This is a genomic window from Paraburkholderia sp. (assembly GCF_049581445.1).
Classification (GTDB): Bacteria; Pseudomonadota; Gammaproteobacteria; order Burkholderiales; family Burkholderiaceae; genus Paraburkholderia.
On record NZ_JBAURZ010000031.1, the window covers coordinates 1 to 43,937 of the forward strand.

The following is a 43,937-nucleotide window of genomic DNA, read 5'->3' on the forward strand; positions in this document are numbered from 1 at the left end:
GGCCCGGATGCCTGCGCACTTCGCGCCCCCTATCAATTGGCCCGTTTGCTCACCACCACAATGCCCCGGGAAAGCCCACTGACGTTATCAACGGCTTGCGAGCCCGCATACAACTGCGCAAGCGGCACCCACACAGCAGGATACTTGTAGCGTGCTACATCAAGCACGAGCGCGCTGTCGCTCGCGGCATCAAAAGCGGCAACCGGCGACCAGTGTCCGCCGCCCTCTTCGCCAATCTCCACGCGGTGAAAGTTCACCAGCGCGAAACGGTCACTCTGCGCGGTAGTCCTGCGAATCAGGTCGCGAAACTGCCCGAGCGTGAGATCGCCAGCATGATACTTCTGGACGTCGACGGGAAATCCGCTCAGCACCGCACTAAGTTGATCGAGTGTCATGCCTTCGCGTGATACTTGCGCAGCAGTAGCCACTTGCGGATCGACACTGCGAAAGAAGTCTTGCTGCGAGAAATACGGAAAATCGGGGTATTGCGTCGACTCAGGGCGCCGGATGCCCAACGCATTGAGCGCCATGACCGAACTGGCCACCGAACAGTACGCCTCGTTCTTCTGGGTTTCGAAGTACTGCGCGAGCGGCCAGTACGATTGCTTGTCGGCGGCGGACATCAGCCGCGTTTGACCTTCGGGTTGCGTCAGCGCGACCAGGTTCGGTGGGACCGGCAGGGGTCCGTCGGCGGAACGGATCGCTGTGGGCGCATCGGCATGGCTCGCGCTGGGCTGCAGCGGCGCGCACGCCGCGAGTGCAGCAACGAGGCCAGCGGCCAGCCAGGTGCGCCAACCGGTGCGCGGCATCGTGGAAAGCAGTGAACAATTGGACATCGAACCCTTCTCAAGCGAATGATTTACCGGCCATTACTGCTTCGCCCTCTATCGACGCCACGGACGAACCCCGATTTTTTAACACGAAAGTAATCGCTTCGTGAAATCCGCCGCCAAGGCGGGATTTCGTCGCGAGGAAAAGCTGTCTACTCTACGATAGAAACCAGAACGCGACGCCACGCATGATCCCCCCAACAACGGAGCTTCCATTCATGACGGAGATTGACGAGGCACAGTTTCCTCGACAGCTAGACGAAGTTCGCGCGATCTTCCGCGAGTACGCAGCGAGCCTCGAGATCGACTTGAGCTTTCAGGATTTCGAAGCAGAGTTGGCAGCGCTGCCCGGAAAATATGCGGCTCCGCGAGGCCGCGTTCTGCTCGCCCTAAACGATGGTGCGATCATTGGCTGCGTCGCGCTGCGTCCGTTGGATGATGACGGTGTGTGCGAAATGAAGCGTCTTTACGTGCGACCCGCGGGACGCGGTCAACAGCTTGGCCGACGCCTCGCCACCCAGGTCGTTCAAATTGCCAATGCAGCCGGCTACACCAAAATTCGGCTCGATACGCTTCCAAGCATGCGCGCGGCCCAGGATCTATACGTCTCGCTCGGCTTCAGGCCCATCCCTGCCTATGTGTTCAATCCGGTACAGGGCACCCAATTTCTCGAGTTGGACCTGAGCGCATTCGGACATCCTCGCCCCTAGCCGCACGATTGTTGGGATAAAGCGGCAATTGTATTCGCCGCAGACGCAATTATTTCGCGCCGCTCATTCAGTACATTGCTTCCAGTCACACCGGATATACAGACGCGGGAACCGTCCCGCGTCGGCTCCGATACCTGAACCCGGGAAGGAAGCAATCATGAGCAAGCTCACTGGCAAAGTCGCTGTCGTTACAGGTGCATCGAAAGGGATTGGCGCTGCTATCGCCAAGGCGCTCGCCGCTGAAGGCGCGGCCGTCGTCGTCAATTACGCATCTAGCCGCTCAGGCGCCGATGCGGTCGTGGCGGCGATCACCGCGGCAGGCGGCAAGGCAAGCGCAGGCATCAGGCAACCGGAAGGCGCGCGGTGAACTGGGTGCCTTTTTCTTGCGACGAAATAACTTCAAGCGTGCCGCCGTGGGCATTCACGATCTGCTTGCAGATGTAGAGACCCAACCCCAGGCCGCCGCCCGGTGCACTGGTCGGCGGACGCCAATACGGCTCGAAAATACGCACGAGGTAATCGGCGGCGAGCGGATCACCGCCGTTCGTCACCGCAAGCACAAGGTGTTCTTGCTCGATTTTCGCCTCGACGCTAACCGCCTTGTCCGCCGAGCCATGTGTCAGTGCGTTGCCAAGCAGATTGGATAGCAGTTGCTGCAGGCGGCTTGGATCGCAGTTGACGGGTGAGTCAATCGCCAGATCGCAGGTAAGCGTGCGCGCCGGGTTGGCGTCGCGCAGTTCGTCGACCACTGCACGCAGTTGCGGCATCAGATTGTCGACGGGTTGCCGCGTCACCGAGAGGCCCGAGCCCAGGCGTCCACGTGCGAAATCCATTACGTCATCAATAAGCCGGGCCATTCGCGCGACGGTCGTTTTCAGACGCTTGCCCATGGTCAGCAGATCGGGATCGGCCGTCTTGCGGCTTAAAATCTCAGCGGTTGCACTGACTGCGGCGAGCGGATTGCGCAAGTCATGGCCCAGGACGGCGATGAACTGCTCGCGCAGATTGGCGGTTTCGCGCTCGTTCATCAACTGGGCCTCGGTCGTCCACTGACGCTTTTCGCTGTCCAGCTGGATGGCGATCAGCTGCGCGAACACTTCGAACATTCGCACCACCCGCTGGTCGGAAACCTTGGCGGGGCGCGCGTCGATCGCGCACAGGTTGCCGAAATACTCGCCGTTGGGCAAAACGATCGGCACTGATATATAGCTTTCCAGCCCGTAGATGGCGGGCGTGTGATGGCCACGGTACTTTGCGTCCAGGCTGAACTGATCGATCACGATCGCCGCACGTGCCGCGCGCGATTCGAAGCACAGCGTAGTGGTCAGTTCCAGTTGACCACCCGGCTTCAGGCCGAAGTTAACGTCGTCCTGTACCGCGCAAGCGGTCCATGTGGCGTCCGTCACGCGGGCGACGGCGGCGAAACCCATTCCGGTCTCGTCGCATATCATGCGGAGAATCGCCGGTACGGCACCAATGCGGGAAACCGCGCCGATATCGCGCGCCAGCGCTTCCTGAGAATCGATCGAAATAGGTAAGTTGTGCACGTGGTTTCACCGGGTCATTGACCACATTCTGCCGCATACGTGCACGTTGTAACATAATCGTCGGGAAATTCCGGTCGCGTGCGTGCGTTCGCTCTCTATTTGAAGGGGCAACTATGGCACCCGACTTAAGCTCCAATCGCCGCGCGCTACGTGGCGAGATTGCGCGCCGCCGCTACACATCCTGCGTCCACGAGTGTCTCTACGAAAGCGTGCTCAGAATCGGGCAGGAAGTCGGAGATCCACACGAAGCGGCACTGGCCATCCGCAAGCGGCACGATTTGCATGGACGCATGATGATGGGCGAAGCGCTTCCCGCATACGGTGTAGGCGACGCGCATTCTGGCGTCGTCGATGACGACGATGCGCTCCTGCGCGACGTGACCGCCGGCGAAGGTCACCGTGCGCACGTCCCCGTCAACGGTGACGCCGGTTAGTACGCCCGCGAACACGCGAGCCACGTTGTTTGAATCGCGCAACGCCAGCCACGCGTTTGAAGCGTCGGTTTGAAGTATGACTTCACGGTAGATGGAGGTCATCGGGCACTCCCGTTTGCAGTGACGGAAGTGCCACGATAAGACCACCGGGCGCACATGTCCCGGGGAAAATTGAGCAAGGTCGTGCGAAAGCCCGGGTTTGTCGCCGTCGGCAGCGCTCAGCTTTCCTCAGTGCGATACAGCTTGATCACCGCCGAGAAGTCCAGCCGGCCTGCTCCCTTCGTGCTCATGGTCTGATACAACTGCTGCGCGAGCGCCCCCAGGTAGACCGGCTGACGGGCCAGTCTGGCGGCGTCGGTGGCAAGACCCAGGTCCTTGAGCATCAGATCCGTGCCGAAGCCGCCCGTGTAGCCACGCGAGGACGGCGCCGTTCCGATCACACCCGGGAACGGATTGTAGGTGTCCGAACTCCAGCAACGGCCCGTCGATGTATTGATGATGCCGCCCAGCACATTCGGATCAATCCCCAGCGCCTCGCCAAGCGACATCGCTTCCGCGACCCCCGCCATGGTGATGCCGAGCACCAGGTTGTTGCAGATCTTCGCCACCTGCCCCGTCCCGGTGTCGCCGCAATGGACGATGTTCTTGCCCATCCCGGAGAGCACCGGTTTGACCTGCTCGTAGACCGCCGCACTGCCACCCACCATGAACGTCAACGTCCCGGCTGCCGCGCCGCCCGTGCCGCCAGAAACCGGCGCATCGACGAAAGCATTGCCGTGTTGCGCGGCCAGCTCCGCGAATGCCTTGACGCTAGCCGGGTCGATGGTGCTCGAATCGATGATCGTCACGCCTTTGGGGATCCCGGCGAGCACACCGTCATCCGCTGTCAGCACGCTGCGCACGTGGGCCGCTGCTGGCAGCATCGTGACGACGCATTCAACGTCCGTCACCGCCGCTTTTGGCGAGCCCGGCGCCTTCGCTCCTGCATCAACCAGCGCCTGTACTGCCTGGGCGTTCAGATCGAACACGTTCACTGTATGGCCGGCCTTGAGCAGGTTGAGCGCCATGGGCGCCCCCATGTTGCCGAGCCCGATAAATCCGATCTTCATGATTGCGTCTCCGCTTCGTACCTGTAGGTTGCGGGCTTAGCGCAGGCTGATGGTGGTGTTGACGCCATCGTTGACCGTGGCGTCGTCGAACCAGCGCGCCGTCACCGTCTTGGTCTGCGTGTAGAACTGCACCACCTGCTTGCCGTACGGGCCGAGGTCGCCCAGCTTGGAACCGCGCGAGCCAGTAAAGCTGAAGTACGGCACCGGCACCGGAATCGGAATGTTGATGCCCACCTGGCCCACGTCGATCTCGCTCTGGAATTTGCGCGCTGCAGCGCCGCTTTGGGTAAAGAGGCCCACGCCGTTACCATACGGATTGCGGTTGACCAGAGCAATCGCCTCATCCAGCGTTGGCACGCTTAGCACCAGCAGCACCGGCCCGAAGATCTCCGTGCGGTAGATTTCCATCTCGGTCTTTACGTCGGCAAAGATGGTCGGGCCAATAAAGTTGCCCTCTTCGTAGCCGCGCACCGTGATGTCGCGTCCGTCGAGCGCGAGCGTCGCGCCTTCCTTCACGCCTGCCTCGATCAGTCCGAGGATACGCTGTTTCGCCACGCGCGAAACCACCGGGCCGATGTCGGTGCCGGCTTCATTACCCGCGTTGACCTTCAGTGTCTTCGCCTTCTCCACCAGATCGGACAGCCATTGCTGCGATGCACCGACCAGCACCACCACTGAGGTCGCCATACAGCGTTGGCCCGCCGCGCCGAAGCCAGCGCCGACGAGCGCATTGAGCGCCTGCTCGCGGTTGGCATCGGGCAGCACGACGGCGTGATTCTTTGCGCCCATCATCGATTGCACACGCTTGCCGTGTTCGCTGCCCAGGCGGTAGACGTGCGTGCCCACCGCCGTCGAACCTACGAAAGAAATGGCCTTCACCAGTTCATGCGTGCACAGCGCGTCCACCACATCCTTGCCGCCATGCACAACGTTCAGCACCCCCTTCGGCACGCCCGCTTCAACCGCGAGTTCGACCAGCTGCATCGTCGACAACGGATCCTGCTCGGACGGCTTCAGCACAAAAGTATTACCGCAGACGATGGCCATGGGGAACATCCACAGCGGAATCATCGCCGGGAAGTTGAACGGCGTGATGCCTACGCATACACCAATCGGCTGCCGCAAGGTGTACGTATCGACACTACCCGCCACGTTCTCCGCGAATTCGCCCTGCTGCAGCGTCCCGATCGAGCATGCATGCTCCACCACTTCAAGACCACGGAAGATATCGCCCTCTGCATCCGGCAGCGTTTTGCCCTGCTCAGCGGACAGCGTCTTTGCAATGCGCGGCATGTGCTCGCGAATCAGCGCCTGGAACTTCAGCATGATGCGCATGCGTGCGCCGATCGGCGTGGTCTTCCAGGTGGCGAACGCGGCGTGAGCGGCGCGAATCGCGGCATCGACCTCTTCTGCGGTCGCGAATGGCACACGGGCCAGCACTTCCTGCGTCGCCGGATTGACAATATCGCGCCATTCACGGGTGTTCGATTCGACGTACTCGCCGTCGATCAGCAGCTTGACCGTGCTGACGCTCGAATTGGAGGCCTGGGTAACAGCATTCATGATTGACTCTCTGGTTTGGATCAAGGATAAATTCAAGCTTAGGTCGCAGATTGAGTTTGCGATTTGCTATTGCGCGCTTTTTTGCATCAACAGCGTGCACAGCAACGCAACGATGCCCAACGCCACCATATAAGCGACCACGTAGTGCGGATTGCCACCACCCATCGCCAGCAGCGCCGTGGCAATCATGGGGGCGACGCCACCGCCGAGCACGCCCGCAATCTGCACGGACAACGAAATGCCGCTGTAACGAATCTCGGCCGGAAACTGTGAAGCGAACAACTGCGATTCCGGCGCATAGAGGATCGGAAACACGACACCCACGCCCAGCACCATCGCCCACCACACGGTGACGGGATGACGCGTGCCGAGCATCGCGAAGAACGGCGCAGCAAACAGGCACATGATCACGAGGCCGATCAGAAACAGTCGCCGCTGGCCAATGCGATCGCTCAGATAACCGCAAAACGGCATCGTGAAGAGCGAGAGCACAGCGCCGGCGGTAATCGCATGCAGAATGTCGGCCTTGGGAATCTTCAACTGATTGGCCGCATAGGCCAGCGCGAATGCAACGACCAGATAGAACCAGGTGTTCTCCGCTGTCCGTGCGCCGATGATGATCAACAGCTCACGCGGATGGCGACGCATCGCTTCGAGGATCGGCGCCTTCACGGGCGGACCCTGCGCCTTGATGCGTTCGAAGTCCGGCGATTCAGGCACCCGTACCCGGATCACCCAGCCGATCACGACCAGCGCAATGCTGGCGATGAACGGAATGCGCCAGCCCCATGCAAGCAGATCCGCTTCCGGCAACGCGGTGACAGCGGCCATCGCAAGCGATGACAGAATCAGACCGAAGCCCACTCCGGTTTGAGGCAGACTGCCAAAAAAGCCTTTTCGCCCAGGCGGCGCATGTTCTACCGCCATCAGCACCGCCCCACCCCATTCGCCACCAACCGCCATGCCCTGCAGAAAACGCATGGCGACCAGCAAGCCGGCCGCCCAGAAACCGATGCTTTGATACGACGGAATCAGGCCAATCACCATGCTTGGGATACCCATCAGCAGCAACGTGACAAGCAGCATGGACTTGCGGCCGATGCGGTCGCCGAAGTGGCCGAACACGATGCCGCCCATGGGGCGCCCGATAAAGCCCACGCCGTAAGTGGCAAACGCGGCGAGCGTACCGAGGATGGGATCAAGCGTAGGGAAGAATATCTTGTTGAAGACCAGCGCCGCGGCCGTGCCGTACAGGAAGAAGTCATACCATTCGATCGTCGTGCCGGCCATGCTGGCCCAGCCTGCGATCAGGTAGTCCCTGGCGCGCTTTGGAATCGGCGCGGCAACAGCCGCCCTGTCGGGGGTCGATTGCATTTGCATCCTGTTGTCTCCGGTATTTTTTAGGCGGCCAGTCAAACGGGTCACGCGGACGGCCAAAGCAGTGGTTGTTCCAGCAGCTTGCAAACGAGTATAGTTATTCGAATATCCACGGTATAGAGATGAAAAAGCCCATCTGATATGCAAAAAAACACAAGCCGCAATAGCTTGCATGGACCGGAGACTGGATGCCAAGCGTGAACTGGGACGATCTGCGCTACTTCCTTGAAGTGGCTCGCACTCAGCGCGCGAGCGGCGCAGCCAGGCGGCTGGGTGTCGATCACACGACGGTCGCGCGGCGGGTGAGAGAACTCGAGACGGCCCTCGGCACGGTGCTGTTCGACAAGTCGCGTGCCGACGGCTTTGTGCTGACGGCTGACGGGCAACGCCTGCTGGCCTATGCCGACGCGGTGGAGACCACGGTGCAGTCCGCCGCAGAGCAGTTCACTGGCGGCGCGCATTCGCTATCAGGTCATGTGCGCGTAGGGTCCACTGAGGGGTTTGGCTGTTTCTTTCTGTCGCCGCAGTTGGCGCGCTTCGCGGGACAGCACCCGGATATCTCCATCGATCTGCTGCCGGTTCCGCACTTTGTAAGCCTCTCCAAGCGGGAAGCGGATCTCGCCATCATGCTCGAGCGCCCTGAACGCGGGCAGTATGTGTATACCAGGCTGTGCGATTACCGGCTCAAGCTTTACGGAACGCAGGACTATCTGGAGCGACATGGGCCGGTGAACACGGTGGCGGATCTGCGGGATCACTCGTTCATCAGTTACGTAGCGGATCTGGCGTTTAGCCGCGAGTTGCTTTATCTGGACCGGACGATTCCTGGCGCGACGGCCAATCTTTGCAGCACGAGCGTGATTGCGCAGTATCACGCGGCGCTGCAAGGGCAAGCGCTAGCCATCCTTCCCTGCTTCATGGCCGAGACGAATCCGTTGTTGATGCCAGTCTTGCCGGATGAGGTGATGGTGACGCGGAATTTCTGGTTGTGCTGCCGCGAAGACCTGCGCAAATTACGCAGGATTACTTCGTTGTGGGATTATTTGCGCGCTGCAGCGGATTTGAACCGGGGGCTGCTGATGGGGGAAGAGAAGGAACTGAGGTTTCTGGAGCCGTTCGCTTTGGGCAGTGCTTGAGCCGTCACGCATCACGCTGGCGATACATCCCCTACCCACTCGTCCACTCGACGAGCTTGGCAATGGTATTCATATTGCGTGCGGTCCCCGTACTCGCGAGCGGAATCTTCAGTTTCGACTGTCCGATCCCGTTTGCGTAGTGCACGTATAGCTCGCGCGTTCCAAGGCCGATTTCTTCCGACTGCTGACCGCTGACACTGGCCAGCACATTTGCAGGCGGAGCTTTGTCGATAAAGATGACCACCGTCCGGTTGGGCGGCGCTGATGTAAAGGGATTGCTGGCGAGCACGGCAGCCAGTTCGGCGCCGGTGCGGACCAGCACACCTACAGGCTTGCCCGCGTAAGTCTCAAGAGCACGCTCAAGCTTCGCCTTCACCGAAGCTTCTGCGAGCTTGCTTTCGAACACGACATTACCGCTCGCGATATATGTTCGAACCTTGGCAAAGCCCACCGCCTCGCACATTGCACGAAGCTCCGGCATAGGCAACTTGCCCGTGCCGCCGACGTTCACGGCCCGCAAGAGAGCGACGTAAGCGGTCATTTACGCAAGCCCATTTCCCGGCTCATCAACCATCCACTTTCGACATCACTGCCGTCGAGGGGTCGTAGCGATAGCCCTTCATGGCAAGTTGCTGCGTCATGGTCGAACTGATCAGTTTTTGCTGCACCTCACGCGATACCAGTTCGTGATCCGGCTTCAGCCGTTCGAGTTCAGACGAGAGCCGCCGAACCAATGCGACTTCCCCGGTGCTGCGTGCGTCGATGAACAAGACCCTTTCGCTTGCGTGGCCAAGTCGCTGTTTAAGCTCCTTCGCATGCGCCACCCATTGTTCCGCGCTTGCGCGAAGCTCGTTAAAAGCCTTCTGGTGCACTTTGGCCTGCACCGATATCTGACGATGCAATGCGGCGACTTCTTCTGACTGATCGGACTCAACCGCGCGAACATCGGGTTGATGATCGCCAGCCCCTTCGGCCGCACGAGCCTGGTTAAGCTTAGCGATGCGTTGCGCCAACTCCGCTGCGCGTTCTTCCGCAGCTTCAGCGCGCTCGCGAGCGGCCGCCGCATCCTGGGCAATCCGGGCGAGTTCGGCATCCGCAGTCGTTTTCGCCTGGTTCAACGCGCTGAGCCGCTCACGCGCCCCGTCGAGTTCCTGTGTAATGCGCTGAACCTCGTCGCGCTGAGCCGAGGCTTCATCCAGCCCGGCAGCGAACGTCTTCCGCTCCGCCGCGAGCGACTTGTGGGCCTCTTCCAGTTCGGCCTCCAACGCCGCGACGCGAGCGAGGCTTGCCTTCGTCTGCGTCATGGCGGTTTCTGCCTGCGACGCAGCGGCGCTCGCCTCCTCCGACAATCGGCTCATTTCCTCCGACTGTGCCTGATGCGTTTCCGACAAGGCGCCAAGCTCCCGACGCACCTCGTCGCGCTCTTGCGTGATCCGGCTAATTGCTTCGCTCTTATCCGCTACGGCAGCATCCAACGCTTCACGCGCCTTGCGTTCCTCGTCCAGGGAAGCGGTCGTTTGCTCCAGTCGCGCGCCTTCTTCCGACATACGCTGCGTGAGTTCCGCTACCCGCGTCTCAGCAGCGTCGGCGCGCGTAGCCGCTGTGACGAGTTCGGCCGCGAGCCGTGTACCGGTTTCTTCTGAAGCACTCAGCGCGGTCAGCTTTTCCTTGAATGCGTCGCGCAGATTTGTGGCTTCTCGCCGTACCTCATCACGTTCCTGACCGATCCGCGCAATCTCATCGCTCTGACTCGCGACCACCGTGGCCAACTCTTCGCGCGTTTTGCGTTCCTCGTCAAGCGAGGTCTTCGCAAGCTCCAGCCTTGCATCGTCCTCCGATGCACGCATCTCGAGTTCCGCTACCTGTGTTTCGGCAGTTTCCGCGCGGTCGGTGGCTGTGCTGAGTTCCGCCCGAAGCTCGAACGCGCTGGCCTCCAATGCCGTCAGCGCAACCGTCTTTTCCTCCAGTGTGCTGTTCAATGCTGTGACTTCCTGACGAGCCGCGTCCCGCTCGTGCGCGGTTCGTTTGATTTCGCCGCTCTTCTTTGCGACATCGGTATGCAGCGCGTCACGCTCCTGCGTGATCCGTGTGATTTCCTCGCCTCTCGTGGCAGCCAGGTCGATCATTTCGTCGCGGTCCCGAGCGATCCGTGCGATTTCATCGGTCTTGTTTGCGACCATGGCGCTCAACTCTTCGTGCGCCTTGCGTTCCTCGTCAAGCGTCGCTTTAGTGGCATCCAGTGTGGCCTCTGACGCCGACGCACGCTGCGCGAGTTCCTCGACACGGCTCTCGGCCGTTTCGGCGCGGCCCGTTACCGTTGACAGATCCACGGCGAGACGCGCGGCCTCGATTTCAGCGGCGCTCAGCGCGGTCGTCTTTTGCTGGTAAGCGTCGCTTAGCGAAGCGACCTCTTGTCGTGCGTCGTCACGCTCCTGTGCAATCTTCGCAATTTCATCGCCCTTACTTGCGACAGCGGCGTTCAGCGCATCGCGCTCCTGCTCAATCTTCGTGATTTCATCGTTTTTGCTCGCGACAACCGCAACCTGCGCCTCATGCTCCTTCGTGAGGCGCGCGATTTCGTCGTTCCTGGTTGCGGCAAGGTCAATCAGTTCGTCACGGTCACGCGCCATCCGCGCGATTTCATCGTTCTTGTTCGCGACCACGGCGCCCAATTCTTCGTGCACCATGCGCTCGTCGTCGAGCGCTGTCTGCGCAAAGTTGAGATTGGCTTCAGCGTCCAATGCACGCTGCACGAGTCCCTCAGCACGAGATTCAGCGGTCTCGGCGCGACCTGTGACCGTGTGGAGTTCCGCCGCGAGACGCGCAACCTCGTGTTCCGACGCACTCAGCGCACTGCTCTTTTGCTGAATCGATTCACCCAGGCTGGCGACTTCCTGCCGCGCCGCGTCGCGCTCCAGATTGGCCTGCTCGATCTCCTCGTTTTTGACCATGACGATGGTCGCCAACTCGTCGCGCGCGTTTCGCTCCTCTGCAAGCGCCGCTTTCGTCTGCTCCAGCTTCCCATCCACTTCCGAAGCGTGTTGCGCGAGTTCGTCGACGCGCCGCTCCGCAGTTTCGGCACGGCCGGTCGTACGGGCGAGTTCGTCTGTGAGACGCGCCGCCGCATTTTCCGCGGCACTCAGCGCATTCGTCAGCGCAATGATGCGCTCGCGCCCCGCGCCGGCTTCTTCCGCTGACCTTTGATATTCGACCAGTGCCTCGTCGCGTTCCGCGAAGGCCGCGTCGAGTTGGTGATTGATCAGACCCAGGCGCTGACCAAACACCCTTTGAGCTTCGTCGTGCGCGGCGGCCCACAGCCGCCCTGCGGCACTCATCATCGCTTCGGTCGCATTCTCGGGCAGTCCAGGCGGCTGGATCTGAACGGGAAGCGTGTCGGGCTGGCGCGCCTCGCGCCAGCGCTGCAGGGCTGCAGCAATGGCCACAATTGAACCGCCCTGAACCTCTGACCAGACAGATACCGGCGAGACTTTCCGCCCCTCTTCGGTCATTCGGTCTGCGATTCCTGCAATCTGGTCATCTGTGATCGTGTCTACGTCCATCGACATAAGCGCCCCAAAAATCAATCTTCCCCGGCAGAAAGTAGAGTCTGCAGTACGTTGCGCCGTCCGGCAACCTTTCCGATGAAAGGCAAATGAAACCATTCCTCGTATGGATACATGTTACCAACCCCTTTTCCCGCAGTGTTTGCCCATGTCTACGGGTATCCGCTGACACGCTTCTGGCGGTCACTGTATAGGAATGAGGCTCACCGCTTTACGTGCCGGGCAACCGTTGCTGTATTGCGCCCGATGATTTTTATTTTATTGCGGGAGTGCGGGTACCAGTCCGTACGCTGACATGACAGCAAAGAGCCTGACGCGATCAGGCGGTCCACCCGCATGCAGCACGGCACCGACGTCGCGAAAATACTGCGCCCCGATGTCGGGCGCAAGCGTGATCAGCGCGCGAGCCGGCACGTCATGCGGATTACTAAACTGATGCACGGCCCCCTGCGGCGTATGCATGCAATCGCCGGGCCCGAGATCGCGGACGGTCCCGTCGACCGTGTATCGAAGCTTGCCCTCCAGCACGTAGACGCATTCTTCATTGCGCGTATGACTATGCGGCGGCGGCACGCGGGAGCCTGGCGGCACGGTCAACTCGAACATCCCCATGGCGCCAGTCGCGGTTCCGTCGAGCAGGTACCGGATGGTTAACTCGCCGACCTGAATCGGCTCGTTTTGCCCTGCCGTATCGATTGCCGCCATTTTCTGTCTCCTGCGGGTTGAAGATTCCTGAGCGTCAAAACAGCACGAGTGTAGTGCCAACAGCGCTTTAGGGGGCAGAAGTTCGCGGAAGTTCGGAGGACAAATGAAACTGGTGTGGGGTTATTCGAATCCATGCACGCGAGCCACGGGCAATATACTTATGCGGTGCTTCTTGCGACCATCGTTACACTGCCAGGCCGAAGGCTGGATGTGGGACATACACTGAACGGAGCAGCCAATGAACACCGCTGATGATTTGTCTGGACGTTCTACGGATACCCCTATTTCCGTGCGCGAAATCGGCAGTTTTCATGTCGGGGGCGAGATGGTTTCGTTGACGGGTATGCCGCCACGCGTTCGCATCAGCACCAACAACGGCGCAGCGCATCCGATCGATCCCAATGGAGAAGTTATCGTCGGTCAGATGTACGTGCAATACGTGAAGCTCGCGGCGCCGCGCAGTTCTTCTCCAATGCTGCTTTGGCACGGCGGCGGGATGAGCGGTGTCAATTGGGAAACCACACCCGATGGCCGCCCTGGCTGGCAGATGTACTTCCTGCGTGCAGGATTCGATGTGTATGTGTCCGACGCCGTCGAGCGTGGCCGCGCGTCCTGGGCACCGTACCCGGAGGTCTACGAGGAGGCGCCCTATTTCCGTACTGCGAAGGAGGCGTGGGAAGAGACGTTCCGCTTCGGTGCTGCAGGCACGTGGCATACCGATCCGGCGCTACGCAGGCCACATGCTGGCGTGCGCTTTCCCGTCGCCCGGATGGAAGCGTTCATGAATCAGTTCGTGCCTCGCTGGGCGATCAACAACGCGCGCACCCAACTTGCGTATGACGCGCTGCTCGCCCGCCTCGGCTCGTCGATCGTGCTCACGCATAGCCAGGGTGGCAACTTCGGACTGACGGCGGCATTGCACGCGCCTGAGCGTGCAAGGGCTGTCGTTTCGCTGGAGCCTTCCGGCGCGCCGGACCCGGAGAAAAGCGACCCGGCGCTGCTGCGCGATGTCCCCCGTCTGTTCGTCTGGGGCGACTATCTGGACGCCCATCCGTTCTGGGTTCGCTCGTTGCCTGCGGTGCGACGGTGGGCCGATGCGTTGAGCGCGGCAGGGGCGGATGTTGAATGGATCGACCTGCCGGCGCGCGGCATCACGGGGAATACGCATGCATTGATGGCGGATGACAACAGCGATGTGGTCGCGGGGATAGTGCTGGAGTGGTTGCAGCGCAGGGGCTTGTGATCAGCCCGTTGAAACCTTGAGCGCGCGCCTTTCCTGCACCGCAAGCCGGATTGAGCAACCGGAAAGCCACGAATCTGGCTGCCGTTCACAATAGCGGAGATCCAACACAGCCAACCTTTAACGCCAAACCTCGGAACGCCCATGCCGAACTCTCCCGCCCCCATGAAGGTGGTCTTTCTCGACCGTGCCACGATTTCCCCGCAAACCGTGCTCAAGGCCCTTTCCTTCCCGCATACCTTTGAAGTGTTCGAGAGGACACCCGCCGAATCCGTAGCGGCACGCATTGCAGATGCGGACATCGTCATTGCCAACAAGGTCCGCCTGACTCGCCCGGATATCGAAAGCGCGAAGCGCCTGAAGATGATCGCAATCGCAGCCACAGGTACTGACAATGTCGATCTGCAAAGCTGTGCCGAACGGGGCGTCGTGGTGAGCAACATTCGGAACTACGCCACGCATACGGTTCCGGAGCACACATTCGCGCTGATCTTCGCATTACGGCGCAGCCTCGTCGCTTATCGCGACGCAGTGCGCGACGGCCGCTGGCTGCAAGCGAACCAGTTCTGCTTCTTTGATTTTCCAATCAGGGACTTGAGTGGCTCCACGCTAGGCATCATTGGTGATGGCGCGTTGGGACGCGCGGTGGCCGATATCGGCCGCGCCCTCGGACTTCGTGTGCTCTTCTCCGCCTATAAAGGCCGCGACGACATGGGACCGCTTTATACCCCGTTCCAGGAAGTCCTCCAGGCTAGCGACATCATCACGTTGCATTGTCCGCTCACACCTGCCACGCGGGACCTGATCGGCGAAACAGAATTTCTTCAGATGGAACGCAAACCGCTACTCATCAATACGGCGCGTGGCGGCCTAGTCAACGAACATGCTCTCGTCGACGCGTTGAAATCCGGAATGATCTCTGGCGCAGGCTTCGATGTCGTCACCCAGGAGCCCATGCCGTCAGATCACCCGTTTCAGGCCATCCTGTCCCACCCTGGCTTTATTCTCACGCCGCATGTGGCCTGGGCGAGCGACGAAGCGATCCAGGGGTTAGCCGACCAGCTCATCGACAACATCGCGGCGTTTTGCAACGGCACGCCCGCAAACGTCGTCTCCACGAAATAGTCACCGCGCGTCGCAAGAGCCTTTCCTCCACGGAAAGCATGCTTGAGAATCCATCGATTATCAGGCTCCGGAAAATGCCTCAGCATAAAAGCCATACAGTCATTTTCCGGAGACACCGTGAAGACAAGTCCTTTGGAAGGCGTGCGCGTGCTCGAAATGGGGCAACTCATCGCCGGTCCGTTCGCGGCCAAGATGCTGGCGGAGTTCGGCGCGCATGTGGTCAAGATCGAGCCGCCGGGTTCCGGCGACCCACTGCGCAAATGGCGCCTGATTCATCAGGACACCTCCGTCTGGTGGGCCGCGCAATCGCGCAACAAAGAATCCCTCACGCTCAATCTACGCTCCACTGAAGGCCAGGACGTTGCCCGCCGCCTGATCAAGGAGAGCGACGTCCTGATCGAAAACTTCCGTCCAGGCACGCTCGAAGGATGGGGACTGGGTTGGGACGAACTGCGCGAGATCAACCCCGGTCTCGTCATGCTGCGTGTTTCCGGATATGGTCAAACGGGCCCGTATCGCGATCGGCCGGGTTTCGGTGTGGTCGGCGAGGCGATGGGCGGCTTGCGACATCTCAGCGGCGAAACCGGCCGCACGCCGGTACGCGTCGGGATTTCAATCGGCGACTCGCTCTCGGCCTTGCATGGCGTTATTGGTGTCCTGCTCGCGCTGCGTCACCGGGATCAAAACGGCGGCCAAGGCCAGGTGGTTGACGTCGCGCTCTACGAATCCGTCTTCAACATGATGGAGAGCCTGCTGCCCGAATACTCCGTGTTCGGCGCGGTGCGCCAGCCATCGGGCAGCAGCCTGCCGGGCATCGCCCCTAGTAACGCTTATCCGTGCCGCGACGGCAAATACGCGTTGATCGCCGGGAACGGTGACAGCATCTTTCGTCGGCTGATGGAGTTGATTGGCCGCTCCGATCTGGGTGACGACGCTGCCCTGGCAAGCAATGATGGCCGTGTCAAACAGGTCGAGCGTATCGACGTCGCGATTGGCCAATGGACGGCGCAGCGCAACCTCGACGACGTGCTCGCGGCGCTCAACGAGGCGCGCATCCCCGCCGGAAAGATCTACGACGTTGCAGACATCGCTGCGGATCCGCACTACAAGGCACGCGACATGATTGTCGATGCACAACTGCCCGACGGCACACCTGTCCAGGTCCCGGGCATCGTGCCGAAGCTCAGCGAAACACCGGGGACCATCCATCACGCCGCCCCAACGCTCGGCCAGCACACCGACGCCATCCTCGAAACTCTCGGCGTTGACCAGCACACGCGCGACGACTGGCGCTCACGCAACATCATCTAGCAAGGAGCAATCGATATGTCGCATGCCAACAAGCGGCTTTACATTCAGGAAGTCGCCACACGAGACGGGTTTCAGAACGAGGCCCGGTTTGTCGATACCGACGCCAAGATTGCCCTGGTGAACAAGCTCAACGACTGCGGGTTTGCCAAGATAGAGGTGACGTCGTTCACGTCGCCGAAAGCCATCCCCGCTTTGCGCGATGCCGAAGCCGTCATGCATCGAATCACGCGCAAGCCCGGCGTCGTTTATACGGTGCTTGTCCCCAACGTACGCGGCGCGGAACGCGCATTGTCCTGTGACGTGGACGAGGTCAACCTCGTAATGTCGGTTAGTGAAAGTCACAACCGCACCAATCTTCGCATGACGCGTGAGCAATCGTTCGCACAACTGCGCGACGTCATTAAAGTGGTCGAGGAAACATCCGTTGCTATCAACGTCTCCCTGTCTACCGCGATGGGGTGCCCGATGGAAGGCGATGTCGCAGTAAGCGAAGTTCTCAGTTGGGGGCAGCGCTTTGCCGATCTGGGTGTCCACGGCGTGACGCTGTGCGACACGACCGGCATGGCGTTCCCGTCACAGGTCAATGAACTGTGTCGTCATGCGATCGCAACGCTCAGGGGACTCGAACTCACATTGCATTTCCACAATACACGTGGGATGGCGCTCGCCAACACGCTGGCGGCAATAGGCGCAGGCGTGGACCGGTTTGATTCGTCGCTCGGCGGATTGGGGGGGTGCCCCTACGCACCCGGCGCGACCGGCAACGTCTGTACCGAAGAACTGGTTCACATGCTTGAGCTGGAAGGATACGAAACGGGCGTGAACCTGAGTGCCGCGATGGAAGCCGCAGCCCTGCTTCCAGGACTGGTTGGCCACGATGTGCCTAGCCAGGTGCTAAAGGCAGGCCGCCGGCTCGATCTTCACAAAATGCCGGCCAGCGCGGCAAACGGCATTCCCGAACAGCGCGCCCTCGTTCAACAAGGAGTCTGATATGCCATTGATTGACCATCTGGATCACTTGGTCCTCACGTGTGTCGACCCCGAGGCCACAAAGCACTTTTACACCAAAGTCATGCAGATGGAGCTTGAAACGTTCGGCGCGGGCCGTCTGGCGTTCCGCTTCGGCAATCAGAAGATCAACCTGCACGTCCGGGGCGCCGAGTTCGAACCTAAGGCACACGTCCCGGTGGCTGGCGCGCTGGATCTGTGTTTCATCGCCTCCGTACCGCTGGACGACGTGATCAGTCATTTGAAGGCAGTGGAGTGGCCGATCATTGAAGGTCCGGTCGAACGCACCGGCGCGACACAGAAAATCAGCTCCGTGTATGTGCGGGACCCGGATCTCAATCTCATCGAGATTTCAGAACTACTGAACTGAATCGCAGCGGCGCGCCGCACCGGGGCACAGAGAACCACGGGCAGCACACGGTATTCGTTAATACATCTAGGAGACGTCATGAGCGCCAATCATCTGGACGTGGGCAGCAGTGCCGCTGCCCACCCGCCCATTCCTTCGTACGACGCCGGCACGACCGTCGAGACGGCCGCCAACCATCCCGACGCGCTGACCGTCGGCGGCTGGATGGACAGCATGCCGGTCGGCTCGCTACATCGATTCGTGGTGCTGGTGATCGGCATTGGCCTGTTTTTCGACATGTACGAGATTTTCCTCGTCAGCTCGATCGGCACGGCGCTGCAGAGCGAATACGGTATCGACAGGCACAGCACGGACTTCAAGCTATTGTTGGCCTCGGCTTTTATCGGCATGTTCTTTGGCTCGTTTTTCCTGGGAAGCATGGCCGACCGCATCGGCCGACGCAAAGCGTTCCTGTTTAACCTGGTGTGGTACAGCGCGTTTTCTCTGCTGGGTGCGTTCTCGGTCAACGCGGAAATGCTGGTGATCTGCCGCGTCTTGACGGGCATCGGCGTGGGCGCGCTTTACCCTGTTGCGGATAGCTTTCTCTCGGAGATTTTGCCTAAGGAACGTCGTGGCCGACTGGCTGCGTGGGCCTACACCACGTCATACGTGGCCGTGCCTCTCGTTGGCTTCCTCGCGGTGTGGCTCAACGCTTTACACTTCGGCGAAGTTGCGGGCTGGCGGGTCATTCTTGCCATTGGCAGCGTAGGCGCGGTGTTAGTCCTGATCGTGCAACACAGGTTGCCCGAAAGTCCGCGCTGGCTTCTGTCACAAGGACGCGTTCAGGAAGCCCACGCGATGCTGCGGCGTTTTGCGAAAAGCGCCGGGGTGACCGTATCGACGATTGCTCCTGAGGCGAACACGAAGCGAAACCCGACCACCTTAAGCGAGCGCGTGGCGTTGCTGCGCCGCGCTCCATACAACAAGCGTTACATGATGCTGGTGATTTTCCATTTACTACAGGGCTTCGGTTACTACGGCTTTGGTACGCTGGCGAGCACCGTGGTGAAAAGCCGTGGCTACGACGTCACCAATGGAACCTTGTTTATCGCCCTGTCGTTCGTGGGTTATCCCATTGGGTCTTTGCTGTCGATTCCCCTGCTCAACTGGATCGAGCGCCGCACCCTGGTCATCAGTTCGATCCTGTCGATCGCGGTATTCGGACTACTCTTTGCCTATTCGAACAACTCGACGTTGATCGTTTGCTTTGGATTTTTGACGACCTGCGCATCGAATGTATTCAGCAATGCGTATCATGTGTACCAGTCCGAGATATTCCCAGCCAGTGTGCGCTCGACCGCAATCGGCAGCACTTACTCGTTGTCCCGCATCGTAAGCGGTATGCTGCCATTCCTCCTGCTTCCGGTATTGAACGAGCAAGGCGCGGGAGCGATGTTCACGATCATTGCGACCGCATTGCTGATCGTCGCGGTGACGCTGCGCATCCTGGGTCCGAACACGACGCGGCGTAGCCAGGATGAAATCAATCCGGTTTAGCCAAGGCAAAGGGCGTCGCCTGACTGAAAGCGCGACGCCCTTCGGTTAGATCGATTGAATGCCGTTACTGGCTCGCACCCTGCCCGATCCCCGCTTTCTTCTGGGCGTCCTGCAGATTTTGCGGATAATTCGGATCGGCGCGGCCCGGCTGATACCCGTTTGCCTCGAGTTTCTTCAGTTCAGCGTTTTTCTTGTCCCGCGCCTGTTTGCGCGCGGCTTTGCGTTCAGCCTTGGTGGGTTTGGCGCTTGAGGCAGCCATGGCCTTGGCTGCGTCCGACGCGCCGCTGTCCCCCTGTGCGAAGGCCGGGACGATAGACCCAGCAACGAGTGTCGTTACCGTAAACCCCAATGCGATTGCTTTCAGGCGAAAACGCTTCATGGCTGATGTCTCCCTCTCTATGTTGTGAGTCGTTTCGCAGATGAGGCACCCAACCGGACCCGTGTTGCCAAACCCGCGTCTGGTGCCGCAAGCACCTGCAATCTAGCTTACCGCAAAACAACGCCGAAAAGAGTCCAACCTCTACGAGGCAATCATCCGGCGCTTCAGCCTGAACCCGCCTGAGCAGCGCACATCAGCTCTTGCTGTTGCCCGGCGCAGCACTTCGTGCGGCGTCTTCTTCCTGTAGTTTGCGCCACAAGATCTTGCCGCTACCGGACTTCGGCAGCGAAGCCACGAACTCGACGATACGTGGGGCCTTGTACGGCGCCATCTGCTCACGGGCCCACGTGATGATGTCGTCTTCGGTCAGCTTGCCTGCGAATGACGCGGCCGGCACAACCAGCGCTTTGACGGTTTCGCCGCGCCGCTCATCGCGCACGCCGATCACGCACACCTCATGAATCCCTGGATGGCGATACATCAACGCCTCGACCTCCGCCGGCCAAACCTTGTAACCCGATGCATTGATCATGCGTTTGAGGCGATCGGTCATGAAGAAATAACCGTCCTCGTCGATGTGACCCAGATCGCCCGTGCGCAGAAAGCGCTTGCCGTCGAGTTCGATAAACGCCTCCATCGTCGCCTTCGGATCGTTCCAGTAACCTTGCATCACCTGCGGCCCGTGCACGATGATCTCGCCGGTTTCCCCTCTTGCCAGTTCCTTTAGCGTGGCCGGATCAACGATGCGGGCATCTAGATCGAACACGGGAATGCCGAGGCATTGCGGCTTTGGACGCTGCGGCGGATTGATATGCGTCGCCGCGATCGTCTCGGACATCCCATAGCCCTCCACAAAGTCAAGACCGGTGAGCGTCTTGAGCTTGCGCGCGATCGCATCGGGCATTGCAGCACCGCCGCCACGCGTCGCTTTTAGCTGGGAGAGGTCGTATTCGCCGAGCCTCGGGTTCGATAGGAAATCGACCATCATGGTCGAGATGCACTGCCACGTCGAAACACCGTAGTGCTGCATGCACTGAGCCGCCGCATCGCGATCCCAGCGCGGCAGGACGACGATAGTGCCGCCCGAATACATCGGACTGTTCATGCCGCCCTGCATGCCCGTCACGTGAAACAGCGGCAGCACCGACAAATGGACGCTGTCCTGGGAACCCCCGAACCATGCGCAACCGCCCACTAGCGTACTCATCACGCTGCTATGGGTATGCATGCAGCCCTTCGGCTTGCCGGTCGTCCCCGAGGTGTACGGCATCACGCACAGGTCGTCGGGGCCGGCCGTGAGCGGACCCGGCTCAAGATCGAGCGCGAGCACATCGCTCCATGCGGTCACGCCGCGATGCTCAATGAGCTTTTGCGGCGCAGACACGAACTCAGGCGGCGTGACGCGGGGCGGTTGCTTCAGATAGTCGCTATATGTCGCGACAATCGCATGCTTGAGGCCCTGGTCGGGTGCATTGCCTAGCAACGGTTGCAACTGCGGATACAGATCCTGAGGGACGAAGGCCGTCGTCGCGCCGCTATCGTGGACATAGTGGCGCAACTCATCCGTCATGTTCATGGGATTGACCGGCACCACGACCGCGTTGGCGCGCAAGATGCCGTAGTACGCCAGGACCCATTGCGGACTGTTCTGCATATACAGCAGCACACGGTCCCCCGCCTTCACTTCGCATTTCTGCTGCAGGAATCCTGCGATGCGTTCGGCCTCATCCTTGAATTCGGCGAACGTCACTGGCGTGTCGTAGAAGACGATGAACGGCTTGTCCGGAAAGCGCGTGGCTGAGACTTCCGCGTTATAGAACAGGTTGGTCTGCGGCAACGTTAAATGCTGGGGTGTGCCGGGCGGCCAATGCGCGTGATGAAGCGTGTTCAAGAGTGTCTCCTGTGTCGACCAGAGTTAGTGCTTTAGCGCTCACACGATGCTGGCACCACCGTCCACCGCGAGATGCTGGCCGGTGATATGGCGCGATGCCTCGCTGGCAAGAAACACGACGGCGCCTTTAAGATCCTCCTCGCCGCCTAGCCGATGCAACGGCGAGTGGGCAATAACCGAATCCGCCATGGTAGCGAGCAGCCCTGCCGACATCTTCGATGGAAAAAAGCCCGGACAGATCGCGTTCACGTTGATGTTATGCCGGCCCCACTCGGAAGCCAGCGCCCGCGTAAAGTTGATCGCCGCTGCTTTCGACGTGTTATACGCAATCGTATTCATGCCCGCCGGTGCACCTTTAAGGCCCGCAATGGAAGCAATATTGATGATCTTGCCTGCGCGGCGCGGAATCATGCTCCGCTTGCCCACTTCGCGGGTGAGAAAAAACGGCGCGTTGATGTTCAGATTCATCACCTTGTGCCACGCTTCATCCGGATAGTCCTCAGCCGGAGCGCCCCAGGTTGCGCCCGCGTTGTTCACGAGAATATCGATGTGGCTGTGCTGCCCGAGCACTTCGCCGACAAGATCGGGAATCCTCTCGAACTTCGCCAGATCGTTGACCACGGTCTGCACTTCGATGCCCCGCGCCTCCAGATGCACCTTTGCCTCGGCGAGTTCGTCGGCCTTGCGTGCCGTGATGGCCACGCGGCAGCCCATTTCCCCTAGCGCTTCGGCCATCTGCAGGCCCAGCCCGCGTGAACCGCCGGTAATCAGCGCCACCTTGCCTTCCAGTTGGAACAGGTCTTTTACGTGCATCCGGCGTCTCCTTGTTAGTGTGTTCTGGGCGGCCAGTTCGCCTTCCAGATTCGGCTCATCATACGTGTGAGTTTCGGCCGTGTAAATAAAAGCACGGTCATTCACTTTCCATATAAACTGAGTGGAATGGCTTGTCATCGGGAGTTACCCCCGACTGTCAAATTCCTTACGCACAGCACTCATAGACTGAGTGTTTTCCCCTGGTTTGTTCCGAGTCCTCGCGGCCAAGGTCCGGCGCCACGCCCTCATTCACCGAGTCACTTCCTATGCAAGATGCACTGCTCATTCACTTCCGCGATCTGACGTTTCAGCTTTTCGAAGTCTTGCAGGCCGAGAAGCTGACGCAGCGTGCACGCCATGCCGATCACACGCGCGAAACCTTCAACGCAGCCATCGAAACCGCGCACTCAATTGCCGCGGAGAAATTCGCCACGCATAACCGTCTGCTGGACGAGCACGAGCCGCAATTCGACGGCGAACGCGTGACGATGCCTGCTGAAGTCAAGGATGCACTCGACGCCTTTCGCGCGGCCGGCCTGCTCGCTGCGGCGAAAGACTACGAGCTGGGCGGTATGCAACTGCCAGCCGTCGTCGCCTTCGCGTGCCAGTCGCTGTTCAAGAGCGCCAACATGGCGACCACGTCTTACGCGATGTTGACCATGGCCAACGCGAACGTGATCGAACGCTTTGGCAGTGCGAGCCAAAAACGCAAGTATCTGCAGGCGCTGCTGGATGGCCGTACCTTCGGCACGATGGCACTCACCGAGCCCCAAGCGGGTTCGAGCCTGTCCGACCTCGTTACCAGCGCGACGCCGAACGAAGACGGCACCTATTCGCTACGCGGTAACAAGATCTTCATCTCAGGCGGCGATCACGAACTGAGCGAGAACATCGTCCACCTTGTGCTTGCCCGCATTCCAGGCGGGCCGCCGGGCGTGAAAGGCATTTCCCTTTTCACGGTGCCAAAATTTCACGTCAACGACGACGGTAGTGCCGGCAGCCGCAACGACGTCGCGTTAGCCGGTTTGATCCACAAAATGGGTTGGCGTGGCACCACCTCGACCATGCTGTCGTTCGGCGAACACGGGCAGTGCATCGGCGAACTGATCGGCGAGCCCCATCAGGGCCTCGCCTACATGTTCCATATGATGAACGAGGCGCGTATTGGGGTCGGGCTCGGCGCCGTGATGCTCGGCTATCGCGGCTACCTGGCCTCGCTTGACTACGCACGCGAACGCCCGCAAGGGCGTCGGCCGGACAACAAGAATCCGTTGGATCCGCAACTATCGCTCATCGAACACGCCGACGTGCGCCGCATGCTGCTCGCCCAAAAGGCCGCGGTGGAAGGCGCATATGCACTCTGTCTATACGCTGCACGCCTGGTCGACGAACAGAATACCGGTGAAACCGACAGCGATCGTGCCGAGGCGGGATTTCTGCTGGACCTGCTGACGCCGGTCGTCAAATCGTGGCCGTCGCAGTGGTGCCTCGAGGCCAACAGCCTGTCCATCCAGATTCACGGCGGCTACGGCTACACGCGTGAATATCCAGTCGAGCAGTACTACCGCGACAATCGTCTGAACATGATTCACGAGGGCACCCACGGCATTCAGGCGCTAGACCTGCTCGGGCGCAAAGTGACGATGAAACAGGGTGCGGCGCTCAAGCGTCTCGCGCTTGAAATCGCGCGCAGTATTGAAACCGCAGAAGGTCATGCCGAACTGCAAAGCTGCGCCGCCGCGCTCGCGACGGCGTGGTCCGACCTGACCTCAACCGTCGACGCGTTGCGCCCGGTTCTCGCCAGTGACACCGAACGCGCACTGGCCAACGCCAGCGCATTTCTCGAAGCGTTCGGCCATATCGTGATTGCGTGGACGTGGTTGCGCCAGGCGAACGTCGCTGCGGCAGCGCTGCCTGAGGCACGCAATGCCGACGACCTCAACTTCTATCGCGGCAAACTGCATACCTGCCAGTGGTTCTTCCGCTGGGAACTGCCGCGCACAGCGCATCAGCTAGCGATGCTGCGCAGCCTCGACGATACGACGCTTACCATGGCGCCTGACTGGTTCTAACAACACGCGCGTGGCAGGAGTCAGGTCGCCTCCCCGAAGCTTGCCGGTAGAATCGCTTTTTACGCGATCAACCTACCGCCAAGCTTCAGGCTTTGCCCACCCCTGTGACCACCACCCTCGATCAACTCCGCACTGGCCAACTTGCCGGTGCCCGGCAACTAAAACTCGCCTGCGGACTTAGCCAATTTCCTCGTGAAATTTTCGATCTCGCCGACACGTTAGAGGTACTCGATCTCTCGGGTAACGCGCTGACGTCGCTGCCGGACGATTTGCCGCGCCTGCGTAACCTGCGCATTCTCTTCGCCTCCGACAATCCGTTTACCGAATTGCCCGACGTCCTCGGTCAGTGCGAGCGGCTCAGCATGGTAGGCTTCAAGGCGAATCGCATCCGCAGGGTATCGGGGCAATCGCTACCACGCGCGCTTCGTTGGCTGATCCTCACCGACAATCAGATCGAAGCGCTCCCGCCTGAAATCGGCACCTGCTCGCAATTGCAAAAGCTGATGCTGGCGGGTAACCGCTTGCAGGCATTGCCTGTTGAACTGGCTGCGTGCTCGCGCCTTGAATTGATGCGGTTGGCCGCCAACCGAATGACCGAGCTACCCGCCTGGCTATTAAACCTGCCGCGGCTCTCCTGGCTCGCCTACGCGGGTAATCCGTTCGCGGAAGCGTTCGAATCCACCGCGCTCGACGATGCACGAATCAGCGCTATTCAATGGGGCGCACTCGAACTTCAGCAGATGCTCGGCGAAGGGGCGTCGGGCGTGATTCATCGCGCGCTGCATCTGGGTGCCGATAAAGCTACGACGCATCCGGTTGCCGTCAAACTGTTCAAGGGCGCAGTGACGAGCGATGGCCTGCCGCACTGTGAGATGGCCGCATGCATCAGTGCCGGTGCACATGCCAATCTCATTCCTGTCCTCGGCAACGTGCAGGACCACCCTGCAGCTACCCATGGTCTCGTGATGGAAATGATCGATCCGCGATTCAGGAACCTTGCCGGACCACCGAGCCTGGCATCATGCACACGGGACGTTTATAGCGAGGACGCCCACTTCGATCTGAATACGGCGCTTGGCATCGCGTATGGCATCGCATCGGCGGCGAATCATTTGCATACGAAAGGCATCATGCATGGCGATCTGTACGCCCACAATATTCTGCACGACGGTGAAGGGCATGCGTTGTTGGGCGATTTTGGCGCGGCGTCATTTTATCCGCCCCATGAACCCGCCCTTGGGCCTCTGCTTCAGCGCGTTGAAGTGCGTGCCTTTGGATGCTTGCTGGAGGAATTAATCGAGCGCACTGACACGCAGTTGTCAGCTCCGGACGTCGTGGCCCAACTTGTGAGCCTGAAAGCGGAGTGCCTGGTCGAAGACGTTGCCAGTCGGCCAGCATTTCCGGAGATCGTGCGCAGACTGTCCGGCATGATGATGCAAACCGCGCACTGATCAGGATGCCAAATCAATTTGCGGGTAATCCACTCGATTAACCAATACGGTTACCCGCACGATTGGCGTCGCACCTGTCACGAAAGAAGCGGATATCTGACCCAACCATAACGCCAGAGGAAACCCCTGGTTTTGCTGCAGCACAGCAGATTATTAAGTACCCGCAGAGGTGTTAAGCGTCATAAACGCCCCTGCATACTACGTGCCGAGCAAACCGAAATTAATCGCGCGCAACCACGTCGCCGACGTGCGCCTCGCCCGTCACAAGGCAGCTAGACAGAAAATTTTGCCCCTGATTACTCGATGCGGCATCCGAGAACCCCTTCCCCAAGGCCCCAAGCCGAACCATTTCGGCCCCTTTTTCGCACGAGACAGAGCCTGCCTCTCCGGCTTGCGCATGCGTCAGCGCACGGCCTACCGTGAAATAAGCAAGGAGCATCAGTACTGCAATATTAAATACGCGTCTCATGGTTTGCCTCCTCTGTGAAGAAGACTATCGCGAACCATGTGGACAAGATGTTAGGGGTTTCCCGATCAAGGCGACGCCGATTGATTCAAATCAATCAGGATGGCGCACTTAACTCATTGCGGGTTTTCCCTTTGTGTAAGGGCTACTTATGTTGCGGCGCGACGAAATACCCGCATATTGCACCGCGACTTTACGCGCTCGCGGCAGCCAGATTGAGGTAATCATGGCCCAGCATCGCCGGCAGCGTATTGCGGAGAAACTCAACCCATGTGCGGATTTTCGCATCGAGATATTGACGCGACGCGTACACCGCGTAAACGTTCGTGTGCTGCGAGGTGTACTCCGGCAGAATTCGCACCAGTTCACCACTGCGTAACGCGTCGAGTGCCGAGTACCAGGGCAGCAGGCCAATGCCCATTCCCTCTCGCACCGCCACCGCGAGTGCCTCGGCCGTGTTGACGCGAAACGCCGCGCTGCGAGGTGCAAAGCGCTCCGCGCCGTGTGGCCCCTGGAAAATCCACTCTTCCATGGAAAAAATCGGCGTGACTGCCTGGAGACACGGATGCGCCGCGAGATCAGCGGGCACCTGCGGCATCCCGTTTAGCTGGAGATAAGCCGGCGATGCGCATGCAACGCTGAACGTGCTGCCCAGCCGTTGCGATACGTGACCGGAATCGGGCAAATTATCGGCAAGCATGAGCGCAACGTCATAACCCTCGTCAAGCAGATCGGGCACGCGCTGCGCCAGGGTCAGTTCCACAGTTACGTGCGGATATTGCTGCTGATAGCGACACACGGAAGGCACCACGCAATGCTGACCAAAGCCGGCCATGGCGTGCACTTTCAATTTGCCGGACGGATGCGCGACGGCGTCGCTGGCCTCGGCTTCAGCCTGCTCGACATACGCAAGAATCTCCTCACAGCGATGCACATAGCGTTCGCCCGCTTCCGTAAGCGCGATGCGGCGCGTAGTGCGGTTAAGCAGACGCGTGCGCAAACGCGCCTCGAGATCGGAGACAGCACGCGATGCATAAGCCGTGGTCGAGTTGAGTTGCTGCGCGGCGCTCGTGAAACTGCCCGTCTCGACAACGCGTAGCAGCACTCGCATTTTTTGTAGCGTATCCATACTATCCTTCTGAAACCCGGTTGGATTGTTGCATGGATCACGCGCCTGATTCTCTCGAATCGCGTAAAGATGCATTGCACTCCTTGGTGTTTTCCACGCATCGAATCGGGGCTCGTATCAGGCGTTGCGCGCTGTCAAGCCGAACCGGTATACCATCGAAGCAATGCGTAATACGCTACGCGCGGCCCCTGGCCACACTCCATACAAAAGGACGAAGCGATGCTTCCAGAAGCCAAGACCTTCGAGTCACTCGCTGCAAACTTCAACTGGCAGATTCCCGATCGCTACAACATCGGTGTCGATGTGTGCGATAAGTGGGCCGACGGTTCGGGGCGACCCGCGCTGATCTATGAGCATCGCGACGGCAGCGCCATGCGTTACAGCTTCGACGATCTGAAAGCGCGCTCCAATCAGTTCGCAAATGCGTTGCACCGTAGTGGCGTCGTACGCGGCGACCGAGTGGCAATCTTCCTGCCGCAATCACCCGAAACGGCATTGGCTCATATTGCCGCTTATAAGGCCGGGTGTATTGCAGTGCCGTTGTTCGCACTGTTCGGCGTTGATGCAATCCAGTACCGCCTCGCCGATAGCGCAGCCGCCGCGCTGATTACGGACGCCGCCGGATTACAAAAGCTCAACGAGATTCGTCACACGCTACCCGAATTGAAAGCGGTGTATTGCGTCGATCCCATCCAAGCTTCTGAGGCTGGCGCATCGAACAAGGTGCTCGGCTTTTGGGATTCCTTGAGCGCGGAGTCCGATGCGTTCACCCCGGCCGATACCTCAGCCGAAGATCCCGCTGTGATCATCTACACGTCGGGCACGACCGGCAAGCCGAAGGGCGCATTGCATGCGCAGCGCGTGTTGCTCGGCCATCTGCCGGGCGTGGAGTTGTCGCAAGCCTGCTTTCCTGCACAGGCCAGACTGATCTGGACGCCGGCTGACTGGGCGTGGATCGGCGGACTATTCGACGTATTGCTGCCCGCATGGCACCACGGAGTGACCGTGCTCGCGAGGCGTTTCGAGAAATTCGACGGTGAGGCCGCGTTCGATCTGATGGCGCGCCACGCGGTGACGCATACGTTCCTGCCGCCTACTGCCCTCAAAATGATGCGCACGGTGGCGCATCCCGAGCAGTGGAAACTTTCGCTACATGCCGTTGCGAGCGGTGGTGAATCGCTCGGCGAGGAGTTGATCGCGTGGGGGCGTGCTGCGCTTGGCGTGACCATCAACGAGTTTTACGGGCAAACGGAGTGCAACGTGGTGGTGTCGTCGTGCGCGTCGCTGTTCGAGCCGCGCATTGGCTCAATCGGCAAGGCCGTCCCGGGACATCAGGTGGAGATTGTCGACGACGAGGGTCAACCCGTGCCCACCGGAGCAATAGGCAATATCGCAGTCGCCGGTCCTGATCCCGTGATGTTTCTCGGCTACTGGCGCAACGAAGCCGCCACGCGTGAGAAATTCCGCGGACGCTATCTCCTTACCGGCGATCTCGGCCAACGCGATAGCGACGGCTTTATCCGCTTTGTTGGCCGCAACGACGATGTGATCACGAGTGCGGGCTACCGCATCGGTCCGGCCTCGATCGAAGACTGTCTGCTACATCATCCTGCGGTTTGCATGGCCGCAGTAGTCGGTGCACCGGACCCGCAACGCACGGAGATAGTCATGGCCTTCGTGGTGCTGAACGCCGGCTTTGTGCCGAACGACGAACTCGTACGTGAGATCCAGCAGCACGTTAAAACGCGGCTGGCCGCACATGAATATCCGCGCGAGATTCGCTTCGTTGACAGTTTGCCCATGACAGCAACGGGTAAGGTGATCCGTAAGGAACTGCGCGCGAGCCTCGTGGCGCCAGCAAAGAACGACTGACGCGAAGGCGCAAGGCGTGCCGGCACTGCTGGCCGTAATCTGGTGTAAGCGGACAAAAACAGCTGGAAGCGGGCATAATTCCGGGGCCGCGCGCCCGCCGCCGCCTGTCGCATCCCATACGAACACCACGCCCTCGCCTCAATCACGGAACGATTCAATTGCAAAGTCTACGTGCCGACGAAGCGCTCGCCCATCCCGGCTCTCTCATCGACTCCGACGGCAACGTCGTGGCGCCTTACGATCTCGAGCAACGCGACGCCGACATCGGCGAACACCTAGCGCTCGCCAGTCACCCAGGTATTCTTAACGCAGAAGCACGTCCGTTCGAACTCGACTACGCATCACTGCACGTCGTCCATGTGATCAACGGCATGGGCGTGACACTCGGCGATTCGATCATCGGTTTGACCGCCATCGCCGCGCTTAAAGCGGCACATCCACAACTGCAATTCGTGGTGTACCGCCCTGCATTGGCCCCCGCTTACGTTGAAGCGCTCTACACGCTCGCGTCGGACACGCTCATCGAGACACGTGTATTGCCGTGGCCGATTGCGGATATCCCGGCTGACGAAACCCGCATCGATCTCGGCAACCATCTGTTCTGGCCGCGTTTCATGTCGATGCCGATGATCGATTTCTTCCTCATGGCGCTGGGCGTCGAACCGCCGAGCATCTCGGCTGCGAGCAAGGCCAACCGCTGGTTGCAGACGTTGCAGTTACCACTGTTACCCGAGGTCTGGCGAGATGCTCCTTACGTGCTGTTTTGCCCGACCGCCAGCACGCCGGTACGCAGCATCCCTCCGTCGGTAAGGCTCGGGTTGGTCGATCGCCTGTTCAAGCGCTTTGGCCTGCCGGTTCTTGGCTTCGGCGCCGTAGATCATCCCCATTACGTGGATGTGACAGCGCACTCGACGAGCACGGCGCACTTCCTTGCGTGGGTCAAACAGGCTCGCTACGTGCTAACCTCCGACACTGCCGCCGTGCATATCGCAGCGGGCTTCGACGTGCCCACGACCGCCTTCTTCACCACAGTAGCGCCCGAGTTACGCGTGCGCGATTACACCCTGTGCCAGCCGGTTACGCTGGCGGTACCACAGTTGCGCAACGTGCAGGCCAGCGATCGCGAACAGGACCTGGCGCGCGTGAACGCTGCCTATGAGCAGGCCCTGGCGAGCGAACTGCCGTGGGCCACACGTACCTGATCTATCCAACCTCGTCAGACTTTCCTCTTCCGATTCGAACGCGATCCACCGTGAAATTCATCAAACTGATTCTCTGCCCGCTACTTCTCGCCGCCACCGCGGCCCACGCGCAAACACCGCTTTCACTGGTCGTCGACGGCAATATCACCAACGTCAACGACCCTGCACAGCACGCTTACCGTTTCAACGAAGCGCAATTGCTGGCGCTTCCCGCCGCGACCATTACGACTGCCACCAACTGGACACCGAAGCAAAGCTTTTCGGGCCCCAAGCTCTCCGCCGTGCTGGCCAAGGTCGGCGCCAAGGGCAAGCAACTAAGCGTCTGCGCGATTGACGACTATTGCCAGGACGTCCCCGTCTCCGATATTGACAAGTACGGCGTGATCCTCGCCGCCACCCAGAACGGCAAACGTCTTGAAGTGCGCAATTTTGGACCGCTATGGGTGATGTACCCGCGCGACGCTTACCCGCAAGAACTGAACACCGCAACCTACGAGTCCCGCTTCATCTGGCAGGTCAACAAGATCACGGTGAAATGAGTTCTCCGCCCGCCGTCAAACGCATTAACCGTGTACTGGTGATCCTCGGTCCGCTCATCTGCGCGGCGGCGCTCGGTTGGGGCTACGCGATGTACGACCTGTTGCTGGCGCCAGCGAGCTTCGCTTCGACACTCGGCCCGCAAGAGAATCACTACTGGAGCGTGGCGCGTTTCCAGATCGCCGCGCTCGACGCGCAAGAGCAGATCCTGCGCTATGAAAGCGGGCACGGTAACGACTTCGACAAGGTGGTAGGGAAGTTCGATGTGCTGCGCTCACGCTATGACCTGCTGGCCCGGCGCTCAGACGCGGCGGACATGCTCGCCGCGCTGCCCAGTTTCAAGCCCACCATGCAGAGTCTTGGCGGCGACCTCGACCGGATCGAGCCGCTAGTTGATTCGCCGCGCGATCATCCGCATAACGCCGGGCAACTGCTACCGCAGTTCGATAAACTCAAAACAGACCTGTCGGGCATGACGTTCGATATCGGCCAAACCGAGATCGCCTCGCGCGATCGCATCTATAGTGACTTTGTGCGCAAACGTCAGCACATTTTCATTGCCAGCCTGTCTCTTGCCGTATTGCTGATCGTGCTTGCCGGGGTGGCAATTGCATACGACCGGCGCCGCCGTCAAATTGTGGCCCAACAGAGTGCAGCGTTGGCTGCGGAGCACCGTGCACATCTCGCGGCACGTGATGCGATGCAGGCAAAAAATGCATTTCTCGGCGCGGTGGGCCACGAACTCAGAACCCCGCTGCAGACCATCATCTCCGCGGTCGATCTCCTTAGCGACTTCCATGCAGACGACGCCAACCGCAAGGTGATCGTCCGGCTAGATCGCGCGTCCCGGCAACTGGAAGCACAAATGCGCGACCTCACCGACTACGCGCGCCTCGATGCCGGTAAGCTCGCGCTGCGACCGGGTCACTTCAGGCCTGCGGAATTGCTTCGCAGTGCCACCGAGGATCTGCTTGAACAGGCAACCGTCAAGTCTCTCGAACTGACGTTCAGCGTTGCCGACGAAAACATCGAATGCGTTGCGGACGCCAACCGCGTCCGGCAGATCGTCACGAATCTGCTGTCAAATGCGATCAAATACACGGCGAGGGGTGCCGTCGACGTCGCGCTCGATCACCACATCTCTGCCGCAGGCGCGACGCTTTTGATTAGCGTGAAAGACACCGGAATCGGCATTTCAGAAAACCACTTCCCGGATATCTTCAAGCCCTTCATCCAGATCAGTCGTGCCAATTCGCAGCGTCACGAAGGAGTTGGCATGGGCCTTTCCATCGTCAAAGGGCTAGTTGATCTGATGGGCGGTCGCATCAGCGTCGAAAGCGAGCTTGATCACGGCACGCGTTTTAGTGTCACGCTGCCGGTTGAAATTGCGGCTGCCTCACAGGCTTCGCCTGGCGACAAGCGTCTTACCGGGTTTAGTGACGCCGTACGCGCTTTAGTCGTCGATGACCAGGCGTTCTCCAGAGAAGCGTTCCAGGAAATGCTGACCACGCTCGGCGTGCAATGCACTGTAGCCCGCGATGCGGACGAGGCCCTCAGCCAGCTCGCGGCTGCGACCTTCGATGTCCTGCTGCTCGATATTCAGTTGCCGGGCAAAGACGGTTTGCAACTGGCCAGGGAGATTCGCAGCACTACACATTCGAATCAGTACGCGCCGATCATCTGGATCAGCGCATTGCCGCCCGAGGCAAACCAGCCCAGCGAGACCGCGCCGTTCGAACACTATCTGATGAAACCCGTGCGTCTCGATGCGCTTCGAGCGACGTTGGGCATGGCGTTACAAACCACTGTCTGAACCTTCGCAGCCGCCCTATGTCGCTTATGCGTCTGGCCTACGCAACACGCGAAGTTTAGTGACGGTTCCTCCAGGTCGGGCACGGCGGATGCTGATAAGCATTCGTACACAACCAATTGGAGGAGAACCATCATGCCCTACATCCTTGGCTGGCTACTCGGCGTACCGCTCTTCGTGCTCGTCATTCTGTATCTGATCTTCCACTGAGACCTCTCATGCCTCTCACGATTACGGCCGCGCCAGCGCACGCTTGATGCTGCGCGGCGCGGGCCGGTGAGCGGTTCCCCTGGCGATTCACGCTATCGTTCGTGTCAATACGGCACGACCATGACCGGCTGCGCGTACACCACCTTTGGCGCGGGCGCGACCGCATAGTTGGTCGGCGCCGGCACGACCACCGTCCTATACAGCGGGGCCGCATTTGCTGCGGGCGGTACAGGCACGGTCACCGTAACCGGAACAGCGACCGGTGGCAGCACGGGAACGATATACGCCGGAGGCGGCGCATAGTAATAAGCAGGACGCGGCGGAAAATACACGACCGTCGTCGGTGCATAAGCGACCACCACCCTCGCGAACGAACTGGATGAACAGGCAAAGCCCAGCGCGGCTGCAGCCGATGCACAAACAAAACGAATTTTCACTTGAACTCCCGATGCGGTGAAAAGCGCCCCGCATCTTCTCTTATGAAGAACGAAGACGCAGGGCGGATGGTTCGCATTGCCTGATTGCCCTGCCGAACCGTTGAAGCGCGGATAGCGCCGACCACCGAACGATACGCAAGGCGCCTGAAAAACCGCAGCGATAACTTGTTTCATTCAATGTCGCGTAACGTGGGCTCACGGCCTGGCGGCGAGTGCGGCCGGAGCGTGGCGCCGCGACATACGGCGACATGATTCTGAAATTGCCTTCGCGGACCGAGTCGATAAAAATTCGTCCTGTCGTTGAACGGATCGCTGCAAGACGCTAGCGACGCGCAACGACACACTCCACGGAGAGAATGAAATGAAGAAGACCTTGACCATTCTGGCGCTGTGCCTGGCATCGACCGGCGCGTTCATGCAAGGCGCGTCTGCGCAGCAGATGGGTGGCAACCCGCAGCGGATGGCGCAGATGGCGCAGCAATTGCAAAGCCGCTTTGCAAACGCCAATACCACTCAGGACGGCAAACTGACGAAACAGCAGGCCGCCGCGGGCATGCCGATGGTCGCAAAACACTTTGACGAGATCGATTCGGCCAAGGCCGGGTATGTGACGTTGCCTCAGATCGAAGCATTCATGCAGCAACGCATGGGAGCGCACTAAGTTGCCCGATCATGAGCGGGATCGTAGTCACGTTGGGCTTGACGGGCAAGAGCGGTTAAACTTTGCTGGTCCCGCCAGCCATTGCCCTTCGCAGGGCGACTGCGCGCTTAAGGAGCCTCGCATGGAACGGCCCGCGAAAATCATCGTACTCGACGACGAAGCCGAACTGCGCAACATGTTGCAGCGGTTTCTCACCGGCCACGGTTTTGAGGTACGCGTCGTGGAGGACAGCAAACGGCTTGACCGCTATTTGCAACGCGAGCCGTATGATCTGCTGGTGCTGGATCTGATGATAGGCGAAGAGAACGGTCTGGAAATCTGCAACCGTCTGCGCGCCGAGGGCCAGACCTTGCCCATCCTGATGCTCACCGCCAAGGGCGACCCGCTCGACAAAGTGATCGGCCTCGAAACCGGGGCGGACGATTATCTCGCCAAGCCCTTTCTGCCGCGCGAACTGGTGGCCAGGATTCGTGCCTTGCTGCGCCGCCAGAAAATCGCGTCCGGCGATCCGACCGTTACCTCGGAGACAGTGCGTTTCGGTGACTTCAGTCTCGACATCGCCAAGCAGCTATTGAGCCGGGGTGGCGCGCCTCTCGACATTCACTCCGCGCAAATGCTGCTGCTGGTCGCGCTCGGGTCGTCACCGAACCGCCCGGTTAGCCGCGACAATCTGATTGCGCGAGCTCGTGGCCGCGATCACGGCGCGCTCGATCGCAGCATTGACGTGCAGGTGTTGCGCCTGCGTCAGATCGTAGAAGACGATCCCTCCAAGCCGCGTTTTATCAAAACCGTCTGGGGCGTGGGCTACATGCTGATCGCGGATGTCGAGTCATGAGGCGCCTCGCGCTGCCAAAGACCCTGCTCGCACGCAACATCGCATTGCTGATCGTGTTGGTCATGCTCTCGCAGGTGTGCTCGATTGCCGTATTGCTGCACTACGTGCAAAAGCCGCGCGTCGAACGCACTGCCGAGGTGTTCGCCAACTACGTCAAGATTCTCGACTCGCTGTTCGACGCCGCTACCGACGGCACGCGCGCCGCACTGGTGGCGCGCTTGAACGGTCAATTGCAGCCCCCTTCTGATACGGCCTCGTCCGAGCCCCCGGCTGGTGGTCTGCATTTCTACGTCGCCTTTCAACGGGCGGTGTTTCTCGATACGCTCCGGCGAAACCTGCCCGCCGACATGCTGGTGCGCTGGCAGACCGAAGGCGGTCAGCATTTATGGATCGAGATGCACGCGCACGGCGCGCCTTATTGGCTAGCGTTGCCTGTCCCCGAAGATGCGCGTGGCGCTGGCCTTGATGCCGCAATCCTGCTCTCGCTTGGCCTCGCAGCGCTGGCAGCGCTCACCGGCTATCTGATCCAGCGGCACCTTAACCGTCCGCTGCAAAACCTGGCCCATGCGGCCCGCCGCGTGAGCGCGGGTGAAATGCCCGCGCCATTGCCCGGTGACGGTCCCACCGAGATCGCCCAGGTCAGCAGCGCCTTCAACCAGATGACCCAGGCCCTGCAGCAGGCCGAGGCGACGAGGGCCGTGATGTTGGCCGGCATCTCGCATGACATCCGTACGCCTCTCACCAAACTGCGGTTGGCGATGGCAATGGCCATCACGGATAGCGGCGACGACAGCTTCGTAATCGCCGCTGAAGCGTATCTCGACCAGATCGAAACCATCCTGCAGCAGTTCGTGGATTACGCCGGCAGTGGCGAGCGCGAACTGCCGCAACCCGGCGACCTCAACTTGCTGATCAATCGGCTGGCAGCGGATTTCGCGGGGCTCGGCCACGAGTTTGAGCTATCGATGGGCGCAGTACCCATGTTCGCATTTCGTCCCATCACCATGATGCGGCTGCTGATGAACCTGATGCAGAACGCGGTGGTATATGGGCAGGCGGGTTTCGCCGTACGCACATGGGTAAAAGACGACACCGTTTACGTCGCTGTCGGAGACCGCGGCAAAGGCCTCGCGCCACACGAACTTGAAGCGCTGAAACAGCCGTTCCAGCGCGGACGCAATGCACGCTCGCAACCCGGCGGCACTGGACTCGGCCTGGCTATCGTCGAACGCATTGCGCGATTGCACGGCGGCGCGCTGCAGTTTCATGCGCGCGATGGCGGTGGTCTGGAGGTATGGGTGGTATTGCCGCTTGACGCATGAACATCTGCGTTACGGCCTTGCCTGTGATTTTCTGCCTCGTACAATAGGCTTCGCGGGCGGCGCTACGTCGATTTCATAAGACGACTCGACGTGGCGCAATCCTCAGCACATGACCCCGTTCCAGGAGTACCGTCATGGCACGCAGCGAGCATCTGTTGTCGCATCAGGAACTGGTGAAGGCCGTGATCATTCATCAGAACATTCATGAAGGATTCTGGCGTCTGAATATCAATTTCAATGTCGCCGCGACGCACGGCAAGCTCGTGCCGGATCCCTGCGTGGCCGTGACCATACAGGGCATCGGCATCATGCCCGCCGAATCCACTGATGAGATGGCGGTCGATGCCGCAATCGCCAACCCCGAGAAAATCCCCTCTACGTCTGGCGCTGCGCACGATGCGTCGGCCGGTATGGTGTTTTGTCGCGATGTCTACCGCCATGTGGCCGTGCATCTGGACGACGCGAGCAAGCCGGTCAACGTCTCCACCGCGCTCGATCTTCGAACGCCTCGCAAGTAAGCACAACCAGGCGCAATCACGCGCAACGAGCGCATCCAGGCGCAACTGCTGCGCCGCATCAGCTGCGATGCGCGGCCCGCATCATGGCGACGTAAAGCACTGCGCCGGCCACGGCGCCGATCAGCCAGCCAAAATTGTTAGCCGGCAGCAGTTGCAGTAGTTGGGTGCAGAGTTCCCAACCCACGGAGATGATGCCGGAAACGATCAACGCGGCGACACCTACTTTGTTCCAGCCGCCGTCGTAGTAGAAGCGGCCTCGCGGCGACATGCTATAGAGTTCGGCGGTTTCGACCTGCTGTTTCTTGATCAGGTAAAAATCCGCCATCATCACGCCATACAGCGGTGCCAGCACGGAGCCGAACACGCTGACAAAAATCGTAATGGCCTTGGGACTGTCGACGAAAATCCACGGGCAGACGAGTACGGCGAGGATGGAAGCGACCAGGCCGCCTTTCTTGAAGTCGATATGCCTGGGAAACAGGTTGGCAATGTCGTAGGCAGGCGAAACAAAATTGGCAACGATATTGATGCCCATTGTCGCCACGATGAACGTCAGGCTGCCGATTACCACCGCCACTTTGTTCTGGATGTGACCCACTATCGCCACCGGGTCCATGATCATCGAGCCAAACACTGTGGCACTGCCCGAGGTCACGATCACCGTGATGATGGCAAACACGATGAAGTTCACCGGCAAGCCGAGAAAGTTGCCGAGCTTCATCTGACGCTCGCTCTTGGCAAAACGGGAGAAGTCACCGAAATTGAGCAGCAGTGCTGCGAAGTAACTCACCACGAGCAACGTCGCATTGCCCATGCTGGCGAACTGCTCGCCACCGGAGAGCACCTTGCCGCCCAAGGTCAGGCTGAGACTGCCGAGGCCTGCCTGTGAGAGGATCCACGCCATCAGCGCGAACATCACCACATACACAGCCGGCCCGCAGAAATCGATGAACTTGCGGATCGCCTCCATGCCGCGCTGGAAAATGAATAGCTGAAACAGCCACATGAACAGAAAGCTGCCCCAGCCGAGGCCGTCGAGCCGTAGAAAGCTGACGTCATGCAATGACGCGGCTGCGGGGAAGAACACCAGCACCAGCGTCGCCACCGCTTTCGACGCGAAGTAGGTTTGCACACCGTACCAGACGATGCCGACCACACCGCGAATCACGGCGGCGAGATTCGCGCCCATCACGCCCATGCTGACGCGCGCCATCACGGGAAACGGAATGCCGTGGACATAGCTGGGTTTGCCGACGAGGTTCATCAGCAGGTAGACGATCAGGATGCCGACCGTCAGTGCGATCAGCACTTGCCAACCGGAGATGCCGAGTAGAAACAGGCTTGCCGCGAACGTATAGCCGCCCACGCTATGCACGTCCGACATCCACATTGCGAAGATGCAGTAGCCCGTCCAGGTGCGTTTATTGAGCGGCACCGGCGCAAGGTCGTGGTTATAGAGGCGCGCGTCGTTGTCTGCTACCTGGCCGCCCGGAGCGCCACCTTCGATAAACGGTGAAGTCGACATGTCTCCCCCTGCTGTTATCTACCGTGTCTGCCCTATCAGGCGAGTGACCCCGGTACCTGGCGGCGCCGGGCTACAGACAGGCGGCGCGAGAGCCAGCCGCTTGCTATTGCAACAATATAGATGGTTTCAAAAAAAATGAGCGGGCCGAAACAATCAAGCGCGACGCGAGAGGAACGCTGCAAAGGATGGGACGTGAGCGGCCTTCGAGGCCGCTCACCGGGGATCGCGCCTTAAGCGTCCGAGGTACGCGGGAGCACCGCGTCAAGACTGCCTTCGGCCATGTGGACGGCTTGGCGCACGCTCTTGTTGACGCTGTCATAAAGCGCATTGCTGGAGTCGATGACTTTCTTGAGCGCGACGACAGCCGCTTCCGAACCAGCAGGAGCCTGTTTCGACACCTGTTCGACGAGCGCTTGCATGCGCTGGTTGTACGTTTCGAAGCGCGCGCCCGCAATCGTTGCGAAGCCGGTTTGCGTGGCCAGCGCGATGTCGTAAACACGTCTGTTGTACGACTGAATCCTCTCTGCAACCACAGTCGTGCGAGCGCTCTGCCGCGCGACCAGTTCTTGAGGATCAGTAGTCAACAAGGCGGCCTGCGCATCGGCAAGCGTGGTTTTGGCCGTTTGCAGGTTCAACTCGATCAGCTTTTGAAAACCGTCAAATGCCTGATTCGCGAATCCGTAAAACGTCTCGACGTTGGCCCTGTGTGCCGCAGCGTATTGCTCGGGAAACCACTCGTTCATTGTGATACTCCGGAAATCAAATCGAGCGTGCGTCCAGCGGTTGATGGGTGGACGCACGTTCGTGGGTCGGAATGGCTAGATGGGTCGACCAGCGTGATGCCCCGCGAACGGAACAGCGCGTCGCGTCCCCCGATTTTTATGTTCTTTTAAATAAGTACAACAAAGAACTGCGGCGCTTTCTACCCGCTTATCAGCGTACGCTCGTGCCATTTAGCGTGAGCGCGGCTTCAAACGAAGCGCTCTTTAAGCTTGGCTACCCCCGTTTTCAATGCGGCTCGTTACTGATTCCGTCCGGCTGCTTTAAGAAAAGACCGCCCTTCATGCGTCAGACGCGGCAGCGCCTGCCCGGAGGCCAGCTTTTCCAATCTGACCAATTGGCGTTCCAGCAGCGCGTGGAGATCAGCGCGGTCTACCTCCAGTTGCTCCGTCGCGTCCTTGACCAGCATGAGCGTTGCGAATTCGTGAGGGCTCAGCATCGTCGTCTCCTAAGTTTTATAGGTGCTGCGTTGACGGGACAACGGCATGCCGCCGCCGCGCCCCGAACCTGACTCATTGAGCAAAAACCGCGAATGGGATTTCTTGCGCCGATTCGATACGTACGCCATACCGAGGGAACCCATCTTAATTCGGGTCGGCACAAATGATCAATATGTGGGAAAAATCTTTTTTACGACGGATTCCATCAGAGGATTCAAGTCGTAAAACGAGCGGAATTCGCGCCCGCCCAGAACGGGCGAGCGTTTGAATCGGCTCGCGTGTCGTCACGCAAGCCTTGTCTGACAACGGTTTGCCAGGGTAAACATGCAACCTGGATGTTTCAATTTGCCGTCAACCGGTCTACGTCCTTAGACGCTCACCCCATACCGCGCGGCCGGCACATTACGCGACAGATTCGGCCCAAGTGCAGCGCGCGCAGCCTCGAAGCTGTGCCAGTCCGCAGCGTCCGGCAGCGACGGCACCGTGGCGAACTCACCCTGATCGAGCCCGGCCAGTGCTGCGTCGACGAGGTGATCGACGCTCATGACAATGCTCTGCGGCAGATTTTCGACGGGTTGGCCCGCGATGTCCCAGAACTCGGTGCGGATCGCACCCGGCAACACCGCTTGCACCCGGACGCCCTTGTCCGCAAGTTCGTGACGCAGTGACTGGCTGAGCGCAAGCACGAAGGCCTTGCTGCCGCCATAAACCCCATTGAGGACTTCCGGTGCGACCGCGACAATCGAGGCGATATTGACGATCGTGCCATTACCACGCTGTACGAACTGTGGGACGACGGCATAGGTAAGACGCGTCAACGCGGTGACATTCAGATCGATCATCGACTCCATCTGGTCAGCGTCGGACTGCAGCAGCGGCGCCGCGCCGCCAATGCCCGCGTTATTGACCAGCATCGTGATGGACGCATCGGTCCGCAGGATCTCTTCGACGCGGCGTACATCTTCTTTGCGGCCCAAATCCGCCACGACGACTTCGACCGCGCGTCCGGTGGCGGTGCTCAGACGATTGGCCAGCTGGTCGAGCCGGTCGCGGTTGCGCGCCACCAGAATCAGGTCGTAGCCGCGGCGGGCCAGCCGGTCCGCGTAGGCCGCGCCAATTCCCGAAGAGGCGCCGGTGATCAAGGCGGTGCCCTTGTATGTCGTTTCACTCATGATTGACTCCGTTTTTTCAGGCGCCGGTTTGGGCCTGCACGGAGAGGAGAATAGGCTCGCGGCCGGATGTCTCCAATGTCATATATGCCACCTTTTATGCCATCGAAGTCATGCGCCAACCAAGTACCACATTCAGATGCCCGGTTAGCGTCCGTCCCCGCCTGCCCCTTCAGGCTCATGGGACAACCGGGCCTTCGCATGGCGCATCTTTTCCAGCGTCTTGGGTCCGAGCTTGAGCGCCACGCCAATCACCAGCGCATCCATGATGCACAAATGCACGAGCCGCGACACGCCAGGTGTATGCGGATCGATCGTGCTGGGCACGCGCAACAGCAAGGGAATATCAACGAGCCACGCGAGCCTTGAGCCCACGTTGGTCAGCGCGATGGTCGTGGCGCCCCGCTCCTTGGCAATCTGAATGCTTTCGTTCACTTCGACGCTGCGGCCGGAGTGCGAGATCGCGAACGCCACGTCTCCGGGTTCAAGCAAGCCCGCATACAGGCGTTGCAAATGACCATCGGTAAACGCGGATGCCGCAATATCGAGCCGCAAAAAGCGCAGCGCCGCATCCTGCGCAACCAGCCCCGAGCCTGACCCTACACCGAAGAAATACACCCGATGCGCGCCCGCCAGCGCCGCAATGGCCGTCTCCACCACCACTGGGTCGAGATCGCCACGGGCATGGATGATCCCGTCTACCGCCGCTTCGCCCACCTTGTCGAGCAAGGTCTGAATATCGTCGTCGCGCGCCACCGCCGTCGATGCGTACGGCAAGCCCCCTGCCACGCTTTGCGCGAGTTGCATCTTGAAGTCGCGCAAGCCGTTCGCGCCGACTGCGCGACAAAAGCGCGTCACGGAAGGCTCGGACACATCCGCGCGCTGCGCCAGCTCGGTGATGCTGGCGCGCATCGCAAAGTCGACGTCGCTCAGCACCATGTCAGCGACCTTGCGCTCGGCTGGGCGTAACTGGGTCAATGCGCCACGAATGTGGGGAATCAGGTTGGGAGCGGACACCCGTGCGTTCCTTATGGGTTCAAGGTCTGGAGTCCGCGTTTTGCCGCGCTATGACGCCATGACACTGCAGCAGCGGCGGCCATACGCGGGTTCAGGCGAGCCTGCTTCCACTCTCCGTATCGAACAGGTGAATATGCCCGTCGGGCAGGCGCAGCGTCACGCGCTGTCCCGGCTCGACCTTCGAGCGCTGGCGTGTCGTCACGCACCACGTGCTGCCGCCAATCTTCCCGTACAAGTGGGTCTCCGCGCCGGTCGGCTCGACGACTTCAACTTCCATCGTCACGCCTTCCGGCGTCGCCACCGTCTCAACGTGCTCGGGACGCATACCGAGCGTGACCTTTGCCCCCACCTTGGCCGATGCCGGTGCGTTGGGCAGTGGCACTTCGCTGCCGTCGGCCAGCTTCAGCGCGAGTCCGCTGCCGCTATTCACCACCACGCCTTCGGCGAAATTCATCGACGGCGAGCCGAGAAAACTCGCCACAAACAGATTGGCAGGGCGATCGTACAGATCGAGTGGCCGGCCCATCTGCTCAATGCGGCCCGCGTTCATCACGACAATGCGGTCGGCCATCGTCATGGCTTCGATCTGATCGTGCGTGACGTAGATCACCGTATTCTTAAGCCGTTGATGCAACGCCTTGATCTCGGTGCGCATCTGCACGCGCAGCTTCGCATCGAGATTCGACAACGGTTCGTCGAACAGAAACAGTGACGGCTCGCGCACCACGGCGCGCCCCATCGCCACCCGCTGACGTTGCCCGCCCGACAATGCGCGAGGCAAACGGTCAAGATAATCGCCGAGGTTCAGCATTTTTGCCGCCGCTTCGATGCGCGGCTTGAAGCTATTGGACGACTCTTTGCGGATACGCGGCCCGAATGCGATGTTTTCGTAGACGCTCAGGTGCGGATAGAGCGCGTAGCTCTGGAACACCATCGAGATATTGCGCTGCTGCGGGGCAAGCCCGTTGGCACGGGTGCCGCCGATCATCAGGTCGCCGCCGCTGATCTCTTCGAGACCCGCCACCATGCGCATCAACGTGCTCTTGCCGCAGCCCGAAGGCCCGACCAGCACGACGAATTCGCCGTCGTCGATATTCAGATCGATGCCGTGCACCACTTGCGTGTCGCCGTAACGCTTGAAAATGCCGCTCAGTTGCACTGCTGCCATGCTGTCCTCATCGTCATCGGGTGCAGCGGCCTGGCCCTTGCACCGCGTTCACTGGTTCAAAGTGTCTCGAGCGTCAATTCTTCGGTCATCAACCGGTTGCCCGCCATCAGCCCACCATCCACTGGCAGCGCCACTCCGGTAATCACACGCGCCATCGGCGAGGCGAGAAACCACACGGCGTCGGCGATGTCGTCCGGGGTAGCGAAATCGCCCAGCGGATACCACTTCTTCAGGTTTTCAAATACCTGCGGATTCTTGTCGACCCGAGCCTGCCAGGCCTTGGTCTTCACGGTGCCCGGACACACGATGTTCGCGCGGATGCCATAGCGGCCAAGTTCCATCGCGAGGGCCTTCGTATAGCTGATGAGCCCGGCTTTCGCCGCGCTGTACGCGGGATGACCCAACGACGCCATGCCGTTCACCGAGCCGATCAGGACCAGCACGCCCTGCTGCCGCTCGATCATCGAGGCCCGCACGGCCTCCACCGTGTGGTACGTGCCATTCAGATTCAGATGAACGTCGCGCTGCCAGCTTGCGACGTCCGTGGTGGCGAGCGTCGGCGCTTTGGCGCCGCCCGCATTGGCCACCAGCACGTCAACAGGTCCGCGCAAGGCGACCGCTTGCGCCACGGCCTGTTGCACGGCGGCGGCGTCCGCGAGGTCGGCGACC

General features: G+C 60.3%; 40 protein-coding genes and 1 pseudogene. 19 read left to right on the forward strand and 22 right to left on the reverse strand.

Annotation, left to right across the window (positions count from 1 at the left end):
* Nucleotides 1–32: 32 nt before the first annotated feature.
* Entirely contained in the window at nucleotides 33–836 is an 804-nt protein-coding gene (locus tag WCA85_RS01770) for a phytochelatin synthase family protein (protein WP_424061361.1), read from the reverse strand.
* A 212-nt stretch (nucleotides 837–1,048) separates the two neighbouring features.
* On the opposite strand from WCA85_RS01770, the gene WCA85_RS01775 reads away from it, so the two are divergent.
* Nucleotides 1,049–1,540: a GNAT family N-acetyltransferase gene (locus WCA85_RS01775; RefSeq protein ID WP_424061363.1), complete on the forward strand. Its 492-nt coding sequence runs from the start codon at nucleotides 1,049–1,051 to the stop codon at nucleotides 1,538–1,540.
* Between the two features lie 157 nt (nucleotides 1,541–1,697).
* Nucleotides 1,698–1,877 (forward strand): annotated as a pseudogene (locus WCA85_RS01780) (SDR family NAD(P)-dependent oxidoreductase); the annotation flags it as partial.
* Between the two features lie 4 nt (nucleotides 1,878–1,881).
* Here WCA85_RS01780 and WCA85_RS01785 read toward each other — a convergent pair.
* The 5 genes from WCA85_RS01785 to WCA85_RS01805 all read right to left on the reverse strand — a co-directional run bounded on the left by WCA85_RS01785 (nucleotide 1,882) and on the right by WCA85_RS01805 (nucleotide 7,573).
* Nucleotides 1,882–3,087: a sensor histidine kinase gene (locus WCA85_RS01785; protein WP_424061365.1), complete on the reverse strand. Its 1,206-nt coding sequence runs from the start codon at nucleotides 3,085–3,087 to the stop codon at nucleotides 1,882–1,884.
* A 146-nt stretch (nucleotides 3,088–3,233) separates the two neighbouring features.
* A complete protein-coding gene (locus WCA85_RS01790) occupies nucleotides 3,234–3,623 on the reverse strand; it encodes an SRPBCC family protein (RefSeq protein WP_424061367.1) in 390 nt (129 codons plus the stop codon).
* A gap of 116 nt (nucleotides 3,624–3,739) precedes the next feature.
* Entirely contained in the window at nucleotides 3,740–4,630 is an 891-nt protein-coding gene (mmsB, locus tag WCA85_RS01795) for a 3-hydroxyisobutyrate dehydrogenase (protein WP_424061368.1), read from the reverse strand.
* 36 nt (nucleotides 4,631–4,666) lie between these two features.
* Nucleotides 4,667–6,193, reverse strand: coding sequence for a CoA-acylating methylmalonate-semialdehyde dehydrogenase (locus WCA85_RS01800; RefSeq protein ID WP_424061370.1), 1,527 nt, complete (start codon nucleotides 6,191–6,193; stop codon nucleotides 4,667–4,669).
* A 66-nt stretch (nucleotides 6,194–6,259) separates the two neighbouring features.
* Nucleotides 6,260–7,573, reverse strand: coding sequence for an MFS transporter (locus WCA85_RS01805; protein ID WP_424061371.1), 1,314 nt, complete (start codon nucleotides 7,571–7,573; stop codon nucleotides 6,260–6,262).
* Between the two features lie 185 nt (nucleotides 7,574–7,758).
* Between WCA85_RS01805 and WCA85_RS01810 the strand changes: the two genes are divergently transcribed.
* Nucleotides 7,759–8,706 (forward strand): LysR family transcriptional regulator, encoded by a 948-nt coding sequence (locus WCA85_RS01810; RefSeq protein WP_424061372.1) that lies wholly within the window; start codon nucleotides 7,759–7,761, stop codon nucleotides 8,704–8,706.
* 31 nt (nucleotides 8,707–8,737) lie between these two features.
* Here WCA85_RS01810 and WCA85_RS01815 read toward each other — a convergent pair whose 3' ends face one another.
* From WCA85_RS01815 to WCA85_RS01825, 3 genes are all read right to left on the reverse strand, one after another.
* The gene (locus tag WCA85_RS01815; protein ID WP_424061374.1) at nucleotides 8,738–9,247 is read right to left on the reverse strand and encodes a DUF1697 domain-containing protein; all 510 of its coding nucleotides are present in this window, start codon (nucleotides 9,245–9,247) and stop codon (nucleotides 8,738–8,740) included.
* A gap of 25 nt (nucleotides 9,248–9,272) precedes the next feature.
* A complete protein-coding gene (locus WCA85_RS01820) occupies nucleotides 9,273–12,272 on the reverse strand; it encodes a DNA-binding protein (RefSeq protein WP_424061376.1) in 3,000 nt (999 codons plus the stop codon).
* A gap of 255 nt (nucleotides 12,273–12,527) precedes the next feature.
* Nucleotides 12,528–12,974, reverse strand: coding sequence for a cupin domain-containing protein (locus WCA85_RS01825; RefSeq protein ID WP_424061377.1), 447 nt, complete (start codon nucleotides 12,972–12,974; stop codon nucleotides 12,528–12,530).
* Nucleotides 12,975–13,212: 238 nt separating this feature from the next.
* Between WCA85_RS01825 and WCA85_RS01830 the strand changes: the two genes are divergently transcribed.
* The 6 genes from WCA85_RS01830 to WCA85_RS01855 all read left to right on the forward strand — a co-directional run bounded on the left by WCA85_RS01830 (nucleotide 13,213) and on the right by WCA85_RS01855 (nucleotide 19,564).
* A complete protein-coding gene (locus WCA85_RS01830) occupies nucleotides 13,213–14,217 on the forward strand; it encodes an alpha/beta fold hydrolase (RefSeq protein ID WP_424061379.1) in 1,005 nt (334 codons plus the stop codon).
* A 141-nt stretch (nucleotides 14,218–14,358) separates the two neighbouring features.
* Nucleotides 14,359–15,339: a D-2-hydroxyacid dehydrogenase gene (locus tag WCA85_RS01835; protein WP_424061380.1), complete on the forward strand. Its 981-nt coding sequence runs from the start codon at nucleotides 14,359–14,361 to the stop codon at nucleotides 15,337–15,339.
* Nucleotides 15,340–15,456: 117 nt separating this feature from the next.
* Entirely contained in the window at nucleotides 15,457–16,650 is a 1,194-nt protein-coding gene (locus WCA85_RS01840) for a CaiB/BaiF CoA transferase family protein (protein WP_424061382.1), read from the forward strand.
* A gap of 15 nt (nucleotides 16,651–16,665) precedes the next feature.
* Entirely contained in the window at nucleotides 16,666–17,640 is a 975-nt protein-coding gene (locus WCA85_RS01845) for a hydroxymethylglutaryl-CoA lyase (protein WP_424061383.1), read from the forward strand.
* A gap of 1 nt (nucleotide 17,641) precedes the next feature.
* Complete coding sequence (locus WCA85_RS01850; RefSeq protein WP_424061384.1) at nucleotides 17,642–18,028, forward strand: VOC family protein; 387 nt, start codon at nucleotides 17,642–17,644, stop codon at nucleotides 18,026–18,028.
* A gap of 78 nt (nucleotides 18,029–18,106) precedes the next feature.
* Nucleotides 18,107–19,564: an MFS transporter gene (locus WCA85_RS01855; protein WP_424061385.1), complete on the forward strand. Its 1,458-nt coding sequence runs from the start codon at nucleotides 18,107–18,109 to the stop codon at nucleotides 19,562–19,564.
* Between the two features lie 64 nt (nucleotides 19,565–19,628).
* Here WCA85_RS01855 and WCA85_RS01860 read toward each other — a convergent pair whose 3' ends face one another.
* The 3 genes from WCA85_RS01860 to WCA85_RS01870 all read right to left on the reverse strand — a co-directional run bounded on the left by WCA85_RS01860 (nucleotide 19,629) and on the right by WCA85_RS01870 (nucleotide 22,647).
* Complete coding sequence (locus WCA85_RS01860; protein ID WP_424061387.1) at nucleotides 19,629–19,943, reverse strand: hypothetical protein; 315 nt, start codon at nucleotides 19,941–19,943, stop codon at nucleotides 19,629–19,631.
* A gap of 193 nt (nucleotides 19,944–20,136) precedes the next feature.
* A complete protein-coding gene (locus WCA85_RS01865; RefSeq protein ID WP_424061388.1) occupies nucleotides 20,137–21,834 on the reverse strand; it encodes a long-chain fatty acid--CoA ligase in 1,698 nt (565 codons plus the stop codon).
* A gap of 39 nt (nucleotides 21,835–21,873) precedes the next feature.
* Complete coding sequence (locus WCA85_RS01870; RefSeq protein WP_424061389.1) at nucleotides 21,874–22,647, reverse strand: SDR family oxidoreductase; 774 nt, start codon at nucleotides 22,645–22,647, stop codon at nucleotides 21,874–21,876.
* Between the two features lie 266 nt (nucleotides 22,648–22,913).
* On the opposite strand from WCA85_RS01870, the gene WCA85_RS01875 reads away from it, so the two are divergent.
* Both WCA85_RS01875 and WCA85_RS01880 read left to right on the forward strand, forming a co-directional pair.
* Nucleotides 22,914–24,719, forward strand: coding sequence for an acyl-CoA dehydrogenase (locus WCA85_RS01875; protein ID WP_424061391.1), 1,806 nt, complete (start codon nucleotides 22,914–22,916; stop codon nucleotides 24,717–24,719).
* 104 nt (nucleotides 24,720–24,823) lie between these two features.
* A complete protein-coding gene (locus WCA85_RS01880; RefSeq protein ID WP_424061393.1) occupies nucleotides 24,824–26,170 on the forward strand; it encodes a leucine-rich repeat-containing protein kinase family protein in 1,347 nt (448 codons plus the stop codon).
* A gap of 220 nt (nucleotides 26,171–26,390) precedes the next feature.
* Here WCA85_RS01880 and WCA85_RS01885 read toward each other — a convergent pair whose 3' ends face one another.
* Together WCA85_RS01885 and WCA85_RS01890 are read right to left on the reverse strand one after the other, a co-directional pair.
* Nucleotides 26,391–26,639, reverse strand: coding sequence for a hypothetical protein (locus tag WCA85_RS01885; protein WP_424061394.1), 249 nt, complete (start codon nucleotides 26,637–26,639; stop codon nucleotides 26,391–26,393).
* A gap of 190 nt (nucleotides 26,640–26,829) precedes the next feature.
* Nucleotides 26,830–27,765, reverse strand: a complete 936-nt coding sequence (locus WCA85_RS01890) for a LysR family transcriptional regulator (protein WP_424061395.1) — start codon at nucleotides 27,763–27,765, stop codon at nucleotides 26,830–26,832.
* A 219-nt stretch (nucleotides 27,766–27,984) separates the two neighbouring features.
* On the opposite strand from WCA85_RS01890, the gene WCA85_RS01895 reads away from it, so the two are divergent.
* The 4 genes from WCA85_RS01895 (at nucleotide 27,985) to WCA85_RS01910 (ending at nucleotide 33,189) form a co-directional block, all read left to right on the forward strand.
* A complete protein-coding gene (locus WCA85_RS01895; protein WP_424061396.1) occupies nucleotides 27,985–29,637 on the forward strand; it encodes an acyl-CoA synthetase in 1,653 nt (550 codons plus the stop codon).
* A gap of 158 nt (nucleotides 29,638–29,795) precedes the next feature.
* Nucleotides 29,796–30,839, forward strand: coding sequence for a glycosyltransferase family 9 protein (locus WCA85_RS01900; RefSeq protein WP_424061398.1), 1,044 nt, complete (start codon nucleotides 29,796–29,798; stop codon nucleotides 30,837–30,839).
* Between the two features lie 50 nt (nucleotides 30,840–30,889).
* Nucleotides 30,890–31,378, forward strand: a complete 489-nt coding sequence (locus WCA85_RS01905) for a molybdopterin-dependent oxidoreductase (RefSeq protein ID WP_424061400.1) — start codon at nucleotides 30,890–30,892, stop codon at nucleotides 31,376–31,378.
* Entirely contained in the window at nucleotides 31,375–33,189 is a 1,815-nt protein-coding gene (locus tag WCA85_RS01910) for a hybrid sensor histidine kinase/response regulator (RefSeq protein WP_424061401.1), read from the forward strand. Before WCA85_RS01905 ends, WCA85_RS01910 begins: the two co-directional genes overlap by 4 nt.
* 311 nt (nucleotides 33,190–33,500) lie before the next feature.
* Here the strand turns inward: WCA85_RS01910 and WCA85_RS01915 are convergent, their stop codons facing one another.
* Nucleotides 33,501–33,833: a hypothetical protein gene (locus tag WCA85_RS01915; RefSeq protein WP_424061402.1), complete on the reverse strand. Its 333-nt coding sequence runs from the start codon at nucleotides 33,831–33,833 to the stop codon at nucleotides 33,501–33,503.
* Between the two features lie 361 nt (nucleotides 33,834–34,194).
* Here WCA85_RS01915 and WCA85_RS01920 point away from each other — a divergent pair, with 361 nt between their 5' ends.
* From WCA85_RS01920 to WCA85_RS01935, 4 genes are all read left to right on the forward strand, one after another.
* Nucleotides 34,195–34,494, forward strand: a complete 300-nt coding sequence (locus WCA85_RS01920) for an EF-hand domain-containing protein (protein WP_424061404.1) — start codon at nucleotides 34,195–34,197, stop codon at nucleotides 34,492–34,494.
* Between the two features lie 121 nt (nucleotides 34,495–34,615).
* The gene (locus WCA85_RS01925) at nucleotides 34,616–35,329 is read left to right on the forward strand and encodes a response regulator (protein WP_424061405.1); all 714 of its coding nucleotides are present in this window, start codon (nucleotides 34,616–34,618) and stop codon (nucleotides 35,327–35,329) included.
* Entirely contained in the window at nucleotides 35,326–36,651 is a 1,326-nt protein-coding gene (locus tag WCA85_RS01930) for an ATP-binding protein (RefSeq protein ID WP_424061406.1), read from the forward strand. Before WCA85_RS01925 ends, WCA85_RS01930 begins: the two co-directional genes overlap by 4 nt.
* Nucleotides 36,652–36,785: 134 nt before the next feature.
* Nucleotides 36,786–37,169 carry a hypothetical protein gene (locus tag WCA85_RS01935; protein ID WP_424061407.1) on the forward strand — a complete coding sequence of 128 codons (384 nt, stop codon included), beginning with the start codon at nucleotides 36,786–36,788 and terminating at the stop codon, nucleotides 37,167–37,169.
* Between the two features lie 58 nt (nucleotides 37,170–37,227).
* On the opposite strand, the gene WCA85_RS01940 is transcribed toward WCA85_RS01935, so the two are convergent.
* The 7 genes from WCA85_RS01940 to WCA85_RS01970 form a co-directional block, all read right to left on the reverse strand.
* A complete protein-coding gene (locus WCA85_RS01940) occupies nucleotides 37,228–38,694 on the reverse strand; it encodes an NCS1 family nucleobase:cation symporter-1 (protein ID WP_424061409.1) in 1,467 nt (488 codons plus the stop codon).
* A 230-nt stretch (nucleotides 38,695–38,924) separates the two neighbouring features.
* Nucleotides 38,925–39,437 carry a TIGR01841 family phasin gene (phaP, locus tag WCA85_RS01945; RefSeq protein ID WP_424061411.1) on the reverse strand — a complete coding sequence of 171 codons (513 nt, stop codon included), beginning with the start codon at nucleotides 39,435–39,437 and terminating at the stop codon, nucleotides 38,925–38,927.
* A gap of 278 nt (nucleotides 39,438–39,715) precedes the next feature.
* Nucleotides 39,716–39,913: a hypothetical protein gene (locus tag WCA85_RS01950; protein WP_424061413.1), complete on the reverse strand. Its 198-nt coding sequence runs from the start codon at nucleotides 39,911–39,913 to the stop codon at nucleotides 39,716–39,718.
* Nucleotides 39,914–40,282: 369 nt separating this feature from the next.
* Nucleotides 40,283–41,086, reverse strand: coding sequence for an SDR family NAD(P)-dependent oxidoreductase (locus WCA85_RS01955; protein WP_424061415.1), 804 nt, complete (start codon nucleotides 41,084–41,086; stop codon nucleotides 40,283–40,285).
* A gap of 144 nt (nucleotides 41,087–41,230) precedes the next feature.
* On the reverse strand, nucleotides 41,231–42,100 hold the full coding sequence (locus WCA85_RS01960) for a MurR/RpiR family transcriptional regulator (protein ID WP_424061416.1): 870 nt from the start codon (nucleotides 42,098–42,100) through the stop codon (nucleotides 41,231–41,233).
* Nucleotides 42,101–42,191: 91 nt separating this feature from the next.
* Entirely contained in the window at nucleotides 42,192–43,268 is a 1,077-nt protein-coding gene (locus WCA85_RS01965; protein ID WP_424061417.1) for an ABC transporter ATP-binding protein, read from the reverse strand.
* 56 nt (nucleotides 43,269–43,324) lie between these two features.
* Nucleotides 43,325–43,937: SDR family oxidoreductase (locus WCA85_RS01970; protein ID WP_424061418.1), on the reverse strand; the 613-nt coding region annotated here is incomplete at its 5' end.

Bases quoted from the DNA above. Each gene is read 5' to 3' on its own strand.
- WCA85_RS01955 (WP_424061415.1), bottom strand. From the start codon at position 41,086: ATGAGTGAAACGACATACAAGGGCACCGCCTTGATCACCGGCGCCTCT.
- WCA85_RS01800 (WP_424061370.1), bottom strand. From the start codon at position 6,193: ATGAATGCTGTTACCCAGGCCTCCAATTCGAGCGTCAGCACGGTCAAG.
- WCA85_RS01885 (WP_424061394.1), bottom strand. From the start codon at position 26,639: ATGAGACGCGTATTTAATATTGCAGTACTGATGCTCCTTGCTTATTTC.
- WCA85_RS01850 (WP_424061384.1), top strand. From the start codon at position 17,642: ATGCCATTGATTGACCATCTGGATCACTTGGTCCTCACGTGTGTCGAC.
- WCA85_RS01825 (WP_424061377.1), bottom strand. From the start codon at position 12,974: ATGGCGGCAATCGATACGGCAGGGCAAAACGAGCCGATTCAGGTCGGC.
- WCA85_RS01965 (WP_424061417.1), bottom strand. From the start codon at position 43,268: ATGGCAGCAGTGCAACTGAGCGGCATTTTCAAGCGTTACGGCGACACG.
- WCA85_RS01820 (WP_424061376.1), bottom strand. From the start codon at position 12,272: ATGTCGATGGACGTAGACACGATCACAGATGACCAGATTGCAGGAATC.
- WCA85_RS01935 (WP_424061407.1), top strand. From the start codon at position 36,786: ATGGCACGCAGCGAGCATCTGTTGTCGCATCAGGAACTGGTGAAGGCC.
- WCA85_RS01860 (WP_424061387.1), bottom strand. From the start codon at position 19,943: ATGAAGCGTTTTCGCCTGAAAGCAATCGCATTGGGGTTTACGGTAACG.
- phaP (WP_424061411.1), bottom strand. From the start codon at position 39,437: ATGAACGAGTGGTTTCCCGAGCAATACGCTGCGGCACACAGGGCCAAC.
- WCA85_RS01770 (WP_424061361.1), bottom strand. From the start codon at position 836: ATGTCCAATTGTTCACTGCTTTCCACGATGCCGCGCACCGGTTGGCGC.
- WCA85_RS01895 (WP_424061396.1), top strand. From the start codon at position 27,985: ATGCTTCCAGAAGCCAAGACCTTCGAGTCACTCGCTGCAAACTTCAAC.
- mmsB (WP_424061368.1), bottom strand. From the start codon at position 4,630: ATGAAGATCGGATTTATCGGGCTCGGCAACATGGGGGCGCCCATGGCG.
- WCA85_RS01775 (WP_424061363.1), top strand. From the start codon at position 1,049: ATGACGGAGATTGACGAGGCACAGTTTCCTCGACAGCTAGACGAAGTT.
- WCA85_RS01910 (WP_424061401.1), top strand. From the start codon at position 31,375: ATGAGTTCTCCGCCCGCCGTCAAACGCATTAACCGTGTACTGGTGATC.
- WCA85_RS01810 (WP_424061372.1), top strand. From the start codon at position 7,759: ATGCCAAGCGTGAACTGGGACGATCTGCGCTACTTCCTTGAAGTGGCT.
- WCA85_RS01790 (WP_424061367.1), bottom strand. From the start codon at position 3,623: ATGACCTCCATCTACCGTGAAGTCATACTTCAAACCGACGCTTCAAAC.
- WCA85_RS01920 (WP_424061404.1), top strand. From the start codon at position 34,195: ATGAAGAAGACCTTGACCATTCTGGCGCTGTGCCTGGCATCGACCGGC.
- WCA85_RS01835 (WP_424061380.1), top strand. From the start codon at position 14,359: ATGCCGAACTCTCCCGCCCCCATGAAGGTGGTCTTTCTCGACCGTGCC.
- WCA85_RS01950 (WP_424061413.1), bottom strand. From the start codon at position 39,913: ATGCTGAGCCCTCACGAATTCGCAACGCTCATGCTGGTCAAGGACGCG.
- WCA85_RS01940 (WP_424061409.1), bottom strand. From the start codon at position 38,694: ATGTCGACTTCACCGTTTATCGAAGGTGGCGCTCCGGGCGGCCAGGTA.
- WCA85_RS01870 (WP_424061389.1), bottom strand. From the start codon at position 22,647: ATGCACGTAAAAGACCTGTTCCAACTGGAAGGCAAGGTGGCGCTGATT.
- WCA85_RS01890 (WP_424061395.1), bottom strand. From the start codon at position 27,765: ATGGATACGCTACAAAAAATGCGAGTGCTGCTACGCGTTGTCGAGACG.
- WCA85_RS01875 (WP_424061391.1), top strand. From the start codon at position 22,914: ATGCAAGATGCACTGCTCATTCACTTCCGCGATCTGACGTTTCAGCTT.
- WCA85_RS01830 (WP_424061379.1), top strand. From the start codon at position 13,213: ATGAACACCGCTGATGATTTGTCTGGACGTTCTACGGATACCCCTATT.
- WCA85_RS01855 (WP_424061385.1), top strand. From the start codon at position 18,107: ATGAGCGCCAATCATCTGGACGTGGGCAGCAGTGCCGCTGCCCACCCG.
- WCA85_RS01930 (WP_424061406.1), top strand. From the start codon at position 35,326: ATGAGGCGCCTCGCGCTGCCAAAGACCCTGCTCGCACGCAACATCGCA.
- WCA85_RS01925 (WP_424061405.1), top strand. From the start codon at position 34,616: ATGGAACGGCCCGCGAAAATCATCGTACTCGACGACGAAGCCGAACTG.
- WCA85_RS01845 (WP_424061383.1), top strand. From the start codon at position 16,666: ATGTCGCATGCCAACAAGCGGCTTTACATTCAGGAAGTCGCCACACGA.
- WCA85_RS01815 (WP_424061374.1), bottom strand. From the start codon at position 9,247: ATGACCGCTTACGTCGCTCTCTTGCGGGCCGTGAACGTCGGCGGCACG.
- WCA85_RS01805 (WP_424061371.1), bottom strand. From the start codon at position 7,573: ATGCAAATGCAATCGACCCCCGACAGGGCGGCTGTTGCCGCGCCGATT.